The 57,671-nt window shown below is 58.7% G+C and carries 51 protein-coding genes and 5 pseudogenes (1 of these 56 cut by a window edge); 26 read left to right on the top strand and 30 right to left on the bottom strand.

Translation table 11 applies throughout. The features are described 5' to 3' along the window. Positions 1–353: 353 nt before the first annotated feature. Positions 354–1,194, bottom strand: a pseudogene (locus O3298_RS10985) (integrase core domain-containing protein); the annotation flags it as partial. A 79-nt stretch (positions 1,195–1,273) separates the two neighbouring features. Between O3298_RS10985 and O3298_RS10980 the strand changes: the two are divergent. Then, positions 1,274–1,455 (top strand): annotated as a pseudogene (locus tag O3298_RS10980) (IS3 family transposase); the annotation flags it as partial. A gap of 339 nt (positions 1,456–1,794) precedes the next feature. Here O3298_RS10980 and O3298_RS10975 read toward each other — a convergent pair. Then, entirely contained in the window at positions 1,795–3,624 is a 1,830-nt protein-coding gene (locus tag O3298_RS10975; protein ID WP_305059341.1) for an ATP-binding protein, read from the bottom strand. Positions 3,625–3,704: 80 nt separating this feature from the next. Next, a complete protein-coding gene (locus O3298_RS10970; RefSeq protein WP_305059340.1) occupies positions 3,705–8,471 on the bottom strand; it encodes a type ISP restriction/modification enzyme in 4,767 nt (1,588 codons plus the stop codon). A gap of 1,103 nt (positions 8,472–9,574) precedes the next feature. Between O3298_RS10970 and O3298_RS10965 the strand changes: the two genes are divergently transcribed. From O3298_RS10965 to O3298_RS10905, 13 genes are all read left to right on the top strand, one after another. Beyond that, positions 9,575–9,952, top strand: coding sequence for a transcriptional regulator (locus O3298_RS10965; protein WP_305059339.1), 378 nt, complete (start codon positions 9,575–9,577; stop codon positions 9,950–9,952). Positions 9,953–10,150: 198 nt separating this feature from the next. Next, positions 10,151–11,110, top strand: coding sequence for a P-type conjugative transfer ATPase TrbB (gene trbB, locus O3298_RS10960; RefSeq protein WP_305059338.1), 960 nt, complete (start codon positions 10,151–10,153; stop codon positions 11,108–11,110). A 10-nt stretch (positions 11,111–11,120) separates the two neighbouring features. Continuing rightward, a complete protein-coding gene (trbC, locus tag O3298_RS10955) occupies positions 11,121–11,549 on the top strand; it encodes a conjugal transfer system pilin TrbC (protein ID WP_369811546.1) in 429 nt (142 codons plus the stop codon). Positions 11,550–11,551: 2 nt separating this feature from the next. After that, positions 11,552–11,863, top strand: a complete 312-nt coding sequence (locus O3298_RS10950; RefSeq protein ID WP_092605191.1) for a conjugal transfer protein TrbD — start codon at positions 11,552–11,554, stop codon at positions 11,861–11,863. Continuing rightward, positions 11,860–14,397, top strand: a complete 2,538-nt coding sequence (locus O3298_RS10945) for a VirB4 family type IV secretion/conjugal transfer ATPase (protein ID WP_305059337.1) — start codon at positions 11,860–11,862, stop codon at positions 14,395–14,397. Before O3298_RS10950 ends, O3298_RS10945 begins: the two co-directional genes overlap by 4 nt. Further along, on the top strand, positions 14,394–15,158 hold the full coding sequence (locus O3298_RS10940) for a VirB8/TrbF family protein (protein WP_305059336.1): 765 nt from the start codon (positions 14,394–14,396) through the stop codon (positions 15,156–15,158). The genes O3298_RS10945 and O3298_RS10940 overlap by 4 nt, the downstream gene beginning before the upstream one ends. Positions 15,159–15,169: 11 nt before the next feature. Next, positions 15,170–16,069, top strand: a complete 900-nt coding sequence (gene trbG / locus O3298_RS10935; RefSeq protein ID WP_305059335.1) for a P-type conjugative transfer protein TrbG — start codon at positions 15,170–15,172, stop codon at positions 16,067–16,069. Between the two features lie 79 nt (positions 16,070–16,148). Further along, positions 16,149–16,562, top strand: a complete 414-nt coding sequence (locus O3298_RS10930; RefSeq protein WP_305059334.1) for a conjugal transfer protein TrbH — start codon at positions 16,149–16,151, stop codon at positions 16,560–16,562. Continuing rightward, positions 16,559–17,911 (top strand): TrbI/VirB10 family protein, encoded by a 1,353-nt coding sequence (locus O3298_RS10925; protein WP_305059333.1) that lies wholly within the window; start codon positions 16,559–16,561, stop codon positions 17,909–17,911. Before O3298_RS10930 ends, O3298_RS10925 begins: the two co-directional genes overlap by 4 nt. Before the next feature lie 15 nt (positions 17,912–17,926). Then, complete coding sequence (gene trbJ, locus O3298_RS10920) at positions 17,927–18,691, top strand: P-type conjugative transfer protein TrbJ (RefSeq protein ID WP_369811584.1); 765 nt, start codon at positions 17,927–17,929, stop codon at positions 18,689–18,691. Between the two features lie 10 nt (positions 18,692–18,701). Continuing rightward, positions 18,702–18,911, top strand: a complete 210-nt coding sequence (trbK, locus tag O3298_RS10915) for an entry exclusion lipoprotein TrbK (protein WP_305059331.1) — start codon at positions 18,702–18,704, stop codon at positions 18,909–18,911. Positions 18,912–18,916: 5 nt separating this feature from the next. Further along, positions 18,917–20,569: a P-type conjugative transfer protein TrbL gene (trbL, locus tag O3298_RS10910; RefSeq protein ID WP_305059330.1), complete on the top strand. Its 1,653-nt coding sequence runs from the start codon at positions 18,917–18,919 to the stop codon at positions 20,567–20,569. 35 nt (positions 20,570–20,604) lie between these two features. Beyond that, on the top strand, positions 20,605–21,057 hold the full coding sequence (locus O3298_RS10905; protein ID WP_305059329.1) for a conjugal transfer protein TrbN: 453 nt from the start codon (positions 20,605–20,607) through the stop codon (positions 21,055–21,057). Positions 21,058–21,336: 279 nt separating this feature from the next. Here O3298_RS10905 and O3298_RS10900 read toward each other — a convergent pair whose 3' ends face one another. From O3298_RS10900 to traJ, 9 genes are all read right to left on the bottom strand, one after another. Then, positions 21,337–24,198 carry a DEAD/DEAH box helicase gene (locus O3298_RS10900; RefSeq protein ID WP_305059328.1) on the bottom strand — a complete coding sequence of 954 codons (2,862 nt, stop codon included), beginning with the start codon at positions 24,196–24,198 and terminating at the stop codon, positions 21,337–21,339. Further along, positions 24,185–26,134: a hypothetical protein gene (locus O3298_RS10895; RefSeq protein ID WP_305059327.1), complete on the bottom strand. Its 1,950-nt coding sequence runs from the start codon at positions 26,132–26,134 to the stop codon at positions 24,185–24,187. Before O3298_RS10895 ends, O3298_RS10900 begins: the two co-directional genes overlap by 14 nt. Then, positions 26,131–27,369: a hypothetical protein gene (locus tag O3298_RS10890; protein ID WP_305059326.1), complete on the bottom strand. Its 1,239-nt coding sequence runs from the start codon at positions 27,367–27,369 to the stop codon at positions 26,131–26,133. The genes O3298_RS10895 and O3298_RS10890 overlap by 4 nt, the downstream gene beginning before the upstream one ends. A gap of 742 nt (positions 27,370–28,111) precedes the next feature. Continuing rightward, a complete protein-coding gene (locus O3298_RS10885) occupies positions 28,112–31,345 on the bottom strand; it encodes a zincin-like metallopeptidase domain-containing protein (RefSeq protein WP_305059325.1) in 3,234 nt (1,077 codons plus the stop codon). Continuing rightward, positions 31,317–31,595: a hypothetical protein gene (locus O3298_RS10880; RefSeq protein WP_305059323.1), complete on the bottom strand. Its 279-nt coding sequence runs from the start codon at positions 31,593–31,595 to the stop codon at positions 31,317–31,319. The genes O3298_RS10885 and O3298_RS10880 overlap by 29 nt, the downstream gene beginning before the upstream one ends. A 39-nt stretch (positions 31,596–31,634) precedes the next feature. Continuing rightward, positions 31,635–32,171 carry a conjugative transfer signal peptidase TraF gene (gene traF / locus O3298_RS10875; protein WP_305059322.1) on the bottom strand — a complete coding sequence of 179 codons (537 nt, stop codon included), beginning with the start codon at positions 32,169–32,171 and terminating at the stop codon, positions 31,635–31,637. Continuing rightward, positions 32,168–34,078 carry a type IV secretory system conjugative DNA transfer family protein gene (locus O3298_RS10870; protein WP_305059321.1) on the bottom strand — a complete coding sequence of 637 codons (1,911 nt, stop codon included), beginning with the start codon at positions 34,076–34,078 and terminating at the stop codon, positions 32,168–32,170. Before O3298_RS10870 ends, traF begins: the two co-directional genes overlap by 4 nt. Then, positions 34,075–36,303 (bottom strand): TraI/MobA(P) family conjugative relaxase, encoded by a 2,229-nt coding sequence (gene traI / locus O3298_RS10865; protein ID WP_305059320.1) that lies wholly within the window; start codon positions 36,301–36,303, stop codon positions 34,075–34,077. The genes O3298_RS10870 and traI overlap by 4 nt, the downstream gene beginning before the upstream one ends. Before the next feature lie 64 nt (positions 36,304–36,367). Further along, positions 36,368–36,745 carry a conjugal transfer transcriptional regulator TraJ gene (gene traJ, locus O3298_RS10860; RefSeq protein WP_305059319.1) on the bottom strand — a complete coding sequence of 126 codons (378 nt, stop codon included), beginning with the start codon at positions 36,743–36,745 and terminating at the stop codon, positions 36,368–36,370. 369 nt (positions 36,746–37,114) lie between these two features. Here traJ and O3298_RS10855 point away from each other — a divergent pair, with 369 nt between their 5' ends. Genes O3298_RS10855 through O3298_RS10845 form a run of 3 tightly spaced genes read left to right on the top strand, consistent with a single transcriptional unit; the run spans position 37,115 to position 38,669 of the window. Beyond that, entirely contained in the window at positions 37,115–37,507 is a 393-nt protein-coding gene (locus O3298_RS10855) for a TraK family protein (protein WP_305059318.1), read from the top strand. Next, positions 37,507–38,232 carry a conjugal transfer protein TraL gene (locus O3298_RS10850; protein WP_305059317.1) on the top strand — a complete coding sequence of 242 codons (726 nt, stop codon included), beginning with the start codon at positions 37,507–37,509 and terminating at the stop codon, positions 38,230–38,232. Before O3298_RS10855 ends, O3298_RS10850 begins: the two co-directional genes overlap by 1 nt. Beyond that, positions 38,232–38,669 (top strand): conjugal transfer protein TraM, encoded by a 438-nt coding sequence (locus O3298_RS10845; protein WP_099419676.1) that lies wholly within the window; start codon positions 38,232–38,234, stop codon positions 38,667–38,669. The genes O3298_RS10850 and O3298_RS10845 overlap by 1 nt, the downstream gene beginning before the upstream one ends. Here O3298_RS10845 and O3298_RS10840 read toward each other — a convergent pair. The 3 genes from O3298_RS10840 to O3298_RS10830 all read right to left on the bottom strand — a co-directional run bounded on the left by O3298_RS10840 (position 38,649) and on the right by O3298_RS10830 (position 40,110). Continuing rightward, the gene (locus O3298_RS10840; RefSeq protein ID WP_305059316.1) at positions 38,649–39,260 is read right to left on the bottom strand and encodes an IncP plasmid survival protein KfrC family protein; all 612 of its coding nucleotides are present in this window, start codon (positions 39,258–39,260) and stop codon (positions 38,649–38,651) included. The genes O3298_RS10845 and O3298_RS10840 overlap by 21 nt on opposite strands. Before the next feature lie 30 nt (positions 39,261–39,290). Then, complete coding sequence (locus O3298_RS10835) at positions 39,291–39,635, bottom strand: KfrB domain-containing protein (protein WP_305059315.1); 345 nt, start codon at positions 39,633–39,635, stop codon at positions 39,291–39,293. Positions 39,636–39,957: 322 nt separating this feature from the next. After that, positions 39,958–40,110 carry a hypothetical protein gene (locus O3298_RS10830; RefSeq protein WP_305059314.1) on the bottom strand — a complete coding sequence of 51 codons (153 nt, stop codon included), beginning with the start codon at positions 40,108–40,110 and terminating at the stop codon, positions 39,958–39,960. Between the two features lie 342 nt (positions 40,111–40,452). Here O3298_RS10830 and O3298_RS10825 point away from each other — a divergent pair, with 342 nt between their 5' ends. Continuing rightward, positions 40,453–43,344: a hypothetical protein gene (locus O3298_RS10825; RefSeq protein WP_305059313.1), complete on the top strand. Its 2,892-nt coding sequence runs from the start codon at positions 40,453–40,455 to the stop codon at positions 43,342–43,344. Between the two features lie 77 nt (positions 43,345–43,421). Next, positions 43,422–43,556 (top strand): annotated as a pseudogene (locus tag O3298_RS10820) (transposase); the annotation flags it as partial. Between the two features lie 142 nt (positions 43,557–43,698). On the opposite strand, the pseudogene O3298_RS10815 reads toward O3298_RS10820, so the two are convergent. The 6 genes and pseudogenes from O3298_RS10815 to kleE all read right to left on the bottom strand — a co-directional run. After that, positions 43,699–43,968: pseudogene (locus O3298_RS10815) on the bottom strand (KfrB domain-containing protein); the annotation flags it as partial. Between the two features lie 190 nt (positions 43,969–44,158). Then, complete coding sequence (locus O3298_RS10810) at positions 44,159–45,520, bottom strand: type II toxin-antitoxin system HipA family toxin (protein ID WP_305059312.1); 1,362 nt, start codon at positions 45,518–45,520, stop codon at positions 44,159–44,161. A gap of 3 nt (positions 45,521–45,523) precedes the next feature. Then, positions 45,524–45,889 carry a helix-turn-helix transcriptional regulator gene (locus O3298_RS10805; protein ID WP_305059311.1) on the bottom strand — a complete coding sequence of 122 codons (366 nt, stop codon included), beginning with the start codon at positions 45,887–45,889 and terminating at the stop codon, positions 45,524–45,526. Positions 45,890–46,034: 145 nt separating this feature from the next. Beyond that, a complete protein-coding gene (locus tag O3298_RS10800; protein ID WP_305059310.1) occupies positions 46,035–46,364 on the bottom strand; it encodes a hypothetical protein in 330 nt (109 codons plus the stop codon). Positions 46,365–46,497: 133 nt separating this feature from the next. After that, the gene (locus O3298_RS10795) at positions 46,498–47,463 is read right to left on the bottom strand and encodes a ParB/RepB/Spo0J family partition protein (RefSeq protein WP_305059309.1); all 966 of its coding nucleotides are present in this window, start codon (positions 47,461–47,463) and stop codon (positions 46,498–46,500) included. Next, a complete protein-coding gene (gene kleE / locus O3298_RS10790) occupies positions 47,460–47,777 on the bottom strand; it encodes a KleE stable inheritance protein (protein ID WP_305059308.1) in 318 nt (105 codons plus the stop codon). Before kleE ends, O3298_RS10795 begins: the two co-directional genes overlap by 4 nt. A gap of 108 nt (positions 47,778–47,885) precedes the next feature. Between kleE and O3298_RS29170 the strand changes: the two are divergent. From O3298_RS29170 to O3298_RS10780, 3 genes and pseudogenes are all read left to right on the top strand, one after another. Next, a pseudogene (locus O3298_RS29170) lies at positions 47,886–48,023 on the top strand (hypothetical protein); the annotation flags it as partial. Positions 48,024–48,166: 143 nt separating this feature from the next. Further along, a complete protein-coding gene (locus O3298_RS10785; RefSeq protein WP_305059307.1) occupies positions 48,167–48,490 on the top strand; it encodes an AlpA family transcriptional regulator in 324 nt (107 codons plus the stop codon). A gap of 828 nt (positions 48,491–49,318) precedes the next feature. Beyond that, positions 49,319–49,810, top strand: coding sequence for a hypothetical protein (locus O3298_RS10780; protein WP_305059306.1), 492 nt, complete (start codon positions 49,319–49,321; stop codon positions 49,808–49,810). Between the two features lie 1,659 nt (positions 49,811–51,469). Here the strand turns inward: O3298_RS10780 and O3298_RS29165 are convergent. Together O3298_RS29165 and O3298_RS10775 are read right to left on the bottom strand one after the other, a co-directional pair. Next, complete coding sequence (locus O3298_RS29165; RefSeq protein ID WP_369811544.1) at positions 51,470–51,568, bottom strand: hypothetical protein; 99 nt, start codon at positions 51,566–51,568, stop codon at positions 51,470–51,472. After that, complete coding sequence (locus tag O3298_RS10775) at positions 51,544–52,044, bottom strand: SOS response-associated peptidase family protein (protein ID WP_305059305.1); 501 nt, start codon at positions 52,042–52,044, stop codon at positions 51,544–51,546. Before O3298_RS10775 ends, O3298_RS29165 begins: the two co-directional genes overlap by 25 nt. A gap of 247 nt (positions 52,045–52,291) precedes the next feature. Between O3298_RS10775 and O3298_RS10770 the strand changes: the two genes are divergently transcribed. Further along, positions 52,292–53,197, top strand: a complete 906-nt coding sequence (locus tag O3298_RS10770) for a hypothetical protein (RefSeq protein WP_305059304.1) — start codon at positions 52,292–52,294, stop codon at positions 53,195–53,197. A gap of 944 nt (positions 53,198–54,141) precedes the next feature. Here the strand turns inward: O3298_RS10770 and O3298_RS10765 are convergent. After that, entirely contained in the window at positions 54,142–54,324 is a 183-nt protein-coding gene (locus tag O3298_RS10765) for a hypothetical protein (RefSeq protein ID WP_305059303.1), read from the bottom strand. 91 nt (positions 54,325–54,415) lie between these two features. Here O3298_RS10765 and O3298_RS10760 point away from each other — a divergent pair, with 91 nt between their 5' ends. From O3298_RS10760 to O3298_RS10750, 3 genes are all read left to right on the top strand, one after another. Then, entirely contained in the window at positions 54,416–54,577 is a 162-nt protein-coding gene (locus O3298_RS10760; protein WP_305059302.1) for a hypothetical protein, read from the top strand. Positions 54,578–54,709: 132 nt separating this feature from the next. Continuing rightward, a complete protein-coding gene (locus O3298_RS10755) occupies positions 54,710–54,895 on the top strand; it encodes a hypothetical protein (RefSeq protein ID WP_305059301.1) in 186 nt (61 codons plus the stop codon). 4 nt (positions 54,896–54,899) lie between these two features. Then, positions 54,900–55,316, top strand: a complete 417-nt coding sequence (locus O3298_RS10750; RefSeq protein WP_305059299.1) for a hypothetical protein — start codon at positions 54,900–54,902, stop codon at positions 55,314–55,316. A gap of 24 nt (positions 55,317–55,340) precedes the next feature. Here O3298_RS10750 and O3298_RS10745 read toward each other — a convergent pair whose 3' ends face one another. The 6 genes from O3298_RS10745 to O3298_RS10720 all read right to left on the bottom strand — a co-directional run. After that, complete coding sequence (locus O3298_RS10745; protein WP_305059298.1) at positions 55,341–55,583, bottom strand: hypothetical protein; 243 nt, start codon at positions 55,581–55,583, stop codon at positions 55,341–55,343. Continuing rightward, positions 55,580–55,975 (bottom strand): hypothetical protein, encoded by a 396-nt coding sequence (locus O3298_RS10740; RefSeq protein WP_305059297.1) that lies wholly within the window; start codon positions 55,973–55,975, stop codon positions 55,580–55,582. Before O3298_RS10740 ends, O3298_RS10745 begins: the two co-directional genes overlap by 4 nt. Continuing rightward, positions 55,972–56,496, bottom strand: coding sequence for a glycoside hydrolase family 19 protein (locus O3298_RS10735; protein ID WP_369811543.1), 525 nt, complete (start codon positions 56,494–56,496; stop codon positions 55,972–55,974). Before O3298_RS10735 ends, O3298_RS10740 begins: the two co-directional genes overlap by 4 nt. Beyond that, a complete protein-coding gene (locus O3298_RS10730; RefSeq protein WP_305052404.1) occupies positions 56,493–56,822 on the bottom strand; it encodes a hypothetical protein in 330 nt (109 codons plus the stop codon). The genes O3298_RS10735 and O3298_RS10730 overlap by 4 nt, the downstream gene beginning before the upstream one ends. A 168-nt stretch (positions 56,823–56,990) precedes the next feature. Continuing rightward, the gene (locus tag O3298_RS10725; protein ID WP_305059296.1) at positions 56,991–57,467 is read right to left on the bottom strand and encodes a hypothetical protein; all 477 of its coding nucleotides are present in this window, start codon (positions 57,465–57,467) and stop codon (positions 56,991–56,993) included. A gap of 2 nt (positions 57,468–57,469) precedes the next feature. Further along, positions 57,470–57,671, bottom strand: the final stretch of a protein-coding gene (locus O3298_RS10720) for a hypothetical protein (protein WP_305059295.1). Its footprint extends 1,190 nt past the window's final position; the window shows 202 of its 1,392 coding nt (coding positions 1,191–1,392); its start codon lies off the right edge, out of view; the stop codon is at positions 57,470–57,472.

The raw sequence follows: 57,671 nt of genomic DNA, 5'->3' as shown, positions 1-57,671 counted from the left end.
CTTCTCACATAAGTGAGAAGCCATCTAATTCTTTTGTCCGCTCAAGTAGCGAAATACAACACTAACTCGCCGGCACTACTTCTTAAACACTGGCATGTACACAAAACCATGATCAGGATTCAAAAGCAATCAAGTGGGGCAAGTGTTTTACCACGCCACTCTTCCACGAGTTTGACATTCGGCAACTCTCCCCGAACATCGTTTTGGTAGTTTATAATAAATACTCAATAGTTGCTGTGCCGTGGCGCAACTATAAACTACTATTGCTCAAAAATAAAATGCAACGCCAAAAGAGGTAACCCCCCATTTTTAGAGCGCTCTAAACGTAGAGGTTAAGCGGCCATGGCAAGCTTCTATTTTGGTGTAATGCCGCCAAGTGCCATGATGAGCCGGTCGTGATTGTAAGTCCACAACCAACGGGTTGCAAAATCCTGAATCTTATCGAGCGTTTCAAACAGGTGAGGCCAACCAATCGTAGCGCACCGTGCGGTTATAGCGCTCGACATAAGTATTCTGCTGTGGCTGGTCAGGCTGGATAAAGTCGATGCGAATGTCGCGTTTGGCGGCCCAGGCCAGCGTCACGGCGCTGATGTATTCGGGGCCGTTATCGCAGCAAATGACCTGGGGTTTGCCACGCCATTCGATGATCCTGTCGAGGGAGCGGATGACGCGTTCGGACGGCAATGAGAAGTCAAACTCGACATGCATGAAGTCCATCGACCAGGTGTCGTTGATCTGTGCAGGTACGGCCAGCGGCAGCAGCTTTTCAAGCACCAGACGATGGAGTGGCTTGATCCGCAGGTTCAGTTCCAGCTCGCCATAGATCCTGTAGACGCGCTTGTGGTTCCATTTAAAACCCTTTACGTTGCGCAAATACAGGAAGCACAGACCGAAGCCCCAGTTGCGCTGGTTATTGGTCACGCGTACCAGCCAGTCAGCCACGACAGCGTTTTCCGCGTCGAGCCTGGCGCGATAGCGATAGCAGGCCTGGCTGATGCCGAACGCCTGGCAGGCCAGTCCGATTGCGGCTGAACGCTGGGCCACGGCCCATTGCGCCATCTCCCGCCGCTGAGATGGCGTTACCACTTTTTTGTCAGGGCCTCCGCGACAATCGGCTTTCAAGCGCTCCTCGGCATACATCGTCTTCAGGCGCGGGTTTTCGTCCTCCTGCTCCTTCATGCGGGCCATTAGCGATGGCGTCCATTATATTCTTTCAAAAATCTGAATTTGGAAAAAATCTACTTTAAACGCGATCATTTGACGGGGATCACCTTTCCAGCTTTTAAAACGTAGGCGCATCAAACGCTGAAAATATGCAACCAGAGACGTGCCAGACAGGACATCTTCGACTACATCGAAATGTTCTACAATCCGAAACGCCGTCACGAACTTAATAACAGGCTTTCACCAGCAGAGTTGGAGCGCAGGCATTTTGAACGGCTTGCGGGTGCCTAGCAGACTCGTGGCGATTCCCCCAACCATTCAACATCGCTGTCAGATTAGCTGCGGTGCTAGATGTTCCGACATCTCTTCTGTTTTGTGAGGATGACGAACTGGCAATAGTGATTGGTGGCTGGTACAAACTCCAGGAATCGGAACGTCAACGATTTCTAGCGATCGTTCGCACGAGGAGTAGCGGTAATGTGCAGCCAACCAGACGCCTGCGTCAATAGGGGATGTGTTCAGCAACTCTCTTGCCAGAAGACATAGGGCGGCCGGGAGCTGCACTTATTATTAAGATGGGCGGCTCTTCATACACCAATATCAACATTGGGATTCGAAGAGTTTTTAACTTTAAAGGTTAAATTGGAGAACGTCTTCAAACACCTTATTTCTCGCTCTTGCATCTTTAATTAGTGAAGCTGCTGGCATTACATATAAATGCAGCGGAACTGCATTATCACTTCCAATATTAAAATCCTGATAAACAACACGTTCTTTAAGAGAAAATATATCCTTATAGTTCGTTTGTTTGAGTTCACGATAAAATTCATCATCCACATCTACTATTGAGAAAGCAAAAACCTCCATCACGGTCGGAATTTTTTCAGAAAGCTCACTTGCGTATAGGCGGCATTGTGTAAGAGATTTTGCATTCTCAAATATGTCTGCACCAGGTTTCTTAAACTCAATTACCACAAGTTTATTGGGTTGATTTTCATTATCTTTTGAAAAAAATGCTGCCACATCCGGTTTTCGAAGTTGTTTTGATTCGAAACTACTATTTACGTCCCTGATAATCTTGGACAATGTTTCATCACTGTAAATACTAGAATAAGATAAAAACTTATCGTCCACGAGCCATACGTTGTTTTCACGAACTTCATTACCATTAATCCGCTTTGGCAAAATTGCTTGGTGGATTGCATCCTCAGCACTACCAGCAGGCATGTTTGCCAACGAATCGATAATAAGCGCCCGGTGAACTATATAACGTGCCAGGTCATCACTTGCAAGATGCGAAATATCATCTATAGAAACTATTTTTCCGCTTACTAAGTCATCGACGAGTTGGTCTTCTTTTTTTGCCTGTTGCATTCTATAATTACGTACAATTTCATCAGCATCAAGAAGAGCAGCCTCGCCTCCCAAAGACTTTATATTGATGAATGGATAGTATTTCCGCAATTTTTCAATATTTCCTTCTTTAAACTCATCAATTCCACTTTCATCAAGCTGGCTGATCATTCCCATGCATTCATCGTGAATTCTTGGCAATAGTTTATCTCGACTAATTGGAGATACAAGGTCAACATCCCCTTCAGTCTTTGGAATTTCCAAGCGCTGCCGCTCTATATTAGAACGGCGATTAAAATAATTCGACGTGACAAATATCAAATGCCGGCAAACATCAAATTTTTTACTAATCGAATATTCCTCAACGCATAATTCATCTGCGCATAGCATTGCCACAATCCCCTTACGTGGAGGTTCGTCTTTAAATAGGTAGCAAGCGAATTCTTCGTTTTGAATATTAAAAGATTTTGTGGCTAAGGCTGTTATATCTTTTCCACAAAAACTATAGCTTTCGGGAAATGATTGCTGCGAATTGTGAGCAAATCGAATTTCGATATTCTCTGACTGTTGCGATTTCAAAAAAAGTAAAAGACGAAGATCATCACAAATAGAATTAATTAGTTTAGTAACCTGGGTGTTAATTTGATCCTTTAAGTCATCTAGGACAATAGAAGTTCTTTTCGCACCAGACGTTGTAACCCTCTGAACGTCATTAAGACTAAAATCAGGCGTATAGTCGAACTGGATAAATTCATCGACCAGCTGGCTCTCAATCTTTACCTTTTTTGCAAACTTAAGAAAAGACAATCGACCGACACCCTTGCCTCCTATACTATCCTTATGTCCAGTGCAAATCTCATCAAAATATTGTAAATTATCGATGGTAAAGCCTTCACCGTCGTCAATGATTGACACTCGCTCTAACACTCGCCGTTCATCTGAGCCAGCAAACATTTCTTGATTTGGCGCAGAAAAAGTCAAATCAACGCTAACAACCCTAGCCCCGGCTTGAATCGAGTTGGTGATTGCCTCTCGCACCACATCGCGGGTCGCGATCCCAGCCTTATAGTGCTCCGCAATGAATTTCCGAAGGTTAATTTTAGCCATGTTGTTTCATTTTCAAGGTGGAGCGAGAGGATTTACTTTAACACTAAAATCACGTAAAAGAAAAAACATTACCAATTTAATTAAACAATGGACGGCAGGGTTTCAATAATCTTCATCGTTTCCACGCTAACGCGGATAACGCGCTTAATTAACTTCAAAATATAGGCCGGATCGTTATTTTCTCGACACCAATCATTGGCATCGTTGCGAATTCCATTATCTTTATCCGTGTAATCTTGATAGTGTTCCATTACCCATTCAACAGCACTTTTACCATTAACTACATATTCATATGCTTCATCAGGAATTTCCTTGAGAGTGATTCGGCTATTGAAAACTATAATACTTCTCTCTTTTTCGCGGCCACCTTTAGAAGCAAAGCGCATCTTATCAACACGATAGTAAGCAAAATCGTTTAGATCGCCTTTTTCCTTAGCATCTTCAACTACTGGCCACTCCTCGACAGATTCATAGTTCAGATGCAACGCAGCAAGACTTCGGCCGGCATTCTGGAAAGCCTGAAAATTTGGCGCAAATGGCACACGAGGGAGTACCTTTTTTAAATCGGAAGAATATTGTTCTCGATATTCAGGAGAATGCAATACACCGTAAACATAATAAAAAATATCTTCCTTTTCAATACTTTGATCAGAATAATGTTTCCTAAAATTTTCTAGTGCTGCACTAGAAATCCCATCTCTCCTGATATACCCATCAATTTCATTGTCCTTGGAACCTTGCTCAAACTCAAAGCCTGATTGTCTTTGCTTCCCATCGGCCTTTTCATACCAATAGAGCGGAAAACATTGTCCATTCGATAGTGTTTGAACATCAAAAATAAGGTTGCTGATTATGCATGAAAAATCTTTATTCCCTCCTGAACCGGTCGCCTGAATCGCCAAATTTTTTGGCACAGGCTTAGGATAAAGTTTTTCTTTATAGTATTCGTTAAACTGTGGATCGTAATAAATCCATGACTGGCAATATGGTCGATATGCAACCTTGCCGAGCTTCTCTTTATCAAATACGCCCACTCGGCCTCTGACAAGGTGTGCTATTAAACTACGAGTCCACTTAATTTTATTGGGACTGGCGTCGATCAACTGGCCAGCCACCTTCTCCTTATCTTTGGAGGAGCCCTCAATTTGAACTGCATTTCGATGCAATACCAGCTGATTGTTGTAAAAATCAATCATCCTCTCCATACTTTGTGCCAGAACCGTCGGACTAGCGTTGTATGCCCAGTTGTCCCGATTCGTTTGAACTCCACTGGACCGGAGCATGAAAATTGCATCAGGAGCATCATTCAATGGAACAAAGGAACCGAAGTCACCACTGCGTTGATTGATCCAGTCATGGTGCTCATTCGGTTCAATAATTTGCCATGGCACAGACTGGTGGTTTCCCAAGCCGGTAATGATCTCAAGCTTTTGTTCACGGCTCAGATAATCGCCTATATCATGGTAGCGAATGGTCGCAGGGCCGCTATACCCCTTCCTCTTGACAAGAAGTGTGATCGCTACGGGTGTGCGCGATCCTGCATCAAAAACGTTTCCAGCTTCCTTGCGGCGAAGCTCTCCCTGGGTACGTGCATTGCCACGTAAATTGAATACGTAGACGTCCGAAAATTCGTCTCGTAGAGACCTTCGGAATCCATCCATGGTGTTACCATCGATCCAACCGCCGTTCGTTACAAAGCAAACAACCCCTTCCTCCTTAATTCGATCAGCGGCCCACCTGAATGCACGTATGTAAGAGTCATAGAGACTATTTTTGTTAGTCGAGCTCGAATGCGCGGCATAGGTCGCCCCGATGCGGCCATCGAGCTTAGGGTAGCTTAAGTTTTGGTTGTTCTCGCCCGTGTCGTCTTGGCCGACCGAATAGGGTGGATTTCCGACAATTACGTGAATATCGCGTTCTTTCTGCTGATCTGCTCGCTCATGGTTCTCAGGCAATCCTTCGTCAAGGTCACCTGTTTGCGGCTCGTTCATTTGGAAAGTGTCAGTCAGTACGATGCCTGGAAATGGTTCGTAATCCTGCCCCGTAACGCGGTGGAATGACTCCTCGATATTGATTGCAGCGATGTAGTAAGCCAGCAGCACAATCTCATTGGCATGTAGCTCGTGGCGGTACTTGTAAGCCAGCTTATCAGCTGGAATCAACCCTGTTTCAATCAAGCGCACTGGGAAGGTTCCAGTGCCTGTGAATGGATCGAGGATATGAACGTTCTGATCCGCAAGGCGGTAACCAAAATGCTCCTGCAACGCGGCGTCCGCACTGCGAAGGATGAAGTCAACAACAGGGATTGGCGTGTACACAATACCAAGACGTTCGACCATACGCGGGAACGCAGTCTTGAAAAATCGCTCATAGAGCTCAACGATGATCTTCTGTCGCCCCTTGGGGTCTGTGATACCAGACGCCCGCTCCCTCACGCTAGCATAGAAGCCCTGCAGCGTCTCGTGCTCCTTATCCAAGGCCTGAGCTTCGAGAATGTCCATGATCTTCTGCATAGACTGCGAAACAGGGTTCTTACTCGTGAAAGCGTAGCCCTCGAACAGCGCATCAAAAACCGGCTTGGTGATGATGTGCTGTGCGAGCATCTCGATGGCATCGTTCTGGCTAACGCTGGGGTTCAGATTCTTACGAACGCCCTTGAGAAATTCGTCAAAGGCCTTCTTACCCTTCGAGTGAGGCTTATCTAACAGCGCGCGGATACGCATCTGGTGGCGGTCAGCGATTTCGGCGATGTCTTTAGCCCAGTCCTCCCAATAGCGACGATTGCCGCACTTGTTAACGATCTTGGCAAACATAGCGTCCTGCCATTTACCCAACTCGATTGGATCGAAGGCAAACCCGAGTTGATCAGGCACCCTGTCGGTTTTGTCGTTGCCACCACCGACGCCGATGACATTGACGATCCCGTTCGCTTTACCGGTTAAGTCAATGGTGGCGAACTGCTTGTCGAGTCGATCATCGTGAGCACGCAAGGCATTCAGCACTTGCCAGACCACGCGATACTTCTTGTTGTCATTCAGCGCGGTCTCAGGTGAAGTGTCTTTACGGATGCCTATAGGCAAAATCACATAGCCGTATTTCTTCCGGCCAGCGGGGTCTTTACGCATTACTCGGCCAACCGACTGCACCACATCCACCACCGAGTCGCGCGGATTCAAGAAGATGACGGCATCGAGAGCGGGCACATCGACGCCTTCGGACAAGCAGCGGGCGTTGGTCACGATGCGGCAGACTGGCTCATCAGTGCCAATGTTACCCTTCAGCCACGACAACTTTTGATTACGCTCAACCACGTTCATAGTGCCATCGACATGCTTGGCTTCCAGAGCGGGCAAATAGTCAATCTCATCACCGAGGTCATTAGATACTCGCTCGAATTCAGCGGTCAGCAGCTTGGAGTGTCTGATGGACTGCGCAAAGGCGATGGCTGTGCGCATAGCCTTTGGGTCTGCGCTGATGTCCATACCATCCTCTGCCGCGACATGCTTGCCCAAGCCGTTCCAGCATCCGACGATCTTCACAGCGTCGTCAAGCTTGAGTCCATCGCCACTATCGGCGATCCGTTGGTTCAACACCTGACTGACGTGCAGCTCATCGACGGCGATAACCAGAACCTTGTAGTCCGACAGCAGGTCTAACTTGACGGCCTCATCAAAGCGAAGCCGATGGAACACAGGACCGAAAGTGGTGTCATCGTCCATCGAGAACACTTGCACGTCCGACTCTTCTGCCTTGTTCTTGCTGGCTTCGGCGTAGATACGTGGAGTCGCTGTCATGTAAAGCCGGTTTTTCCCCTTGATATAGTCATTGTCATGTACGCGCAAGAATGCGGAATGATCTTCGCCCGGCGCCGTATATCCCGCAGTGCGATGGGCTTCGTCGCAGACCACTAGTTCAAATTCAATGCCAGTCTTTTGCTGGGCCTGATGCACTACGTCGATGGACTGGTAGGTCGAGAAAATTACGGTCACGGCCGTAGAGTCCTGCGTCTCGGTCAGCGACCTGGCGAGTTTGGTAGCATTGGTCGTGGCAGGATAAGCCAGCTCGTAGATACGAATATCTTCTTCGTTGCGGCTAACCGCGCTATCGGAGCACACAGCAAAACAGCGTAGTGGCACGCTGGCGTCGGCCGTCCATGCTCGCAGCGTTTGAGACAGCAGCGCAATGGACGGGACGAGGAAGAGGATGTGCTGGCCCGGCTTGACCATCTCCTGGGCAACAATCAGCGAGGTATAGGTCTTGCCTGTGCCGCATGCCATGATAAGCTTACCGCGATTACTGGTTTTGAAGCCCTTGGTCACGTTAAACAACGCGTCGCTTTGATGCTCACGCGGTTCTTTCTTGGGTAGTTTTCTCAGCTGATCAGGCTGGTCAAGCGAGAACTGCGACCAGTCAATTGGAGCTGCATCCAAGTCCTCCAAGGTCATCAACTCGACCGGGATGGTCTGATTTTCCAGTGCATCGGCCGCGTGCTTGCTCAGATTGGCCGTGGCCATAATCATACGCTGCGTGAATCCGCCTTTGCCAGAGAGTGTGAAGAAGTTACCGAGGTCACCCAACGGGATAGGAGAGTCATAGAACTTGCACTGGATCGCGCAGTACCCCTCTCCTTCTCGTAACTTGGCCACCAGATCAATGCCGGTATCTGGAGCTTTGTAGCCCAAGACCTCACGATGGGGCCAATCCTTCCACATCCAGACGTCGGAGAAAAGGGCGACATATTGAGGATCAAGTTTGAGATAAGCCCGCATGAGGCGTTCAAAGCGGTCGCCAAGATCGCGGTTGAAAGCAGACTGGTCTCGATACTGTTGGAGAATGGTTCGGATCATGGTTTATCTTCAATGGCTGCGCCTCACCCGCGTCATCCTTGCGTGGTGCGACTTGTAAATGGTTGTTCTCGATACGCCATGCAGATCAGCGATCCATCCGATGGAGGAGTGTTTAGGCGCCCCAACTCGTTGATCCCTCTGATCCGCGTTTCACCGAGCAGGGATTTCAGCCGCCAGGACCAGGGCGTTAGGGCGACAGGCTCTATCCCAGGAGAGGCCGCTTCAGGCTCGGTTCTATTCGAATTCGGCAAGCATGGTAACGATATGTAAAGTCAGATTACCCGCTGCATACTTGGAGGCAATTTTAACAGTCAAAACACAATCTGGACAGCTCGACAACCATCCTTATTTATTGCTCGCCCCCACCACCAAATGATCGCGTCTAAAAGTAGAATTTTCCAAATTCAGATTTTTGAAAGAATGTAATGGACGCCTCCCGCGTTTAGTCCACAAAGCAAGAAAAAGCGCTGAGACTTGAAATAGAGAACTCTCTATGAAAGGATGCCGCGCAAAGTTGCGTTAGGTAGTAATTGCGTTGACAGACAGGTCAGACTGGGATCCACTAAACCTGAATGCAGTACTGGGCTTAGAAAAGCCCGTTGAAAGAACGTGGTATGGATCAGCGAATTTCATCAAGGCCGACGGTGTCGCCGTAAATAAAGGGCCGGATATAGAACTGCGACTTACCAATTCTGAACATACCCAATCTACCTTGCAAAAGGGAGGCGTCCATATAGTTCAGCATGAAGGCGGCCTGAGCAGATCATTCAGGCGCAACAACCAGATTACTACCTCAGGGTATATTGCTGAGGTATGATCAGGGCTAAAGATAAGCGTCCAGGTTACAGGATTGAAATCGCGTCGTTCAACAACTTGGCACTCAAACTTGTCGCGAAAAAAACAGTCCCACGAAACCCTCACTTACTGACAGCCCACAATAGCTTGCCAATTTTTTTTAGTCCACAACCATGCGCAAAGCCCCCCTGGCATGAAAAATGTTTCAATGTACCCAATCAATGAATACATCCTCAGGTACACTAGAAAATGTTCAAGTTGACACTTTTTGTATAATTCAAGAGTATAAATCCAAGACATCAGCCAACGTGTACAACCAAATCTTCTTCACCAACGTCCTGCGCGTGCTCGACGAACTGGGCATCTCCAAGAACGAATTGTCCGACCGTGCGGGCATGTCGGTGTCGTTCCTGTCCGACCTAACCAACGGCAAGGCCAACCCCTCGCTCAAGATCATGGAGTCGATCGCCAAGGCCCTCGACGTCGCGCTTCCTGCCCTGCTGGAAATTACCGACCTGGACCAGGAATCGCTGGACATGCTCGCCGGAGGCAAGGCGCCGAGCAGCCTGCCTCCCGGCTATGTGCGCGTGGCAGCCGTGCTCACGGAATACCAGGCGTTCCAGGTACGCCAGTGGAATGATGCGAACCGCAAGCATATCGCTGGCGCCAAACCGGAAGACGGCTGACGCCAGTTAGCGCCCAAGGCGCAAAATGCGCCGGAAATCCATATCCTGCGTGAAATAGTCAAGCAATACCCGCATTAAACACCGAACTCATCAAGAAATTTGCCGATAGGGTTTGCGCTAGGTCTAATTCAGCCGTTTTTTTACGATATATCCTTTGCATATGCGGCATGGCATAAATGCAACAGGGGTATACCGATCATGGCTGAAACCGAAGATTTTTCCACGCTGAAGGACCGGGCCCGGCGCAAGCTGGAACGCGACATGGGCCCGCTCCTGATGGCCGCGCTGAACGATCCGCGCACGGTGGAAGTCATGCTCAATGCCGATGGCAGGCTGTGGCAGGAGCGGCTCGGCGAACGCATGCAATGCATCGGCACCCTGCGAGCGGCGCAGGCCGAGGCCATCGTGAAGACTGTGGCGGGCTACCATGGCAAGGAAGTCACGCGCGGCAAGCCCCTGCTGGAAGGCGAACTGCCGCTCGATGGCTCTCGCTTCGCCGGCCAGCTGCCCCCCGTCGTCCCCTCGCCCACCTTTGCCATCCGCAAGAAGGCCGTGGCGATCTACACGCTGGACGAGTATGCCGCTGCCGGCACCATGACCGCGCACCATTGCGACGTCCTGCGGCAGGCGGTGGCCGGCCACCGCAACATCCTCGTCACGGGCGGCACCGGCTCCGGCAAGACCACGCTGGTCAACGCCATCATCAACGAAATGGTGGCCTGCGATCCCGGCGAACGCGTCTTCATCATCGAAGACACGGGGGAAATCCAGTGCGCCGCCGAGAACTTCGTGCAGTACCACACCTCCTTCGACGTCTCCATGACGGCCCTGCTGAAAGCCGCGCTGCGCATGCGTCCTGACCGCATCCTGGTCGGCGAGGTGCGTGGCCCCGAGGCGCTGGACCTGCTCGATGCCTGGAATACGGGCCACGAGGGCGGTGCCGCCACCCTGCACGCGAACAATCCGGCGGCGGGCCTGGTGCGCCTGAAGTCACTCATTACCCGCAACGCATCGGCCCCGGCCGACATTGAGCCACTCATCGGCGAGGTGGTCCACATGGTCGTGCATATCGCCCGTACCCCCGCTGGCCGCCGCGTGCAGGAAATCCTCGAGGTTTCCGGCTACGCGGACGGCCGCTATCTCACCCATCTACTCTGAGGAGCTCCCGATGCTTACATTCCTGCCTGGCCCGCCGGGCCCCATGCACGCCAAGGCGCAGGTCTGGCTTTGCGCGGCCGTCATCGTGCTGCTGTTCCTGTCCTTGCCGTACCAGGCCCATGCCGCTGCCGGCACCGGCGGCTCGCTGCCCTATGAGAGCTGGCTGGAAAACCTGCGCAACTCCGTCACCGGCCCCGTGGCATTTGCACTGTCCATCATCGGCATCGTCATCGCCGGCGGTGTGCTCATTTTCGGCGGCGACCTGAATGGCGTCTTCCGCACGCTGATCTTCATCGTGCTGGTGATGGCGCTGCTGGTGGGTGCGCAAAACGTGATGAGCACCTTCTTCGGGCGCGGCGCAGAAATCGCTGCGGCAGGCGACATGCTGCGCGGCGCCATCCGCCATGCCGCACTGTGCACCGGCACGCGGATGGCATAGCCATGGCCCTGCGCGCCATCCCCATCCGCCGGGCAGGCAACCGGCATAACCTGTTCATGGGCGGAGACCGGGAACTCGTCATGTTTTCCGGCCTCCTGGCCTTTGCGCTCATTTTCAGCGCGCAGGAACTGCGGGCATCGGTGGTGGGGCTGCTGTTGTGGACGGGCGCCCTCTTCGCCTGCCGGCTGATGGCGGCACACGATCCGCGGCTGCGCCAGGTGTACCTGCGCCACCGCCGCTACCGGCGCTACTATGCCGCGCGCAGCACGCCCTTCCGCGTCAATACGGGCAGCCAGGGGAGGCAGTACAAATGACCGAGACGATTTCCATCGCCATGGCGGCGTGCGGCTGCCTGATGCTGTCCATCCTGTACGCGCGCATCCGTGCGGCTGGCGCCGGCATGCGGCTGAAAAAGCACCGCTCGCGCGATGCAGGGCTGGCCGACCTGCTGAACTATGCCGCCATGGTCGACGATGGCATCATCGTCGGCAAGAACGGCGCCTTCATGGCGGCCTGGATCTACCGCGGCGGGGACAACGCCAGCAGCACGGAAGAACAGCGCGAACTGGTCTCCTTCCGCATCAACCAGGCCCTGTCGGGGCTGGGCAGCGGCTGGATGATCCACGTCGACGCGGTGCGGCGGCCCGCGCCCGGCTATGCGCCAGCAGGCCTGTCCCACTTCCCGGACCCGGTGTCCGCCGCCATCGATGAAGAGCGCCGCCGCCTGTTCGAAAGCATGGGCACCATGTATGAAGGCTACTTCGTCCTCAGCGCCACCTATCTGCCGCCGCTGCTGGCACAGAGCAGGTTCGTCGAACTGATGTTCGACGACGAAGCGGCCACACCCGGCCACAGGGCGCGCACTCAGGGCCTGATCGACTACTTCAGCCGCGAGTGCGCCAGTATCGCGTCGCGCCTGTCGTCGGCAGTGGCGCTCGAGCGTCTACGCGGCACGCAGGTCACTGGCGAGGATGGTAGCAGCGCCACCCATGACGCCCTGCTGCGCTGGCTGCAGTTCTGCGTCACCGGCATCAACCACCCCGTCGTCCTGCCCCGCAATCCCATGTACCTGGATGCCGTCATCGGCGGCCAGGAACTGTTCGGCGGCGTCGTTCCCCGGATTGGCCGCAAGTTCATCCAGGCCGTTGCCATCGAGGGCTTCCCGCTGGAGTCCACGCCCGGCATCCTCACCGCGCTGGGCGAGCTGGCATGCGAGTACCGCTGGTCCTCGCGCTTCATCTTCATGGACGCCCACGAAGCGGTCAGGCACCTCGACAAGTTCCGCAAGAAGTGGCGGCAGAAGATACGCGGCTTCTTCGACCAGGTATTCAACACCAGCACCGGCCCCGTCGACCAGGATGCGCTGTCGATGGTGGCTGATGCGGAGGCGGCCATCGCAGAGGTCAACAGCGGCCTGGTGGCGCAGGGCTACTACACCAGCGTGGTAATCCTGATGGACGAGGACCGGGACAGGCTTGACGCTGCCGCGCGCCAGGTCGAGAAAGCCATCAACCGCACCGGCTTCGCGGCGAGGGTGGAATCGGTCAATACCATGGACGCCTACCTGGGCAGCCTGCCCGGGCACGGCGTGGAAAACGTGCGGCGCCCGCTGATCAACACCATGAACCTGGCCGACCTGCTCCCCACGAGCACCATCTGGACAGGACTGGACAAGGCGCCCTGTCCCCTGTATCCGCCGCTGGCGCCCGCCCTGATGCACTGCGTGACGCATGGCGACACGCCGTTCTGCCTGAACCTGCATGTGCGCGACCTGGGCCACACATTGATGTTTGGTCCGACACGCAGCGGGAAATCGGCGCACCTCGGCCTGATCGCCACGCAGCTGCGCCGCTACCAGCGCATGTCGGTGTATGTGTTCGACAAGGGCATGGCCATGTATCCGCTGGCCAAAGCCATGGGCGGCAGCCACTACACGGTGGCGGGCGACGGCGACAGCCTCGCCTTCTGCCCGCTGCAATTCCTCGCCACGCGCAGCGACCGCGCCTGGGCCATGGAATGGATCGACACCATCCTGGCCCTGAACAATGTCGACACCACGCCCGCCCAGCGCAACGAAATCGGCAACGCCATCATGAGCATGCATGCTAGCGGCGCGAAGACCGTGTCCGAATTCGCGCTGACGATCCAGGATGAAACCGTGCGCCAGGCGATACGCCCCTACACGGTTGACGGCAGCATGGGGCACCTGCTCGACGCCGAGGAGGATGGCCTGTCGTTGTCCGACTTCACCGTGTTCGAGATCGAGGAGTTGATGGGCATGGGCGAAAAATATGCGCTCCCCACCCTGCTGTACCTGTTCCGCCGCATCGAGCGCAGCCTGCTGGGCCAGCCCGCCGCCATCATCCTCGACGAGGCATGGCTCGCTCTGGGCCACCCGGCCTTCCGCTCCCGCATCCGGGTCTGGCTGAAAGTGCTGGCCAAGGCCAATTGCCTGGTGCTGATGGCCACGCAAAGCCTGTCCGACGCGGCCAGCTCGGGCATCCTCGACGTCATGGTGGAATCGACGGCCACCAAGATTTTCCTGCCCAACGTGTATGCGCGCGACGAAGACACGGCGGCGCTGTACCGCCGCATGGGCCTGAACGCGCGCCAGATCGACATTCTCGCCACGGCCATCCCGAAGCGCCAGTACTACTATGTCTCCGAGCACGGACGCCGCTTGTACGACCTGGCGCTCGGGCCGCTGGCCATGGCCTTCGTCGGTGCCACGGACAAGGAGTCGGTGGCGGCTGTCAAGGCGCTGGAGGCCAGGCACGGCGCTGCGTGGACCGGCGCTTGGCTGGCCAGCCGGGGTCTGAACCTAGACGACTATGGAGGAGCAGCATGAACCTTGCCCGCATATTCAGATCGCTGCGCACGGCAGGAAGCCGCAAGGCGCCCGCACAGGACGGATTCCTTGACGGCGGGCGGCGCAGCGGCGAAAGCGACAATCCCTACCTTTCCGCGCGGCGCACCTGGAATGACCACGCAGCCCAGGCCGCGTCCTCGCGCCAGGCCTGGCAGCTGCTGGCCGTGCTGTCACTGCTGGTCGCCCTCGCTGCCGTCGGCGGCATGGTCCATGTCGCCAGCCAGTCCCGTTTCGTGCCCTATGTGGTCGAGGTCGACAAGCTGGGCCAGCCCGTGGCAGTGGCCCCGGCGCAGCAGGCAGCGACAGCCGACCAGCGCGTGGTGCGCGCCGCCGTCGCCTCTTTCGTGGGCGACGCGCGCCTGGTCACGCCGGACATCGCGCTGCAGCGCAAGGCCGTCTACCGCCTGTATTCGATGCTGGCGGCAAATGACCCGGCCACCGCCAAGGCCAACGAATGGCTGAACGGCACCGATGAAAGCAGCCCGCTCAAGCGGGCCGCCAGGGAAACCGTCAGCACCGAGATCATTTCCGCCCTGCCGCAAACGGCCGATACCTGGCAGGTGGACTGGACGGAAACGGTGCGCGACCGCCAGGGCGTATTGAAGACGCCGCCATTCCGCATGCGCGCGCTGCTCACCGTGTACACCGTGGCCGCCACGCCGCAGACCACGGAAGAACAGCTGCGCAACAACCCGCTGGGCATCTATGTCCGCGATTTTTCTTGGGCAAGACAGCTCTGAGGAGGCCAGCCATGCAACCCATCCCCTTTCTGCTGACGTTGGCACTCGCCGCCGTCCAGGCTGCGGTCCAGGCCGCGCCAGACGGCAAGAGCGTCGCCGACAGCTATTTCTCGGGCAAGGACCTGGTACTGACCAGGCAGGAAAAAGACGCGATCGCCATCGCGCAGCGCTGGCGCACCGGCAGCGGCACGGGCATGCAGCCCGTCCCGGGGGACGACGGCGCAATCCGCTTCCTGTTTGGCGCGCAGCAACCCGGCATCGTGTGCGCCGTGCTGCAGGTATGCGATATCGAGCTGCAGGCGGGTGAACAGGTCAACTCCATCCACCTCGGCGACACTGCGCGCTGGACCGTGGAACCCGCCATCACGGGCAGCGGCCCCGCCGAAGTCCAGCACCTCATTATCAAGCCGCTCGACGTGGGGCTGGAAACTTCGCTGATCGTCACCACCAGCAGGCGCACCTACCACTTCCGCCTGCGCTCGCACCGCAGCGAGTTCATGCCGCGCATCGCCTTCACCTATGTCGAAGATGCGGCCGCGAAATGGGACGCCATCAAGACCCGTGATACCAGGGAGAAGCAGGAGCGCACCATCGCGCAGACCGGTGAGTATCTGGGCGACCTCAGTTTCGCCTATGCCGTGACGGGGTCCGCCCCCTGGAAGCCCGTGCGCGTGTACAACAACGGCAGCAAGACCATCATCCAGATGCCGCAAGCGATGGTGCAGACGGAAGCGCCCACCCTGCTGGTGGTGCGCAGGGACGGCGGCCTATTCAGCGAAGATGAAACGGCCATGGTGAACTACCGGCTGCAGGGTGACCGCTACATCGTCGACACGGTGTTCGACAAGGCAATCCTGATAGCCGGCGCCGGCCGAACGCAGGACAAGATCACAATCACGCGGGAGAAATAGCATGCACGCCCTGATGCTTGGACGCCTGATTTTTACACACCTCCTCCTGGCCTGCCTTGCGGGCTGCGCCGCAAACCGCATGGCTGACGCGCCCGCCTACGGCAACCTGCTGGCCGCGCCGGTGCCAGCGCAGGAAAACGGCATCGCCGCTGATGCTGCCATGCGGCTTATCGCTAGCTATCCGCCTGCCCGCACGCGCTTTGCGCTGCAGCATGCGGCGCAGGACGGCTTCGGCAGGGAACTGCTGGAACGGCTGCGGTCGCATGGCTACGCCATCGGTGAATTCAACAGCCAGACGCCGCCCGCCGTACCGCCGCTGCCATCGGCAGCCAGCGCCACCGCGCTGCGCTACGTGCTGGACATGGCTACCGAGCCGGACCTGGTCCGCCTGACCCTGTATGCGGGAAGCGAGTCGCTGACGCGCGCCTACCTGCTGCAAGGCGGTGCGGCCCGCCCGGCCAGCGCATGGATTCGCAGGGAGGCTGCGCCATGAGCGGCGATGAAGACATGTCGCCGGACGCTTCGCCCGGCAGCGTCCGCAGGAAATCCGGCGTGCGCAGGGTCAACAACCTGCCCGTCTACCTGGTTGGCGGCGCCATGGGCATCTTCCTGCTGGTGATGGCCCTGGTAGCCTGGGACCGCTCGGCGCAGCAAAACCGCCCGGCGGACCAGCTGGAAGCCAAGGCAGGCAGCACCAGCATGTTCGCCAGCGAGATCGCGGGCAGCGAAAAGGACGGTTTCGTCGCGCCAGCAAAGGCAGCGGCCCCGCCAATGCCAGAGATCCCCCCGCCCGGCGCCATCATCGTGGCGCGCCCCGATGAACTCGAAGCTCCGCCGCGGCCGCCCGGCGGCGCGCTGCCGCTGGAAGAGCAGCGCGGCATGGAAGAACGCGAACGCAGCCGCATGGACAAGCTGCGCCAGCTCGACGAAGCGGTCCGCTCGCGCACCACGGTGCAGGCCATCGCCCCGCGCAGTGCAGGCTCCGCGCCTGGCGGCGTCCCGCTCAGCCGCGAAGACGCCCTGACGCAAATGGCGGCGCTGCAGCAGCAGGCCGATGCGCAGGGCCGCGACAACCCTGCCGCCGCCTACCTGGCCCGGCTGCAGCAGTTGCAGACGGCAAGCCTGGGAGATACTGCGGCCAGACCCGTGCCGCCAGTTGAACCGGCGGCGGGCGGCAAGGACTACCGCCAGTTCGACGTACAGGGCCAGGGCGACCGCTGGCGTCTCGACTCCCGCGCGGAAGCGCCCCGCTCGCCGTACGAGCTGCGCGCCGGCTTCATCGTCCCGGCCGTGCTCATTTCCGGCGTCAATTCCGACCTGCCGGGCCAGATCGTCGCCCAGGTCAGCCAGGACGTATTCGACACTGCAACGGGCAAATGGCGGCTGATCCCGCAGGGTTCGCGCCTGGTGGGCCAGTACTCCAGCGACATCGCCTATGGCCAGTCGCGCGTGCTGGTCGCGTGGCAGCGCATAGTATTCCCCGATGGCAAGGCCATGGACATCGGCAGCATGCCTGGTGCGGACAGCGCCGGCTATGCGGGCTTCCGCGACCAGGTCAACAACCATTACTTCCGCCTGTTTTCCTTGGCCTTCCTGATGTCGGGCATCACGGCGGGCATCGCCATGAGCCAGCCGCAGACACTCAGCCTGGGCACGCGCCAGAGCGCCAGCAGCGCCATGAGCGAGGCGCTGGGGCAGCAGCTTGGGCAGGTGACGGCCCAGCTGATCGCCCGGAACATGAACATCGCGCCGACGCTGGAGATCCGGCCCGGCTACCGCTTCAACGTGATAGTCACCAAGGACCTGACCTTTTCCCGCCCCTACAAGGCATTCGACTACTGACGGCAAGGAGCAGCAATCATGGACAAATCTTTAGCGGCTAAAATCATGGCGGGCATGGTGCTCTGCATTCCGATTGCCGTGCAGCCGGCCCGTGCGGGGCTGCCGGTCATCGATGCCAGCAACCTGTCGCAGAACAGCGTGAGCGCCCTGGAAAACGTGGCGCATACGCTCAAGCAGATCCAGCAGTACCGCACGCAGCTGCAGCAGTACCAGAACATGCTGCAAAATACCGCCGCGCCGCCCGCCTTTATCTGGGACCAGGCCAGCCAGACGATGAACCTGCTGCGGCGCGAAATCGATACCCTCGGCTACTACAAGAGCAGCCTGGGCAGCATTGACGCCTATCTGCGCAAGTACCGCAGCGCCAGCGACTACCGCGGATCGCCGTGCTTCTCGGTGCGCGGCTGCACGCAGGCGGAGTGGAATGCGATGAGCGACGCCCAGCGCCTCGGCTCGGACGCACAAAAACGTTCAACCGACGCCCTCTTCCGTGGGCTGGACCGCCAGCAGGACGCCATGGAGGCCGACGCGCGCCAGTTGATGAAACTGCAGGCGGCGGCGCAAGGCGCCAGTGGCCAGATGCAGGCCATCGGCTATGCCAACCAGCTGGCCAGCCAGCAGGCCACGCAGTTGCTGCAGATACGCGGCCTGCTGATTTCCCAGCAAAACGTCATCGCTACGCGCTACCAGAGCCTGGCCGACCGCGAGGCAATGCAGCGCGCATCGGATGAAGTGGTGCTCAGCAACACCTATCGTCCCAGCCCCGCGCGCGGCTGGTAGGGAGGCAGCCATGCGCAAGTCAATCATACTGTTCGCCGTGTTGGTTCAGCTCCTGGCCTGCACGCCTGGCGATCCTGCGGATTCCCTGCCGCCCGTAACGGCAGAGAACTGCGAGCCCGAGGCGATCGCGAAGATCAAGGACCGGAAGGACCGCAACCAGTTCGAAGACCTATGCGTACGGCGCTACAGCTTCCGCCCCAGTCCGTCACGTGGATGGTGAGGTGCATGATGAAAACTGCCGGTGCCACCAGAACACCCGCGCCCACGGCCTTACTACGGGGGCTTCTCATACTATGCCTGGTACTCGCTCCCCTCGCCGCACGGGCCGAAATCGACAGTACAGGGGTGCTGGATAACGTTCTGGCACGCTACTCTGCGATTGCCGCCACCTGGTCGGCGACAATCACGACCCACGCCACACGCCTGTTCTGGACCCTGGCCACCATCAGCATGGTGTGGACATTCGGCATGATGGCCCTGCGCAAGGCAGATATTGGCGAGTTCTTCGCCGAATTCGCCCGCTTCACTATTTTCACTGGCTTCTACTGGTGGCTGCTGCGCAATGGACCTGCCTTTGCAACCTCCATCATGGATTCAATGCGCGTGATCGCAGCAAACGCAAATGGTTCTAGCACCATCCTTTCCCCATCAGGAATCGTCGATATCGGCTTTGATATTTTTGCCATGGTACTTTCAAAGTCAACCGTCTGGTCGCCGTTCAGCAGCGCAGTTGGCGTGGCTATCAGCCTGATTACCCTGATTGTTCTGGCGCTAATCGGCGTGAACATGCTGCTGCTCCTGATCAGCGGATGGATACTGGCGTATGCAGGCATCTTCTTTCTCGGCTTTGGTGGTTCGCGCTGGACCTCGGACATGGCCATCAACTATTACAAAACGGTACTTAGCATCGGAGCACAGCTTTTCACCATGGTGCTACTCGTCGGCATCGGAAAGTCGTTCATGGATGAGTTCTACACCAACATCAGTGCCGCCTATAAGATGAAAGAACTTGCCGTCATCATGGTCGTGGCCATCATTCTGCTCGCCCTGGTCAACAAGGTTCCTTCGCTAATAGGCGGTCTGGCAATGGGCGGTGGCACCGGCGCGCTTGGCAGCGGCTTCGGTGCAGGAACGGCACTGGGTGCAGCCGCCATGGCCGCGACGGCGGCAGCAACCGCCGGTGCCGCGGCTGTCGCAGGTACGGCGAACATCGCCGGCGGAGTTCAGGCGCTGATGGCAGCCGTCTCCAAGGCAAATGCTGCAGAAAGCGCAGGAAGCGGTACCCGCGACTTCATGGCCTCGGCCGGAGGAGGCGGCAGCGGAACCGGACCCGATCCAGGCACCGGCAGCGGTGCGCTCGCTGCAGCCATGGGCGACACCGCGCAGGCGGCAAGCAGCAGTGCCGACGTTGGAAGTGGTAGCGCAGAAACACAGCCAGCAGGCAGCGCACCACAGCAATCGCAGCCTCCCGCCTCACCCGCCAATCAGCAAAGTGCAAACGGACCAGCCAACGCTGGCAGCGAAGGCAAAACGGGCCAACGTGCAGCAAAAACGGCGCCCGGAATGGGTAGCCCGGCCGCCGCAGCGGCACTGGCAGCGAAAACGGGCAGGATTGCGGCAGGTGCAGCAGGCAATCTGGCGCAGGGAACCTGGGATGTCGGCAAGGCAAAGGTCAGGCAAGGTCTTGCGGCGGCCGGTGGCCGCGTCGGCAAAACCATCGGCGGCCAGATTGCTGCCGCCATCAAGTCCCGAGATCAAGTTGGAGCGCCGGATACCGGCGCATCAGCGATAGACGACGGCAGCCTCTCCGCAGGAGACAGCTCTTCCGCAGATCCAACTGGGGAGGTGGCGGCATTCCGCGACCGCAAGCCCGAATAGCTCCTCACGCCCCAACGGAACAAAGGAGAAACAGCATGCTCGACCTCCCTCCCCTGCAGCAGGAACGCATCGTGTGCTCGATCACGGCCGCCATCAAATACCAGGTGCCCGCCAATATTATGCTGGCGATTGCAGAGAAGGAAGGTGGCAGGCCAGGAATGCTTGTAGCCAACAAAAATGGCACCTACGACATCGGTCCGATGCAATTCAATTCTGCCTATTTACTTGAGCTACGGCAATATGGAATCACTCCCGCAGATGTCGCAATGAAAGGCTGCTATCCGTATGATCTAGCCGCTTGGCGCCTGAGGCAGCACTTGCTGCACGATAAAGGAAATATGTGGGTAAGGGCGGCCCACTACCATTCGAAAACACAAAACCACAACTCACAGTACCAAGAAGATCTCATCAAAAAAGCAGAAAAGTGGGCATACTGGCTGCAGTGCAACTTCTTTATCCACAAAAATCGATTAATCACTGGGCGGTAATCAATTTTTCTCCAAATGCTAAGCCACCCGAACCTGTCGCCATAGAATAAGTCATTCGGACGCTGCGAAAGGATCGCAATTTGTCTCAGAAAGTCCAGGCGGATACCCGAAGGTAAACTTTTGCTTAATCGATATGATCAGGCCTGGGCAAAACAAACCAGCGTAGTTAACTTTGGAAAACCTTGCGACTAAACTGTGCTGACAGTGGGATGTATTGCTGCAGAGGCCGGAATGTAGGACCTGTGGCAGATGAGTAAGAAGAATAGTAACCATGCGCCATCATCCCACGCCTTTCGGTAGGTTCAACGCCTGTTTGGTGCGGTCTCGCGCAAACTTAACCTCATCAGGAAAGAACACCGTTTCACTTCCCAACTTACCGTCCGGGACCACCACATTGAGATGCTGGCCAAGATTGTCTGCCGAGATGTGGTCAGCCTCCTTGGCAGGCTTTTGCAAGTCCAGCGTCAGGTCGCTTAGTATTTTCCGGTATAACACGTTGCGCACCTGGCGCCTGTCTAACGTCCCATCCAAATAGGGAAACTGCACAGCCAAGCGCGGCAAAGGTGATGTCGACACGGCATACGCCAAAAGCCGGCGCGACAGCAGCCCACCCAGGCGGTCCACTCGCCCAATCCGCTGCTCTAGGTCGCCCGCCGTCCACGCGATGCCGTAATGGACCACCGCATCACAGAACAGGTGCAGGTCAACGCCCTGCTTCAGCACGTCGGTGCAAACCATGATGTTCGGAAAACATGGGAATTTGAACTGTTGTACCGCATGCTTGTTATCTAGCCTACCTGAGCGCCCTGTCACCGGCTCCATCTGCTGAAAAGCCAGCTTGATGCGGTTGTCATAGATATCCATCCAGCCCTGTTCCACTTTATCACTGTCACGCAGGCACTTGTCGACAATCAGGTTGAAGTGCATCACCCAGTTGCGTATCGTGTCGCGCTGGCGGCGCACAACTGCGGCGATATGCGGGTAGCCGGACGCTTCCCCATTTTGCAATAGCCACAGAAGTCGCTCTGGCAATTCATCATGGACGCGCTGGGCCGACTTGTCGTAGAAGTGCATGATGTACAGGTCTACCAAAAAATCGCTTTCACGCATACTGCGCAAAATGCAAAGCTGCAGGCATGCCAGCCGATAGGCTTGGTCCGATTCGCCTAACGTGCAGCCGGCTAGCCAGGGCTGTGCCTTGAGCAGTTGCTCCAGCTCCGAGGTACTAAATACGGCTTGGAGCAACTCGCGCCAGCGCAGGTGATTAGCCTCGGCCGTTCGGTTGCCGGCCTCACCCACCGGCTTGAGCAGGAATCCACGCATTGGCCCGCTGCGCTGTTCTTCTTCCTTGCGCAACAAGTAGGTACGAAAGCGCGCCAATGGTGGCAAGGCACGGCTCTCGCCCGTGGTCTGCTGCCGCCGTGCGACAAAAAACGGTAACTCTTCACCCTGCCGATAGTGGCTGCTCTGGGCACCTTCCGCCTCCATCTCCAACAGATCGTTATCGGATGCCCCTGACGCATGCCGGTCTTCCGGTATCGCGGTCCAGAAACCATCACGCGCCCAAAGAGAACCCGCGCCCTGCGCGCGCAGCCACCGGCGCCATTCGATGACACGCGCATCAATGTCTCGTTGAAAGCGCGAGTGCAGCATGTCGCGTATTTCTTCAACCGAGTCCAGCCTGCGCACAAACACCAGCGTCTTATCGGTACGGCCATGGGCCAGGCTGCGCTCATACAGCGCATCAACTACGTGTAACAGCTTGGCATGCGGCAGGCTGTCCCTGGTGTCCATGGCGCGCTGGAAGCCAAGGTTCAGCCGGTCGATTGCGTTACGGTCGCACGCATGCCCCCCCTCGCTCTCATGGCGGCCATCTTGGACCGGCTCAAGGTCGAGCTGTTCATCTGCTGCTGTGGCGGTCTGCCTGCACTTCCGCTGTAAGGAAACAGATGCTGATTCGAAAGATACCAGCGCACCGTTCTTCACCTGGCCAGGGCGTCCCTGCAGTGCGGCCACAATGCGCTTTTGCACCAGCGCCATCGTCAACGACAGAAACGGATCACTCGCCGCTGCAATCGGCCGCTCCTGGTAATGCCGGTATGAGCGCTTGCCATGACGGTTACCGGCGCCATCGAGGTACGCTCTAGGGCGCCGGATCATCATGCCGCTCAAGACCTGAACCACGTCTTCCCGTTTCAAGCGTGCCGTCACTCTGCTGCAGCGATTCTTCGCACTGCAGCTTTGGCACTGGCTGGGATACGGTAGCTCCTTCTTACTGAGATCCTGACTGCACAAATAGTAGTCCAGGGATGCCAGGTCTCCGACGCCGGAGTGCAGCGGGGTCGCACTCATGAACAGCCATTGCTTTGCGCGTTGGCGAAAGATATCGCCGATACGTCGGTTGCGTTCATTGTCCAGCCGACGCAGGTATTGCGCCTCGTCGCAAACCAGCAGGTCCACCCCACCGTCCCGATCCAGCAAGTCACCCAGGCGCCGACAAAACTGTTCGGCCAGAACGTGCGACATCTCCGCGCCCCATCCTTCCTGCTGAAGCGCCCATTGCCCCGCCAACTGCCGCTCCCGCTTGTCCAGGTCATCCACCACTAAATTGAAGCATTTTGCGTAGGACTCCAGCATCGCCTTCGGCGACTTTCCGCCTTTGGCGTAGGGCCAGCTGAACGAGGAATAACGCAGAACATGGATTGCGGGCTCCTTAGAAGAAGACAATGCACAGGCCAGGCTCGCCAAGTTCTCATGCCGAAGGAACGGCATGGGGTTCCGGCCAGCAGGCTTCAGCGCGCAGCCCTTCAGCCTGTAGCAGGCACGCAGGAAAAATGACCACTCGCTGCACCATTGGCCCTGCATCTCTTTATCCGAGCACAGGATTACCACGCGCGAACTCGGTCTTTGCAGGAATTGGGTGGCGATCACGCCCATCGCCTGCCGTGTCTTGCCGGTTCCGACTTCATCCCCCAGGTACGCAAAACCGCGTTTGCGCAGCAATCCCCACAGGCCGGCCACCGCTTCGGATTGCAATGTGGCCTGTTTGCTCAGCCGCGCCTTGCCTTCACCGTCAAAGTCGACATACTCCTGGACGGTGGCACCATTCATTTCTTTGGGTAATACGTTAGCCTTCGCCATTCGCATTCCTTTCCGCCATAGCACTGTCAAACCAGTCAAGGAACTTGGCAGCGGCATCGCCGGCGTCATTGCGGTCACGCAGCACGCCGGGGCCGCGCAATAATTTCTCTATCTCCGGTCGCAGGTCAGCCAGATCAGCGGCGAGGTGACGGTAATCGGCATCGTCGGGCGCCAGGAACCCGGAGGCGGCCAGTCCGTCCCACGCGCACTGCAATTCGGCCAATTGCACAAAACGGCCAATCTGTTCTTGCGCACTTTGCGCAGGCTGGACATGAATTGCGCGGTAAAGGCGGACCAGCCAACGATGCGCCGTTTGCTGCTTTTTCTCGGCGCTGAAGGATTGCTGCAGGTTCCAACTAGCCTGGAACAACGCATAGAAATCGAAATCCGGCTCAGCCCCGGTCTCCTCACCATCCCCGTCCAGCACCGTGCGCGCTTGGCGGCGGGTACGCTGCTGTGGATCGTCGGAGGGGTCCACTGCGCACAACTGCGCCAACAGGTCTTTCAGGACTGGCGGCTGCTCGTACCCCAGCTGGTCATCGTGGGCATTGACCTGGATAACCAGTCCACGGAGGTTTTGTGGCTGGTTGCTGTCGTTGCGGTACGTTATGCTAAAGGAACGCACCGGCTGAACCAGGCGCTGCTCAGTGGGGCGCAAATGGTGAAGACCGGCGGTCAGCGACGACAACGGCACAGTGATGCCCGCTACCATCAGCTCGGGCTGACGCACTGTGCACCCGTCCGGTACGAAAATCTGGCCGCCAAACGCGCCTGCTTTCCAATCGTAGTGCAACACAGCATCAAATGGAGGTAACGGTGGGGCGTTTTCTTCCTCATCATCTGGCTGTGCTGCAAGTTTGTCTGGGCTGATCGCTTGTAAAGCAGCCGACCAGCCCATGGGTTCATAGCGCAAGATCGCCTCAATATTGGACAGTGATGGCACCGCGTTGTCGCATAGTGCTGCATGCGTGAAGTTGGCGGAGCCAATGTACAGGACGCCATCGTTTCCCTCGTTTCCAAGCCAGATGCACTTAGCGTGGCTGAAGGGTGGCTCGCCAGGCAGGATAGCGAACGCGCTGCGCTCCCGCTGCGCCAGCGACAAGGTGTTTATCGGAAAGCGAACGTCGCCCCCAAACTCGGTGGGTACGAAAGTGCAATACTCCACCGGCAGTTGCGACATCAAACTCCCAGCATTACTCCAATATGGAGACACAACGATGGCATTACGCCAACGATTGCCGCTCCTGACAACGTCCATCAGGGACCTCGCCTCTGCCGTGCTGAAGACTTCTGCCGGCAAGGCGAGGTGCAGCGATGGCGCGCCGACGGTGCTGCCAGCCAGCCGGTTCCGGTTACCCAGCGCCTTCTGCAGCGCCACCAACGTCGAGTCCACCTGTCCTTCTTCTTCACCGCGCTCGGCCGGCAAGAGCTGCCACACTTGCTCTCGCAGCCATTGCAATAAGGGCTTCAATGCGTCGGCATGCTGGCCGTTGACGCGCGTGGCGGCGACCACTTCTCGATTGATCCCCCATCCGGATAGGGTCAGGTTGCCACTCGCGACCGACAGCCATAAGCCTTGGCCGCCAGTGCGCAGTACGCCTGATATGAGCATGATCTTGGGGTGGAAGCGGCCATGTCGCAGCCTAACCGGCAGCAAGCCATATCGCAAATCGCCTTTCGGTTCCGGATTGGCAGAGCGGTCACAGGCTACCACGCAGCGTACTTTCTTCAGCCGTTGGTTCATCTCCTGACGAATGGCGTCGCCCCCCTGAAATTCCTCCAAGTCCTCGCCCAACAGCAAAGGGATGACATTGGCTTCGAAAAAGCGTGACGAAAAAGTGAAGCTGGTGAACAGCACGTGCATCTCGCGCTGCGGGTCGAATTGCTGGACAATGTGCTGGAGAGTTGCGCGCATCAGCGGCGCCGGCTTCTTCACGCCGCATCCTTAAACAACTGGCGATGCATTATAGCTGCGGTCCCTAGATAGTAGTCGTTCATCCATGGCGAACCGGAAGCCAGCCGGGCACGCGCGGCCGCCACGCTGCGGTCGCTGCCGCTCAATACCTGCACGACATCGCCCTCCAGTACGAGCATTGGATCGCGGCGACGCTCCCCCATGGACTTGCAATGGTAGTTAGCCAGCGATTCAATAAAGGCTTCCAGGCACGCTTCCGGTGTCGGGCCACCATCCACCAGCTTCCGTGCCAAGTCCTGCATGCGCTCAAGGCGCGGCCAGCTAGTCTCGTCGCCCAACAGCAGGAATGCCCGCGCCCTCGACTGCATGGCCGGGTACAGATCGCACAACTGGTATGACAGCGTCCGCCAGTTGCCGCCGGGAGATGCGCGGAGCAGGTCGAACACATCCTGCAGTATCAGCAAGAACGGTTCGCAGCGCGCAATGTCGCCAAGGCGCGCTTGCAACTGCGGTGATTTCAGGCGCTGGATACGGGTACCCAATTCTTCCTTCTTAGATTGTCTGCCAAATTGGGCGGCCAGTGCGATGTGCGTTGCATCGCCCAACAGATTGTCACCCAGGAACGTCAGCAGGAAGTCAGGGGCAAAGGTCGCTTCGAAGGCGCGGAACAAACCTGGGCGGCTAGCGAACAACTGCCGAGGTGACAGTTTCGACACGCGCTTCCCGAGGTATTCCTGCAGGGCAGCCACCAGCGATGCTACCGTTTGCCCGCGCCAGATCGCCGCCAGTGCGGCGTGGATTGTATCGCTTGCCTCCCCAGGCTCGAGGAACTTGGCGCGCATGCAAGTGCCTCGGTAATACTGGAACAGTCCATTGGCGACCATTCCGGTGTGTGCCGCATGTATCTCGAATGCTCCCGGCTCGCCAAACGACTGGCCGCCAAAACAAACCCTGCCCTTATTTTCGTGCAGCCACCACTCGACTAGCCCTTCCATCAAACGGTAGAAGCCACGCAGCTGCTCACTCTTTTGCAGCATTGGGACGACAGCCTTGTGCTCGAGCAGCCACTGGATTAGCAACACGGCACGCACACCGTCCAGCTGCCGCACGGAGGTAGCTAGAAAGGGGACGATTTCGCGTCCGTAAGCGCTCCAAACGGGTAGCATGCCGAGAGGATCGCGCGTTGCAATGCTACGACTCAATACTGGGTCAGCAATGGTCAGGTAAGGTAATAGTTGGTCAGGGGAAGCACGCATGCATGGTCCGCGTAGGATAATTGCCAATTATAAACAATTATTTATATAATAAAACCTCCAGCCTCTATTTTCTGACATCGCGTGCGGCACCATCCTCCACCCCAGAGCACAAGTCCATATTTGGGCGAGTGCTTCCCGTGTCGATATCGGTGAACTAAATAGGAGCCCATGATGGCCTCGCCCCAAGTTATATGGTTAAGCTCTTTTGGATAATGAATCACGGGGTGTAGGGGTAGCGTTATTCTCTCCGCTCAGCAGGGAGTGGGAGCGATAACCTGATCAGTGTTTCCTTAGTTATCCCGTAGCCTGGTGATTGGGATCTCGGACCTCTCGTACATCAGATCCATGCTCCACTCTCCGCACAAAATACGCACATGGTCCGTCCCCTCCGACAAAAACAGCAAGAAGAAACCAATCCTTTTCGCCATTTGGCTTGCATGGCTGCCATGCTGACAATGCCCACATAGCATCGCCGCGCAGGAACTGACTGTATATATCCAACGCCTCGGCGTCATCTTCCATCCACACCTGCATTACTTCTAGGCGTTGCTCTTGCAGCCAGTTTTGCCACCGTTCGACATCGCCAGGTTCAAAGGACGGCAAATCGGGGTGACTACGGGTACCTCCAAAATGAGGGATCAGTGGTGCGGCAGTAATTGACAAGACATTCATTTTTCGGACCTTCGTTCCATCGTTTCCTGTTTTCTTCTGCCGTCGACATAGGCAGCCACGCCACATGCGGTCACTGCGGTCCCGATCTGACCAGCCGGCGCTGCAGCGGTTCCCGCGCAAGAGACAAGGCATCCTGATTGGCATTGGCCTGCCGGCTTTCAATTTCAGACTGCACGGCTGGCCGCACCTGCCGGTCCAGGCCTTCCATGCCCAGCCGGCTCTTGCTGGCCAGGTCATTGAAGTCGGTGTATCCCTTCGGATCGGCCGCCTGCTCGCCCGGGGCAAAGATGGGCAGCAGCACGCGGCCGCCAGTCAGGCGGGCCGCTTCCTGCGCCTTGGCCCTGCCGGGGTTGATGCCCTGCGTCGCTTCCAGGTGCTGGTCGTTGTCCCCGGCGATTATCACCGGCTTGCCCGGGAAACGGCCGTGCAGCGCCTTGGCCACCAGTGGCAGGTTGCCGGAGTCAAAAGCGACTACTGTAGCGAAGCCAAGCGACTTTGACAGGCTGGCGGCGGTCGCATAGCCTTCCGCGATGACCAGCGCAGGCGCCCGGGCCAGCGCCTCCAGGCCGCCGACGGCGTGGAAGCAGCCGGTCTTGCGGCTGTCGCGCGCGAAGCGCTTGCTGCCATCCTCGCCGATGTATTGCATGCTCCACTGCTTGCCATCGGCGTCGGTGGCGGGAATGTAGCTGGTCTTGCCTGCCTTGTCGGTGAATATGCCCGGAGTAGGCTGCAGCCCCTTCGACACCAGGTACGGCGTCGGTTCCGCCATCGGCAGCAAGCTGGCCATCTGCCGCGCGACGCGGCTCGCCGCCGCCTCCTGCATCTGCATCTGGGCGGCCTGGCGTTCCTGCAGCCGGGTGGCCGCTTCGGCCTGCAACCGGGCCTTCTGTTCCGGGTCGAGCGCATAGCCCTTGTACTTCCAGTCCATCGCCTCGCCCGTCTTGTTGTTCTTGATATGGCCTGCCGGATGGCCATCGAGGTGGGCGACATAAAAGCCAGAACCGGAATGCTCGCTGTGCTTTTCCCCTTCCACGGTGATCCGGTGCTTTTGTCCATCCATGACGGGGTGCTCGCCGCTCACCACGCAGCGCAGGCTGCGCAGCGCATCGGCAAATTCCTCCTGCGCCGTCATGGCGGGCCCCTGCTGAAGTCCTGCCTTGCCGGGCATCCAGCGTGCCAGCCGAGCCATGTTCGCCTTCGCTCCCGCATACCAGGACTTCGCCACCTTGTCCCATGCCGCGCCCGCCGCCTTGGCCAGCTTGCGTTCGCCGTAGGGCACAGCCAGGTACTGGCGCGGTGCGGCTGGCGTGCCGTGACGCGGCTCCTGTCCGCCAGCACCCTCCGCTGCGGGTTGCCGGTGCCACTTCCCGAACACGGCGGGATCGGCCCCAGGCGGTACCGTCCACGCTTGCGCCGCCCTGTCCCAGCGCGCGCCCAGGGCCTTGGCTTCGTCCTTTTCCCTGAAAGGCACGGCAAGCAGAACGCCGGCACTCGGTGTGGCCTGGCCGCTGCCCTGTTCAAGCTGCGCCACCCGGCGCTGCAGGTCCGCGCTGCCGGTGACGGCGGCCAGTTCCGCGCTCTTGCGCGCTTCGCGGGCCGCAACCAGGTCTTCCGCAGCGCTGGCAGGATCGCGCCGCACGCGTTCTTCGTGCAGGCGGGCCAGCTTCACGGCCTTCTCGCGTTCATCCGTTTCGGAGTGCGCGTCGATCAGCGCCAGCCTGCCCGCCAGCTGCGCCGCTTCGCGCTGGGTGCCACGGTCGGCCAGCCACTGGTGGCGGCCATCGGCCTGCTGCGCGTAGACGCTCCAGAATTCCGGCCTGAGGCCAAGCTGATCGGCCGATGCTTCCTGCTGCTCTCCATCCACCTCGCCGGTAGCCATGCCCTGCACCATCACGCGGCCGTTCCAGTCGTGCGGCAAGATAAATCCCAGATGCCGCATGGCGGCTGCGTCCAGAACGGCACCGGCTTCGCTGCCGCCACCACGCACTACCTTCAGCCGCGCCAGAGCCACCTCGCTGTCGCCTGCATTTTCCATTTCCGCCTTCATGATGGCCTCCCCTTCCACCCGTTCCCCGCGTTTCTCCACCAGGGCCGTGCCGATCGCCTGCCAGTGCTGTTCCTGGGCCGCTACCACGGCCTGCTCCACTTCCGGCGATGCAAAGCGCTCGCATTCAAAGTCGCCATCCGGCCCCCACACGACGCCAGCGAGCTTCCGCCCGTCCGCCGCCTCCATGCTGCGGTTGGCGGCCTGCGACTTTGTCACGTAGCAGCATGCCGCTTCGTCCAGCGTGGCGAAGGACTGCGAAAACATGTCCTTGCCGCCCACCCGTTCGCGGACTATGAAGGGCTCAGCATCCACTGCAACAGGCGCCTGCTGGGGCGATGCAACCTGCCCCAGCGCCTGCACCTGTTCCAGTCCCAGCACATAGGCCTGGATCTTCTCGGCTCCGGAGGCGGCGCGGAAAATCTCCAGCGGATCGGACTGCAGCGCGCGTATCCATGATCCGACATAGGCCGCGTGCTGGCCGGGATCGTGGCCGATGCCCAGCTCGTCGCCCAGCAGCATGCTGGCGATTTCCGCCCGCAGCTCTTCCCGCGCATATTCCTCGCTGCCGAAGGGATGGCCAAGGTCGCGGCCCAGCCGGCTGGCGTGCCCGGTCCAGTGCCCAAGTTCATGCAGCGCCGTCGCATAGTAATTGTCCGCCGTGGGGAACTGCTCCTTGCCCGGCAGGTGGATGGTGTCGGTGGACGGCCGGTAGAACGCGCTGTCGCGGCCCTCGCGACCACCATGCTCGATGGTGGCGCCCGATGCCTGCAGTATCCGCTCCGCCCGCTCGGCCGGCGCCCAGGCAGCAGGAGGCCGTGGCGCCAGCGGCGCCAGGCCGTCGATCTGCGACGCGTTGAACACCGTGGAAAAAAACATCTGCGGCCGCTCCAGCCTGACAGACTGCCGCGCCTGGCGGCCGTCGCTGCCCAGCACCGGCTTGCCGTCGGCATCCGTCTGGCCCTGCTCCTCGCTGAATTTCCAGTACTGGATGGGCGTGCCCTTCTCTCCCTGGCGCACCTGCGCACCGGCGGAAGCAGCCTGCTTGTAGGTCATCCAGCGCTGGTCTTCATGGCCTTCGCTCATCAGGTGCAGGGCGTTGATGCCCTTGTAGCGCTTGCCCGTGGTGGGATTGAATGGCAGGAACACTCCCGGCTCGCCCGGCTTCCATGGCTTTTGCCAGGGCGCCGTCCCTTCCCTGAGCTGCGCCACCAGCTTCTCGGCGATCGTTTCAATCAGTGACTTGGGCAGGTCGTTCATGGTTCGTGCTCCCTGTCAGGGGCAGCGGCGCGCTGGCATCGGCCAGGTCAATGACGCCTGCCGCCGCATCGTGTTCATCCACGGCATCCTCGGCAAAGGAGCCGGCCTGTTCGGCTTCATCCGGCGCAAACTCGGCCCGGCTGCCAGGTATGGCGGCGTCGCCCAGCTTCTCGCGCAGGACGGCAGCCATGGCCTGTTCTTCGGCCATCGCGCCACCGGTCTGCCTGTCTCGTGCATTCTCGTTCTTCATCGTTTTCCTCCTCTTCTACGCGGTTGAAAGTCGGACGTGCTACCAGGTCAGCACCGGGACGATCACCGTGCGGACCTGCATGCGCTGGACGGGGCCAAAATAGCGCGCGTCGAAAGACCGGGGATTGGCGTCCGCCATCAGCAGCAGCTGGAATTCGCTGAGGATGTAGCGGTCGGCCTGGAAGCGCGCCATGGGACGGCCATTGCCATCGGCGGCCAGCGGCGCACTGTGCGCAAGCAGGCGCCCATTGACGCGCACGCCGTCCGGCGCCACGCTGACCGCGTCATTGCCCGCGCCAAGCACTTTCTTCATCATGTAGCCATAGCCGCCGGGACAGAAACCCGCGCCGATGTAGCCGCGCCGGCGCGCCTCTTCGAACACCCCCAGCTGGGGCGGACAGAACATCACGTAGCGCCCGGGCGCCACCGGGGCCGAACTGGTCCAGTACAAGCCGCGCGGAATGCTATGGCTGCTGTTGATGCGCGCGCCAGCCAGGTGGGCTGCCACGCCCAGCACCAGCAGCGCGGCGCCCAGCGAGGCGCTCCAGGCGCCGAGTTTCACGCATGTCCGGTTCATAGCCGTATACCCTCCCCGTCCGCATGCCGGTGCGCGTGATGCAGCTTGTCGCTTTTCGTGGGCGCGGGGATGGCGGCACGCGCCTGGAAGACCGCATCCTGGAAGTACAGCGGCTGGCGGCCGTAGATCGCCGGATAGCCGGCCACGTAGACGACCATGTCGCCGGCCTTCTCGATGTCGCCGCTGGCCGACTTGACGGGGCCGGGCATGCGCAGGCACTCGTCCGGCGTGAGCAGCGGGCGCTGCGTCTCCTGGATGGTGCGCGACACCTGCGCCAGCAAGGCGCTGGTGCGACGCCCGCTCGTCGTGACCTGTTCCTTCGCCACCGTGGTCTGGCCCGTCAGCTTGGACAGGTGCTCGGCCGTCTCCAGCCGGTTCGGCGGATAGGCATTCTGGATATGGCAGCTCGAAGTGATGCTTTCATCGGGACCATAGCCCGTTTCGCGGCTCTTGAGCTGGTTGATGTCCTGGCAGATCAGGTAGCACTTGATGCCGTAGCCCGCCAGGAAGCCCAGGGACTCCTGCATGATGTCCAGCTTGCCCAGGCTGGGAAACTCGTCGAGCATCATCAGCAAGCGGTGGCGGTAGCGTGCCACGGGGCGCCCGTTCTCGAAACTGACGCGATCGGCCAGCTGGCGCACGATCATGTTGACCAGCACGCGCACCAGCGGGCGCAGGCGCGCCTTGTCCGTTGGCTGCGTGACGATGTACAGGCTCACCGGGCTGTCGTGGTGCATCAGGTCGCGGATGCGGAATTCCGAACGGCTCACGTTGCGCGCGACGATCGGGTCGCGGTACAGCGACAGGTAGGACTTGGCCGTCGACAGCACGGAACCGGCTTCCTCCTCGGGCCGGTCGAGCATGTCGCGCGCGGCCGAACCCACCACCGGATGATTGCGCCCGTCGGCATGGCTGTAGGTGATCATTTCCATCCACAGTTCGCCGATGCCGCGGTTCGGGTCCGCCATCATGGCGTCGACCACGGACAGGGTGGCCGTCGTGCCTTCGGCGCGCGCCTTGTACAGCGCATGCAGGATCACGCCCACGATCAGCGCCTGGCTGGTCTTTTGCCAGTGCGTCTCCAGCCCCTTGCCGTCCGGGTCGACGATCAGGGTGGCGAGATTCTGCACGTCGCCCACCTCGTGCTCCGTATCCAGGCGGATCTCGTCGAGCGCATTCCAGCACACGCTGCCCTTGGCGGCGGCCGGCTCGAAGTACAGCACTTTGTTCCCTGCATACTTCTGGCGCCAGCCCGAGGTCAGCGCCCACAGCTCGCTTTTCAGGTCGGTGATGACGGCGCTGTGCGGCCACGCGAGCAGGGTCGGCACCACCAGGCCGACACCCTTGCCGGAGCGGGTGGGCGCGTACGTCAGCACGTGTTCGGGCCCGTCGTGGCGCAGGTAGTGCTGCCTGCCCGCCCGGTCCAGCCAGGCCCCCACGTACACGCCGGCGCTGGCCGGCTGCGCCCTTCCGGCCAGCATCTGCCATAGCGATCGCGTCGCAGGCAGCAGGCCGGCGGCGCGGATGTCCGTGATGTTCGCCCAGCGCGCCGAGCCGTGCAGGTACTCGCTGGCACGGGCCGAGTTCACCGAGATCATGCGGGCTACCAGCAGCCCGATCAGTCCGATGCCCGCGACGCTGATGCCCACGCTGCCCGCCTGCATCAGCGCATCCGGATACTGGCCGCGCCACCTGGCAGCCCAGCCGACGATGGCCCATGGCGGATAGACCTGGCTGGCATGCCAGCCCAGTGCGATCTGGTAGTGGAAGGCGTGGGCAAAGAACTGGGTGGCCGCCTGGAAGCCGCCAACGAGGGTGAGCGCGGCCAGCGCCGGGATGGCCTTGCGGGCGCCCCGCCGCGCGCTGCGCACCTGGGGGCCGACGGCATTATTGAACCTGTCTTTCATCGGGTCCGTCCTTTCGTCTTGATGACACCATCGGGCGTCACGGTGACGGCATCACCGGGGGCCAGCTGGCGCAAGCGCCTTGCTGCTGCGCCGCTCACCGGCAGGACCATCGTTGCAGCGCTCCGCTCCAGCAGCGCCAGCACCTGGCCGCCCGCCTCGCGCAGCCCGGCAAAGACAGCCGGCCCCTTGACACCATCATATCGTTCAAATTTCGGTATATCGGACAATCGCGGCCTTGTTTGTTCCTGCTCAAGGAGGAAGGCATCCACTGCCGCCGAGCCGGTATCCCGCCTGTCCGCTACGCCTCCCCGCCCAGGAACATGCCGTCGCATGCGCTGATCTGCTGCGGCTCCTTGCTGCTCCATGTGACCAGGTACATCACGCGGCAATAGCACTTCAGTTCCACTGCCGATGCGAACCATACCGAGTTGGGACAGCTTTCGCAGACGGTTCCTGGCTCCGGGCGGCGGATGGCCTCCAACGCCGCCAGGGTCGGACTGGGAGTGGGAGCCGCGCCGGGGTCCGGCGCGGGGCTCGCCGGACGTGGTGGCGGCGCACGCTCCAACGACTCCAGCGCCTGCTCCAGCAGCGCGTCGCGCTGCGCCTTCACCGGGCTGTCCGCCCCGGCGCGGTTGCGTTGCCTGTTCATCCTGCTTCTCCTTCGTGCCCACGGCACGCAACAGGTCCTGCCGGCGCCGCTCCAGCACGGCGTCGTCGAACGTGACCGCCAGGTGCGCGGCAGCCGCCGCCTGGATGACCTGGTCCTGGAACGCGGCGCTGCCATCGACATGCAGACAGCCGCCATAGCGCGATACCGCCATGTCCAGCGCCAGCAGCAGGCCTGCCTGCGTGGCGCCGCGCGTGATTTTCAGCTTATGCCCGTCGTCGCGGATCGTCGTCGCGCCAGCGCAATAGATGAGCGTGCCATGCTTGGTCACGCTGTCCTGCCGCAAACCATTCGGCGCCTGCGTCCCGCTTGCTTTGGCCGCGAGCGGGCTGCCGGCCAGCGTGTTTCCCGCCAGGCCCATCTGGCCGCCGCGTGCTCTCAAGGCGGCCAGCGCTTGGGCGTCGCCAGCCTCGGCACGGGTGCGCAGCCAGTCCGCCCAGGCAAGGCGGCCGTGCTGGCTGCGGATGACGCGACGCTCCGCAAGGTAGCCGCCGTTGATGCGTTCGATGTCCGCCATGAGCGTCTTCGCGGCCGCCGCATGCAGGATACGTTTGGCAAACGGGCCGCAGGCAAGCATGCGGATGGCCGCCCGCTTGAGCCTGCCCCGGCGCTTCGCCTCGGCAATCAGGCGCTGGTGCTGTGCGCGCGCACCGGCCAGGGCACCAACGCGCACTTGGACGGCATCCTGCTGCTGTTCCTGGTAGAGCGCATACAGTGCGGCCGTTGCCACGCGCAGGCGCAGCGGCTGGCGAATTTGGCCCGCCTGGCTGGGATGGCCTCCAGTCCCGGCCGGCCCGGGAGTGAATGGCCCCAGCCGCGCTTCCAGGCGCGCCCTGGAGCAGTCGCGGTGTACGGAGCTGGCCTTCACGGCCGTGCCGTCATCGGCCAGGATCACCAGGCCGTTGCCCCGTTCGCGCAGCGCCAGGCCGTGCGCCAGCAGCGTGCCGTGCAGTTCCTGCCACGAGGCCGCATCCCGCATCTGCGCATGGCATGCGCGGCGTACCAGTCCCAGCAGGCTCTCGATGCCGGCGTGGCGCTCCATGTCCATGGCGCGGCTGGCGGCGCCCGTTTGCCGCGCCTGGTGGTTGTCGCGCTGCAAGCCGAACTCGTCTTCCAGCGCCGCGCACAGCTGGCCCAGCGTGGCATGGTCGCGGTAAGGCTGGTGGATCGTATAGCGGCTGGGATGGATCTTGTTGATGGCGATATGCACGTGCAGGTTGTCCGTATCGTGGTGCACGACACTGATGCGCTGGTGCGCCCCATAGCCCAGCCCGTGGCAGATGCGCGCTTCCACGGCCTGCAGCACGGCCCGGGGCGGTTCCTCGCCGGCGGGAAAACTGAGGATCAGGTGATAGGTCTTGTCCGACAGCGCGCGCTGGTTCTGCGCCTGCGTGTTGAGGATCTCGGTGACAGCCACTGCGGGCTGGTCCGACTGGCAATTCGTGACCGTCACGCAGCCGACACGCTCCCGCTTGGCCTGCGCATCGGCCAGGTAGGCCAGCAGACTGGCAAAGCCGCTTTTCCTGGCGACCTTCATGGGAACATGCTTGGCAATCATGCGGCTCTCCCCCTGCTGGGCTGCGACTGCCGTTGACCGGCCGGTGCAGCCAATTTTTTAGCGGCTAAAGTCCGCGCCCCTGTTGCGGCAAGACTACGGCACGCATGACGGCATGCATTTCATCCTGGGTATCGGCAATCTTGGCCAGCACGGCGCGGATCGTCGCCTCGCCGAACGCGGCAGTGCGCTCGTCGTTGGTCAGCCACAGCTTCAGCAGGCCGCCCAGCCGCCCCAGGTCGCCATTGATGCGCGCCAGTTCCTCGACGCGCCGGTGATCGAGGATGCCCGGCAACCGGTGTCCCAGCCCGACCCTGCGCAGATAAGCCGCCACCGGCAGCCCGGCAGCAGCTGCCAGCCGCTTGATCTGCGCTTCTTCGTCGGGCAGCACCGGCACGCGCAGCTGCCGGGCCTTGCGGGTGGTGACGTGTCCTGGTTCTTGCATGGCGTCCTCGCAGTTGGCGCGGCACGCGCAGGCCTCGCAGAGCAGGATGTCCGTTGAGCGCCGCAGGCGCGAATAAGGCACCGTGAAGAGAGATAACCGGCCCGCCGGTTAGCTAACTTCACCTATCCTGCCCCGGCCCGCACGGCGACCGAGCCATTTAATCGTAGGACAGGCTTTCGATTTAACCCTTGTTCTGGCACAAAACGGAGCGGATTTTATCGGTCACTATTCCGAAAAGGCCTTTAAAGGCCTTATTTGCCTCCAACCGTGGCATATCAGGCTTCACCCGTGTCAGATTGGTGGTTCAACCGTGCCAGTTTTGTGGTGTAACCGTGCATCTTCCACATAACGTGAAGGGGAATAAATATCATGGAGAAACCCTATGCCGAACAACTGAGTGACTGGATCAAATGCAGCAAGCCGGCCAAGCGCGACCAGTACCTGGTCGCCTTCCTTGCCGTCAGCGACGATGTACGCGCCGCACTGGCGGCGGGCTTTCCCATGAATACCATCTGGCGCCATATGTATGCCTCGGGACGCGTACCGTTCGGCTACGACACGTTCCTGAAGCACGTGCACCGCATGCTAAAAGCCACCGCACCGGCCGAGGAGACGGCTGGACAAGGCGTGGCGTCGCAGCGGCCGTCATCCGGCCAGGCCCGCGCGGCATCCGGGAAACCGGACGCCGTGACACCCCGCCCGGCGCCAGCGCCGGCCGGCTTCCATTTCAACCCGATCCCGGACAAAAAGGAGCTACTGTAATGGCCCATATCCATATGATGCTGCAGGGTAAAGGCGGAGTCGGCAAGTCGCTGATCGCCGCCATCCTCGCCCAGTACATGCTCAGCAAGGCCCGCACGCCGCTGTGCATCGACACCGATCCCGTGAATGCCACCTTCCATGGCTACCAGGCGCTGCAGGTCCGGCGCATCGACCTGATGGAAGAGGAAGAAATCAATCCGCGCGGCTTCGACGCCCTGATCGACCTGGTGGCGCAGGCGCAGGGAGACGCCATCATCGACAATGGCGCCAGTTCCTTCGTGCCGCTGTCGCACTACCTGATCAGCAACCAGATCCCGGCCCTGCTGGCGGAACTCGATCATTTTCTGGTGGTGCACACCGTGATCACGGGCGGCCAGGCCCTGCTCGATACCATCAGCGGCTTCGCCCACCTGGCCAGCCAGTTTCCGCCGGAAACCCGCTTCATCGCCTGGCTCAATCCCTACTGGGGTCCGGTCGAGCACGAGGGCAATGGTTTCGAGCAGATGAAAACCTATCTGGCCAACAGGGAGCGCCTGTCTGCCATCGTCCGCCTTCCCGTCTTGAAAAAGGAAACCTTCGGACGCGACCTGGCCGGCATGCTGCAGCAGCGCCTGACCTTCGACGAGGCGCTGGCCATGCCCGCGCTGCCCATCATGACGCGCCAGCGCCTGAGCATCATCCGGCGCCTGGTCTACGGCGAACTCGATGCCGCGATGGTGCTGTGATGGGCGACCAGACCGAGGAGCTGCTGCGGGAAATTGCCGCGAAACATGGCATCGCCGTCGCGCGCGACGACCCCATCCTGGTATTGCAGACCATCAACAGCCGCCTGATGCAGGACAGCGCCAGGGCCCAGCAGGTCCAGCTGGATCGGTTCAAGGAGGAAATGGAAGAGCTGTCGCGGCGCTGGAGCACGGACGCCAGGGAAAAGGCCGAACGCATCGTCAATGCGGCGCTGGCCGCCGCCCGGGAAGCCATGGCTGCCGCCATGCAGGAAGGAGGCCAGCAAGCGGCAAGGGCGGCACGCCAGGAAATCGACGGCGCCCTGCTGCAGCTCGCCCGTCCCGTGCGCGCCGCGCATGCCATCGCGGTATTGAATGTTGCCGCCGGCTGCCTGGCCATGCTGGCGGCGGCCGTGGCCTCATGGGCCGTGCTGCGATAGGCCCAGCCGCGAGCCGCGTCCGGCTTGCAGCACATGGCTGCGCTCGGGCCCCTGCTGCGTCTGCTGCCGCTGCAGCAGCTTTTCCAGGCGCTGTGCCTGCTGCAGCGCATCCCACTCGCTGGCCAGCCCGGGATTCCGGGTACGCAGCTTGCGCGCAGCCAGTTCCTCGATGCGCGGCGCGTGCACGCCCATGCTGTCGCGCACCTCCCGCACCAGTTCCAGGCGGCCCAGCAGGCGCTGCATGGTTTTCTGTTGCTGCTGCACCTGCTGCTGCCACTGCGCGCGCGTGGCGGGAAATGCCAGCAAGCCCGGCTGCTGCATCTGCGTGCGCTGCAGGCGAGATGCCTGCGACTCGATCAGGTTTTCCAGCCTGTCCTCGATGCGCTCGACCTGCTCGTGCTTGGCCTCGACCTGCGCCGCAAATGCCGCGCCATACTGCGTGTCCAGCGGGGCGGCATCCAGCATTGCCGCCTGCTCCAGCTGCTCGTCCGCTGCCTGGTACAGCTGCGCGTCAGCCTGCATCTCGGCGCCGCCCCGCACGCCTGCGCTGGCAATCCTGCCTTGCTGCGGCCGCTCCATCGATAGTTTCATGATCCGCCTCCGGTGCCTGCAGGCTGTGCTCTACCGGCTCAGCTTGCGGCCCTGTTTGACGCTGGCACCGCTGCTGTGCGCCTGGCCGTCCTCGTAGCTGACACTGGTATCGATGCCCGTCCCAGGTACTTTAGCGAAATCGCCGGCGGCGTGCTTGATCAATGTCTTGCCGACCTGCTGATACACGCCGGCGCCATCGGCGTGCACGATGACGCCGGCATACGTCTTGGCCTTGTCGGCGTCACCCGCAAGATAAATATCGTAGATGCCGGGCTTGATCGCCCCTGCCTTGTCCACCTTGCTGGTGGCCCACTGTCCGCCCTGCTCGTTTTGCAGCAGGCGCTGCCCGTTCATGACCAAGACTCTTTGCTTCATCAATACGCTCCTGTTTATCGGTAGGACGTGACAGCGGCCGAATCGTTCGGCGATGGGCCATTTTAAGACGCGATACTTGCCGCTGGGCAGCTAAATGCCTGCGAAGCGGTACACATCAAACTGTGACAGCACCCACACAGGTACAAAACCATATTAACTTTCCCGGCTGGCCGCCACACCCGCGCAACTGCCTTGGCTAGGTCAAATGAGAAGATGCCGAGCCGCTAGCGGCCAGACATCAACTACTGGAAATAAGACGCTGCCATACTGATTAGCCAGCACTAGATGGATTTACCCATATTGCCGCGCCCGGGGAAAACGATCAATCCTCCTTGCCATCATCGTCAGGCGCACCTTGATAGGCGTCGTTGTTGGGGTTGAGTTGATTGGAGTGATTATCCATGCTGTCGTCATAGGCGTCGTTGTTAGGATTCATGCTGTCACTGCGATCATCATTGGCCGTTCTACCCATCATCTTGCTCCTTGAAAATTTTTTAACTTATTGCTTCCATGGTTCGGGCGAAAGTCTAGCGCACCTCAGGCTTGCTTTGCCTGTCGTGAGCCCCTTGAATTCTGCTGATGTGACTTTTCTTCGCGACCTTTCCATTATCTTTCTTTGCTGCAACACTTTGCATCCTGCGTACATCCTCGGCAGGAATACTCGCCCGAGGCGCCGGAGTAGTTTTTCTCCCCGCGTCCAGCTTGCTCGGTTTTACGGGCACCTTGATTGACACTTTCGATACTTTACTCACAATGCATCTCCCAAAAAAGCACGTTGAAATGGAGCAGTACAAATGAATGGCAACATTTGTATTGCATGAATCAGTCTCTCTGTTCAATGAGGCCAGTTTGTGTCGCATTTCCATTTTTTGCAATTTTCATGCATCACATCTGCATCGATGCATTAAGTGGTGCAATATTTCTTTACATGCGTTACCTTGCAAGATATCAATACATCATCAAGAGAAAAAGCCCAATGGCAAAGCTAACCTCCCCTCCCGGCCCTGTACGCACGGCTCCCGGATATGCGGACTTCAACTCGTATGGGCTGATCGCGCAAGAACTGATTAAGAAGTACCCAGACGCCCATTCGACAATCGCTCCACGCTCCCTGGCTGGCAAAATAGGCAGTCTGGATCAAGGACAGCGAACCTGGTGGGCCAACCATCCGGCGAGTGCAATCGGACTGGCAGAATTGCTGCAGGTGTCGCGGGAAGATCTGGGACTGCATGAGCAGGCATTGAATCGCCATATGTTCGTTCTCGAAGCCTTTACGGAGTTGCCTCCACTGGACTTGAAACATGGCAGGCCGTGGCATCTGGCGAGTGCACAACTGGCGTCTTCTCAGCGGGACCCAACGGAGCGAAGCATCCCCACGCTTGAGCACTGGCTTGCACCTGCCCAATGGATACAGCGCCCGCCGTATGATATGGATTGGCTATATGTCGAAGATGACCTGGAGCGCGAAATCCTTTCCGGGTCATTGGCGGCAGCTGGCCATTTTGAAGTTGTACATGCAGAAACGCTGGCTGATGCGGGCAGCCGCCTGCAAGTCCAGAAACCTGTGATCATCTCCGTGCGTGGCGACGGAGGGGATGCGGATATGGCCGCCTTGGCACACCGGCCAGAAAACGCGGGCGTGCTGATAATCGCGCCCTTTATGTTGCCAACCCGCAAGGAAACAAGTTCTGCAGAATATTTCGGATGGGAGCAGCGATCATCCAACCGGCAGGAACGGAATCGGTTTCAATTTGACCTGCCCGGACAATCTGCCACCCTGAAGCGCTGGACATGGACACTTCTTCCGGACTGGCGCAATCAGTTGCTCAAGCTGGTGGATGCGCATATCAACCAGCACAACGTCGACAGTCTGTTTTCTGAGCAACGCATCACCGACTGGCTCAAGGCATTCGACCCCAGTGGCGTATGGTTTTGCACCACCACGGACCTGCTGCACCTGTGCCGGATGGGACACTATCGCGGCACCAAACTTCCCGGAGCGAGCGACGTCAATGCAGGCCAACAGTTTGCCATATCACTGCTGCAGAAGGAAACGCCTTGCTCTGGCATGCAATTGACACAGCTGGCAAAACTGCGCTGGCAACGCGGCGATCTGCCATGGAAAGGTGCATTGCCGCTGGAAACATGGCATGCGCTTGCGCCAGCAGGCATGACGACGGCGATCAGGGAAGCATTGAATGAAATTGCCCTTGCGCAAAACGAACCTGCCAGACTGCAAGCTGCGGCACAGCTTGCAATGCGGCTGGAAGCAAGCAATCCGGAGTGGCTGCTTGCCAGTGGCTTGCTAAAGCAGGAAAGACGCGGATTTTTCGAGTTTCAGCACCGCGCCCTGGCCAACCTTGCCGTACGCGATTATCTGATACATCAAATAACACAAGAAACTGTGGATACTTGGGCAATGACTTGCTTTGAAGAACAGCGCAGGTCGATGCTTGATGCTGCTCTGGATGCCGTTTCGCTCGCCGACCTGATAAATGCTACTGAGAAACTAGATCTTATCACCCAGGATTCTGCGATGAATATTGGCGCCTCCGAGGCCTTATTCATGGCCGTGGCGCGAAAAATTGCGAAAGGGGAAGAGTTTCCTTCTTCATATATTGCCGCGCTCACGCCCCTCGCACAATGCGTGGTGGGACGTCTGGATTTTACTCAGAGGGAATGGTCTTTACCCAAGCCATGGTCGAGGCCGTCGGCATCGCAAGATGAGCAAATCGAATGGGTCAGCGCATGCTGGGCCTGGAGCCTGCTCCCGGAAATACGCATGACTATCTCGGAGAAATGGCTGTTTCCCGGCTGGTGCACAACGCTGGGAGAGGCACCGCCATGGCTAAGCAGCCTATGGCCGGACTCGAATTGCGAGCAACTCCCACATGCCTGGACAAACTTCTTTTCAATTGCCGATGAATGGGTAAAGGACCTGAGCCAGCCTCTAGTGGATGCTCCGCGCCTCTTGAGAATAGCCCTGCTCGGAAAAGCGGCACGCGGCGCATGGAGTGCCGAACCCTCGTGGTGGCAAGAACTTACCGATTTTGTACATGAAGCATGGATATTTGAGAGTTTATTAAAACGGATCAATTTTAACAACCCGGACGGAGCGGTCAGATTATGGCCGTCCTTTTTGCTGTCCGAGCGCACGAACTCGGACGACTTTGCCCGTTACTCCCCAGTACGCCGGTGGCTGCTGGAACAGCTCAATCCCACCAGTGGACTAAACTCGCTAACACATGACGATCTTCTCTACCTGGCGAAAATCCCGGAATCCCTGCCGCCGGAATTTCGGGCGCCGCTACTTTCATCGCTGATGACGGCGATATCGGAAATGGAGTACTGGGAGCAACTTCCGTTCCTTCAGCGTTTCGGACCGAGCGCTGCGCCATCCCTTGTCAGTTACCTGCAAAACGACAGCATGGTCGACGCGGCAATCGAGTGCTTATGGGATTGGCAACCAGAAACTGCTGTAGCATTGCTGCGCAAAAAAACGCCTCTCAGCGCAACGACGCTCGGTGGCTTGGCGTTATCCTGCCCGGCAAACCACCTGACGGCGGCGATTGAATTGCTTTTGAACGAACCAACATTACTCGATGCATCAACACGCATCTGGTGGGCAAGAGGACACTTGAGCAAGTCTGGCGCACACTCCCGGCAACTATTTGAAATCATCACAAACCTGCCCTCAGAGGCTTCGTGACTAGACCTTGCGTCACCACGACCACATCTGCCATCAAGAAAAATTCCATCATTGCTTAGATTCGTGGGATCATGCACACGGCCAACGCCATCGAAAGCCTGAATATGAAGGCGCGTAAGGTCATCAAGAATCGTGGCCACTTCCCCAACGACGAGGCGGCGAAAAAACAATTCGCCATTCTGTTCGCCGAGCGCTTCACGGCGCACCTATGACCAAACATTGAAACTAGCTAAATGACGTCGGACACAAAAAAATCCTGATGCTCCCAGCACACGGGGACGTGGGACGCAGTGCCGCGTCTGCAGGACTGCCGATGCGCCGTCCTGCCTTCTGTATCAACTGCTGGATAATGCCCTACTGGCTCAGCTTGCGCCCTTGCCTGACGCTGGCACTGCTGCTGTGCGCCTGGCCGTCCTCGTAGCTAACACTGGTGTCAACGCCCGTCCCAGGTACTTTAGCGAAATCGCCGGCAGCGTGCTTGATCAATGTCTTGCCAACCTGCTGGTACACGCTGGCGCCATCGGCGTGCACGATGACGCCGGCATGCGTCTTGGCCTTGTCGGCATTACCTGCAAGATAAATATCGTAGATGCCGGGCTTGATCGCTCCGGGCTTGTCCACCTTGCTGGTAGCCCATTATCCGCCCTGCTCGTTTTGCAGCAGGCGCTGCCCGTTCATCACCAAGACTCTTTGCTTCATCAATACGCTCCTGCTTATCGGTAGGACGTGACAGCGGCCGATTCGTTCGGCGATGGGCCATTTTAAGACGCGATACTTGCCGGTGGGCATCTAAATGCCCGTGATGTGGCACACATCAAACTGCATCCGTGCCTGCTTCGCCATCCGGCACGTCCCTGAGCCGCCGCGCCTGGCGGGACATGCCCTGCAGGATGGCGTCGGCAAGATCAGCGGGAAAGCCGGGTGGCAGCAAGCCATACATGGCGGCTACCACAGCATCGGCATGCCCTTGCACCTCGCCGATCACGTCCTGCGCCGCGGCCGCGCCGAAACTGGCCTGGCGGGCCTGGCTCAGCCAGTGGCGCCGCTGAATCTGTTCCAGATGGTAATGGTTGCTGGCGCCGCGCACAGCCATCGCCAGCCGGGCATTCTGGCGCGGCAGCTGGTGCGCGCCGGGACCGATGATGGGATGGGCGGACAGCACGTCGTAGAGCGGCGTCAACTGGAAACGACTGTGCGGCAAATGAAAAATGCTGAAGTTCTTCGCGTGGCCATCGGTCGCCGCCAGCAGCCAGAACACAAGTTGGGTCTTGAAGAAGCGGCGGCGGTCTGCCTCGGCCTGCGCAGACCCGAGCAGGATATCCATGATGCGGCTGATGCCCGGCCCGCCATCGGCCTGATACTTGTGCAGGGGAGGCGTACCGGTCGCCTGGCAAAAATCCTCCTGCGGCAGCCGGACGATCCAACTGCCGTCGCCAGACAGCCTGCGGTCGAAGCGCTCCACCACCAGCGTCTTCAGGTCCTCGAAAGTGGCGATGCGGCATGGCGCCGTGGGCAGCCCGAACGCGTGCATGATCTGCGAACACAGCCATTCGTTTTCCACCGAGGTGCGCATGTCCGCCCGCATATTGCCCACCAGCCCCATGGGCAGCTTTAAGATATGCGTCGTCGGTGTGCTGCCGGTGGGACGGTGCCACTGGCCGCGATGCCATAGCAAGGCCGTCTTTTCCTGCGCGCCGGCAATCGACAGGCGCAGGTCCGGCTCTTTGCCAGCATGCCCGAACGGGGCTTCCGCGACCGTGTTGCGCAGTATCCTCGCCACGCCAGCCTCGTCCAGCGCCTCGCCCGTGATGGTAAACAGGTCCGTAGGTACCTCGCCGGGCGGCAATAGCTGGATGGCGCCGACACAGTCGCGCCCGGCCGCAGCGAGCAGCTGGTACGGCGCGATGCCGCGGGTCTGGAAGTGCTGGGCCATGCGGCGGCGGATCGGTTCGCTGTCAGGCAGGAGGTTGTCGAAATAATTCTGCACCAGCGGGCCGCGATAGGCGCCCCCCTGCGGCTTGAAAGGCATCGACAGCGACAGTGGCCGTCCGGCCTCGTCCTCGATCCAGGCGTCAAAGTAGGTCAGTGACGAGGTGCCAGCGGACGCATCCCAGTAGGCGACCGGCGTGCCGTTCAGCCACAGGTTCAGGCGTTGCGCATGCGCTCGCCGTCCCATGGCTTACCAGCGCTCCCTGGCCGATGGTGGAGGTTCCTGCCTCGCCGGCGCTTCCGGCCGCGCGGGACCGGGCGCACGCTGGCGCGCGCGGCGGGCGGCGGGCGGCCCCGCATCGGTTGCTTCCTCCGCGATGGCAGCGTCCGGGGATGGTTGCCCGGCTGGCGAGAGCAACAGTTCTGCCCCCAGCAGGCGCAGCACCGTGTACAGGCGCTCGACGCTGGTGGAAGCAGGATTGGCTTCGATCTGCGCATAGCTTTGCTGCGTGATGCCCAGTTGCTCCGCCAGCGCCTGCTGCGACAGGCCGGCCTGCTTGCGGAAGCCGACGAGAATCGGCCGCAACTGCTGCAAGGATCGGATCGGATAGTCCATGGCGTGTCCTGGGGTGTGTATCTACAGTATAGGAACTGTGAAACGCAATTACAAGAACCAGACTGTAATTTCATTTTACAGTCCATAAACTGTATTTCAGGAATTCCAATTGATTACTGGGCGGCACGGCCAGTAATCCAGTGGCTCAGTTAGCGCTGTGGAATTTCAGCCAGAATGCTTCGCGGCAGCGACTGTCAAAGCGCCTGACCGCTGGCAGCACCTCAACCGGCGCCTGCCCGTTCGATGGCACTTCATAGGTGATCCAGCACTCCGCGCAGGCCGCCTGCGATGGACAGCTGTCCTCCTCGGACGTGCGCCGCACCACCACGCCATTGCTGAAGTAATAGGTCGCCACTTCCTGCCGTACCTCGAAGCCATCTTCCTGCCAGGAGGATTGCGCGATGTCGCGCCGCTCAATCACGGCCTGGCTGGGCAGCTTGAAAATGGCACCGATGTAAGTCAGCAAGTCATTCATGGTCATGTGGCAAATAATTGGACGGTTCCGTCTGCACGTCAAGACACGCTGGTCGCAGCTGCAGGAGCGCGCAAGAGCCGAAGTGTAGCACCAGCCCTGACCCTCGAGATACGCGCCGTAGGGCATGGTTGCATCAATCCCCGGCACCCAGCAGCCTGAGCGGCACAAGCCCGGAAAGCGCCACCTCCACTTCGACACCATCGGCGCGCCGCAGCCAGGCCAGCCCTTCCCCACCAGGCCGGCGCCCCAACACCAGCACGCCTTCGCCCTGCCCATGGCGCACCAAGAGGCCGGTGCAGCGCCAGCGGCTGGCGCCAGCCTGCGCGGCAGGAGTGGCCTGCGCGGCAGGAGTGGCCTGCGCGGCTGCCGGCGAACCGGCAGCCGATGGCACGGCTGTGGCGTCGCCGCTACCGGGGGTGATCTCTTCCTCCTCGCCAAACTTCGCACCGAGGAATGCGCGCAGCAGCTTGACGGCGCTGCGCGTGATCTCCGGTTCGCCCTCGCGCAGCCAGGCTCCGACCTCGCCCGGATGCGACTTATAGGCCGTCACCAGTTCATTCACGGTTGTCACGTCGCGTACCCTACCCTCGTTGAACGCCAGGGCGATGGGTTCCGGCAGGTCCAGCAGGGCCGCATGCTGCGTCACGAAGGAGGCGGACTTGCTGATGTTGCTGGCGATCTGGCCCCGCTTCAGGCCCTTCGACAGTTCACGGCCGATGTAATTGGCGATCTCGCGCGCCGTCAACTCGTTGCGCTGCAGGTTTTCCACCACCTGGTCGGTCTCGCTGTAGTCGTCGTCGATAAAGCCGGGGATGGCCTCCAGCTGTGCCAGCCGCGATGCGCGGTAGCGGCGCGCGCCGTGATTGATGATGTAGCGGCCGGGCCGGTCGGGATGATGACGCACGGAGATCGGCGTCTTGATGCCGCGCAGGCGGATCGAAGCAGCGAGTTCAGCCAGGCTGTGCGCCGTAAAGCCCGGATTCGCGGCCGAGCGTGGCTGCAGCGGGTCTTCGTCGATATGTTCAAGCGACAGCGCCAGCGGCCTGCCCTCCGGCGCGCGGCCGCTGGCGGCACCCGGCGGCGCGGATGCCTTCTTCATCGCGGCTGGTCCGGCTTGCCGTACGCCACGAACCAGGTCAGGTAGCAGAAGAAGGCATAGTGCAGCAGCAAGGTCCATCCGGCATGCGCGCCAGGCGTATCCCATAACACCAGCGCGCGCACCAGCTGGAACAGCACGTCGCACACCATGATGAAGCGCAGCACTGGCCAGCACAGCACGCTCAGAACCCATAATATCTGGCGTACGCTATGACCATTTGCCAGTGGCTGTGACGCAGATCGTCGTCCAGGCGCAGGGGAGCATGCCTTGTCCTTGCTCTTGGTAACGGCTGGGAACTGAATAATGTCAGCCATGCTGACCTCCTCATCGGTTACGCGCAACTCATCTCCGCGCTGAAACACAGCATATATAGTTGCGCGACACAGCTGCTCCCATCTTGATCTGGATTAAACCGGTGCACTTGCATACGCCGATTTTTAGCAGCTAAAACTGCAAAGACCATCAGATGCCCTTGTGGCAGCGACATGCAAACACCGTTGATCCAGTCGATATACCCGCCCGATTCCAGTTGCATTAGCCGTATGCGCCATCGATACTGACCACGTATTTTCGGAATAATGATTGTGAATACAATGTCGACACACCGCCACTGGCGACACGACCTCAACGAACCGATCTGAGTCTTTGCCGCCATGCTGGCACCGAACCTGTCTCACTCGCTGAGGAGCAAAAGGAGCGTACCATGACCCAAGTCGCATTTCCTTCCCCCCCAGAGCCACCCGCAACTCCAACGCTCAATGAGGAGCGTTTCATCCGCTTGGCTGAAGTGCTGGCCACCTGCGGGAAATCCCGCAGCAGCGTTTACGAAGGCATCAAGGATGGCACCTTCCCGGCCCCGGTAAAACTCAAAGGCCGCTCATCGGCCTGGCTCAAGAGTGAAATCTTGCAATGGATGCAGGCGTGCGTTGCCGCACGGCATCCTGTCCCGGTTGCAATACAGGAGACGTCCATGCAAAGAGTGACAGCGACTGGTTTAAACACGCGCAACAGGCGTCCGCCTACGTAAGGCGGCCCAATAGCAGCCGGACGCAACAGCCTCCAACCGGCCAGAAGCGACCATTTAAAGAAGAGTGACAATGTATGAGAATTTCTACTCGGCAATCCTCTATGCTCTGTTGCCGCTATCGGCCGATTGCGTTGAAAAACATAGCTACCTTGACGTTAAGATAGAAATCCTGCCAACCTGGACTGGCCAGAACCGCCGCTATTGAACGATCAGCGACAGATTGGAGGTCTGCGTCCTCCTGAAAATGTTGTCGTTCGATTTTTTCAACACATTAGGGCGAAAGGGGACGGTGCCATTGAGTCGCCCACAGCAGCTTAGACTCTCTTAAACCATGGTTCTTGAAAGTTGAGAAACCGATGGGTCGTGTTGAGGCCTGGGCGTTCTAGCCGGTTCCTCGTGTGCGATCTCGTAGCAGCCTGATCCAACGACGAGATCGGATCTGACCTGTCTCCCCCCTGCCCAGCAACGACTTCTACCGCGCTCTAGCACGAGATGCTTGAGCTTCGGTGGATTCCACCATGAACTCTTCCGTGGCTAAATCCTTTGCAACGTTAATCACGGGTTTCGCGGGGCGCGGAGCAATCGATTCAAGTTCCTTCTCGCATGATTTCTGTTCTGCAACGATGCATTTAAGTTAAAGTGTTACGTTGATCGATTGATTCCGCGGCCAGGAGTCGACCTTTTCGGAAAGGGCCGGGAAACGATGATCAGCATACAGGACTGATGTATAGCTCATTAGCCATCTGAAATGCCTAAACTATGCGAGTTTCGGCTGTTAGTTATTTTAAACGTTACCCATCTGAAATCCTATTACTTGAGCGAGTGACTTTGAACATTGATCTGAACGTTATTGCGACTGGCCTGGCAGCTCCCGTGGCGCTGCTACTCGTCAAAACCATCTTGGATTTCAGCCTTGCCCACTACTTTGTGAAGTACTTCTACTGGCTTCCTGTTCGAGGGTTCTTTCGGGACCATCCGCAAAACCTTTCCGGTAAATGGGAACAAACTTGGGAGCCTGGTGGTAGCGAAACCTTTAAGAATGCAACGGACAGGCACAGCTATACAGACGTCAAACAGTTTGGCCGATATGTCTACGCGGAGTTCGATTCGAAGGGCAAGACGTACTGCACATTCGGAAAAATCCGGAACGGCTATGTCATTGGGGAGTGGTACGACAAAGCAGACCGCTATGCATACTTTGGTGCTATGCAGCTGCGCATTTTTGGTGGCGATGTACTTACGGGCTTATACATTGGGCATTCCTTCCGAACGGGTGAGGTTGGCCATGATAGATGGAACTGGCGCAGGCACATGGCGTGAGACAGCTAGCGAGTTGCTCGACCCGATGACCGTAGGAAAGCCTCCTTACGTGGTTCAGTTTAACCGTTCTTCTTGACAGTCTGCTCTGGAGCCAGGCTGTGTAAAAACGTAAAGAAAATTCGAGATCAAAAAAATCGGCCTCTCAGAACGGCCGCTATGCGATTTTCTTAGTGGCAAGACGGATAACCCTACCCATGAAAATTTCAAGTTTGTGCGTTTTTACACACCCTGGGGCGAAAGCGGTCGGTGACGTAAGTCTAGAGAAGCGCGCAGATCGTGTCATTCTTTATTGTTGCAAGCTATGAACTTCGAAAAGTCTCGGCGAGCGATTATTTCAAACTTTATTGCACGCGTCGCGTGTCAAAATCGGCCCGCTTCATAGCAGCACTTATGTCTAACTTTTTTGTTAGTCCACCCAGTGAAATGCCTTCCCACCTAAATCAGCGCCGTGCGCGCTTTCAATCTGATCCAATATGGATTGCACTGGACCGCTGTCGTCCGTTCCTACGGCAAGTTGCCAGCCCTGTTGCAACGATTGCGTCAACGCGCTTAACCGAAATCATCAATGAAGATCGGCCTGATCGACATTAGGATCGGGCCGTGTAGGCATTGCCTCAACGTTACAATGCTCGAGTATTGAAACGAAACTTGAACTGAACGACGTTAGCACCGAAAGGTGCTTTTGAGGGTGTTTTTTGGCGGTACGGGGAATACCCACTTCACTGCCAAGCAAATGAAGTCCGGCACCCGAAGGCAACATGTGGGGGTGCTCGATGCCCGGATGAAAAGTTTTCCTCTCCGGACTTATGTAGTCGTCGCACTGTCCGTTGTCCGGCCTCGTCCATGCGGATCCAAAGCGGATTTTTCATACTTTTTTCATACCAAACAAAAAAGGCCTACACTAGATCAGTGTAAGCCTTTGATATCAAACGAATTCTTGGTGGGAAGTGCAAGTTTCGAACTTGCGACCCCTGCAGTGTGAATGCCATTGAAAGCGCCATTTTGCAGGGTTCTCACAGGGAGAGTTTCGTCATGACTATCAAGAGAAGTCGCTAAATTGCACCAAATTACACAGGAAATTACACAGGGCTGAAATGCTCAAAAGCAAGGGAGTTACATCGATCTGCAATTCCAGATATGACTATTGGGCGAAACAAGGAAGGGTATGCCAGCACTGGCTGGCACCACGACTATACCGACACGAGGATGGGGGCGCGGGAGATCCTGCCTTAATTGCCGAAAAAACCAAATGAACAGCCTCCCCCAAGCATGCCCCTCCCTCCCCGATATGCCGCAAGATAAATGTAATATTTCCAACAAACCGCTGGCTGCGGTGTAATCTGTACATATAGGCAGTATGCAAACATCCACAACTTGGGAGGATATATGCCTTGCATTGATCATGAATACAAGAATTGTCCCGCTTATATTGAATTGGCCGACGGTAAGTATTGCACAGTACCGGGATGCCAACGTCAAAAGGCCATCACCCAAACCTCCAAAGCCTTGTTCGAGCACCTGAACAATGATTTGGAGGATGTTGTCATTCCTGGCAAGACAGGCGGTAGACAGGGCACGATCTAAGAGGGCACGGACATCGACAGTACCATGCTCGTTAAAAGTTGCACCGAGACATCAAAATCTAGTGCAGCTACTTGGTTATAACTCTCGGCAACTCCAGCTCGCTGCGTAGCGAAGCGCTCTATTTTCTGAAAACATAGCCCACCGCCGCGTCAGGTCTGCCGAACCCAGACGCACCGTATTACGGCAATTACGTTTGCTTGTGCTATCCAGCGCGGCCATTGCCAAACCGGAGCGCACCCTTCCCCACTCGTCTCCGCCACCAGAGAACCGTCCAACCAACTTAGGCACTGATCAGGATCAAGGCTCATCACCATGCACTTTTCGTCATCGGGCTTGTGGAAGCGCTGCATCAGCGGATGCCCGTCGGCGTTGATAGTCAGCATCGAGAACGACAGCAACTGATCCTCCGGGCGGTACTCCCATATGCCGGCTCTTGCCACCGGGCCACCGTCGGCACGCTCGATGCGCCAGCGCACGGGCCTGCCGGTTTCGTAGTTGGGTTCGAAGAAATTGGCGGCCGGGATGATGCAGAACTGCTTGCGCTTCCAGGCGCTGCGAAACGATGGCTTGCTGGCCACCGTTTCCGTGCGTGCGTTGTAGGTCTGACGGGCCAGCTTGTGATCTGCCCAATGCGGAACCATGCCAAACATGGCGGTAGCGATTTCCAGCTGGCTTGAATCTTACGAGAACCGCGCAGGATAGGTGCCATGTAGCCAGGCCAAGCTTCGGGCGGAAGGTCGAGCAGTGGATATCCGGTTCGAAAACTTTCTTCAATCTGCTCTTTACGGCTGGGGGTATAGTCAGCGCACATACGGTAATTTTACCAATCCTGAAGTAAAGCTGTACACTTGATTCAATATAAAAAATTCAACTTCAGATAAGTTAAAGGGGGCAAACATGGAAAATAATACAAACAACAAAAGAACATCAATTCCTGACGCAGTGAAACTAGCCTTGAGAGAAGAAGTTGGTTTTGGGTGCCCGGTGGATGGCTGCGGCAGCCCCTACCTGGAGTATCACCACTTCGACCCACCAGTCAATGTCCGTGCACATAATGACCCTCTGGGCATGATTGCACTATGCCCTACTCATCACGGAAAAGCCGACGGTGGCAACTACACAAACGAACAACTTCATGCATTAAAAAAGAATAAAGTTAATTCGGAAAAAATAAAAGGAGATTTAGACTGGCTTAGAAATAAATTGCTTGCGGTAGTTGGAGGAAACTACTACTACGAAACACCAAGAATTATAATCATTGACAACCATGATGTCGTTTCCCTAAATCGAGATAAGGATGGATATTTAAGATTAACAGTCAATATGCTAAGTATATTACCAGAAGAAAGACTGGTGATTGAATCACATTCCTGGGAAAACATAGGTACTCCAATAGACCTTCGCTGCCCTCCACAAGGGAAAGAATTAGAGGTAAAGTACGCAAATGGAGACTATTTGAATTTACGCTTCATTGTACTAAGCACCCCTCAAGAGGCAGAGAAAAGATATAAAAGTCAAATATTAAATCATTTGGGCGAGCACTTTCCCTTGACTGCTGTAGAAGTCAACATGAATGTTGCTGGAACCAATATTGAGTTCTCACCTTCCGGGACGAGGTTTTGGGGAAATCAATTCATAGGGAATCTTTCAATGATGTGTGGCCGGGGGCTTTGCATAGAAAATACTGGAATAAAATGGATGCAAAATGAAATTCGGAAAACAGGCACTGAAGGTGGGCCGGGTATCGAAAAATTAAATTACGGACCAAAAATCAAAATAAGACCAATTATTCGCGTCAAGTAGTCATTGAGAGCGACACATGAATTATTGACCAGAGGCGAGGTGGAGTATCACTGCTACAACCGATGTAATCACAGCAGTTTAGCCGCTTTCGATGAAACGCATTCTGCAATAACCACCTCCTGTTCCCCTTTGCATTTCCGCCCATGCGGCCAGTCCCGCGCCAGCGCCAGGACGATCTCGCCGTCCGTTGCCGCTGGCGCCGGCTGGTCGAACTCGTAGGTTGGCCGGTGCGGCATCGGCTTTACGCTTGCACCTTACTTAGATGGCTGTTTCGCGCAAGCAACATCATACTGTGACACACTCATAGGATTGCGCGAATTTTGTGGCTGCTGTCCAGCATATACTGTTCCAGCCTGGCCATCTGGATTGAAAGCTGACCCAGGTGCAGAAGCTGAATTACCAGGAGTATTGGGAGCAGTGGCACTGCCGCAGCTTTGATTTGGTTGCCCCGAATGCGATGGGGTAGGTAAAGTTGGTGCAGTTGTCGTTGTGTGCGTTGTCGTCGTGCGCATTGTTGTTGCGATCGGGGTTCCTAAATGCGGACCGGCCTTAACGCCGCCATTCCCTGCAGATGCAGCTGTTCCCGTGATAAACAGAACAGTACCGATCACGGCAAGTGTAGAGATATGCCTCATGGTAAGACTCCTCTTCTAACGTCCAATTTCCTTCTATTGAGTGTATACCAAGAGCCGAAGTTATCAACTTAGACAGCATTTATTCTATCCGGCCCCGCCGTGCTGGAGAGATGGACGCTCGACTGCACAAAGACACCTGCGGCACTAAACTTGCGTTGATCAGAAGGTCTCAAAACTCAATCGACTAGCTCACTCCCCTACTGTCTACCTGCGCAAACACTCCGAATCAGCGCTACAGCCCTATGCTACTATCCCGCACAAACGCCTGGCACGCGCGTCCCGTCGCGGCCACTTCCTCCGTCTGCAGGATCAAGGCTTGAATATCTCGCGCCACCGCGTCAGGAAGTAGCCCACCGGCGGGATCGGCTGCAGCGCCTCCTTCGGCGCCACCGGCACCGGCCGGGGCGGCAGGTCCAGCACTTGCACAGAAGGCGGGCTTGCGCATGCGCTCAGCAACAGCAAGGCGAGCACGCACATCGTTGATTTCTTCATCGTAGGCTTTCGTGATGGTCAGCGCGACGGCGGCCTGTTGCCTGGCTTGCGCCAGGTTTTCGGCGGCGCGCTGCGCCGCACTGGCGCGACGATGATGCAAGCGCTGGGCATATCGCTGGAGCTGATCGACCGCTGCCAGAACCATGTGCTGCCGGGCAGCAAGGTGCGGCGACATTACATGCTGCACGACTATGCGGACGAGAAGCGCGCGGCGTGGGCGGCGCTGGGTAGCGCGCTTTTTGCGGTACTATGAAATGTATTGGGTGTCGCTCACTTGAATCTGCCGAAGTTGCAACAAAATAACTAAACGGGGTTAATATGTTTTATAATTGCCGAATTACCTAAAAGCAACATATCCCCCGCAGCTCAGTCAACGGGAGAAACCATGAAAAAGAAAATGACGAAACTGACCTACATCCGCCTGATCTTATCTGGCGCAATTGCCGGTACAGCGCTATTTGGCGTGGTTGCACCAATGGTTGGGATTGACTCTTCCACAGCAAAAGAAGTGCTCGGTGGGGTTGCAGGCGCGAGCGTTGTTGTCGCGATCAAATTTGCCCATCTGATTTGACATCTTGTACCAGTTCGACGGAAATCCTATTGATATGGCAACCATCGGGATTGCCATTTTTTGTTGCCTAATACGGCCGACACGGCGCGCCTACCGCAAAAGTGGGCCGTGTTTCACCGCCAACAATATCATTGTAGATTTTTTGAACGGCACAGTCATTGTGCCCTTCCTCTTGATGCTTGGCTCGGCGTTCTCCCAGGCGATATTGCAGGACGCGCTAAAAACGAACAAGCTGTACCTTGCGATCGGTGCTGTTATCGGATTGACTTTTATTTTCCGCGAATTCATCAACGGCGATCAATCCCAGCAAGTCGCCTTAGAACCTGTGAAGACGCCCATAACGAAAGTTGCTAGCGCGCCGCGTAGAGCTGCGAATTCACCGACCCGAGCATCAAAATCTAAATCCTCGAAGCGCCGCTAATTCAGTCGCCAGCTCCAACCCGCCCTATCTGCATCCTTCAACAACGGCTTCCAGTCGTGCCTCATACTTCCGGCCTCGCGGCCAGTCCTGCGCCAGCGCCAGGACGATCTCACCGTCCGTTGCCGCTGGCGCCAGTTGGTCGAACTCATAGACCGGCCGCTGCGGCACCACCTTTACACATGGTGCAAAGACGGGAACTTCGACCCGCTGCGGCGCAGGCGGCGCGCTGGCGCAGCCAGCCAGCAGCAATACAAGCATCCATTTCATTGCACACCCTCCAGCAGCAGCCTGACGGCTGGCATAGCTTCGTCGCAGGTCGTGGCGCGCGCGCCAGCGAACTGCGCCAGCGCCGCGTCGTACTTCTTGCCCTTGGCAGCGGCCGCCGCCTGCGCCGCGGAGCCGCGCTCCTGCGCCGCCAGGGTTGCCTTGGCCATGCCATCGATGGCGCGGTTCTGCTCGGTGATCGAGCTGCGCAGCTGTGCGCTTACGCCCTGCTCCTGCACCAGCGCCGCGCGCGACACATCGCGGTCGCTGGCGGCCAGCCACCATCCGGTGCCGGTTGAGCTGGCCACCAGCAACAGCACGGCAGCCAGGATGACGGTGGCCGCCTTCCAGATGCCACTGACAGCGCCGGCCGCCAAAGTACCCAGCGCGCTCACGTCAGCACCCGCTGCGCGACGGCAAAAAACGCCTGACGCTCGGCCAGGCCATTCGTGCCGCCGTTGATGCGCCGCGTTACCTTCACCTGGTCGCCGGCATCTGCCAGGGCGTTCAGCCCCTTCGTCTGCCAGAACCAACCTGCCGAGCGGCAGGCGTTGACGGCCTGCTCGAGCAGCTCAGGCTGGGCCAGCAGATCCAGGCCCAAGGCCTTGCCGCAGGCGGCGTAGTTCGCGCGGCCGGTGACCTGCAGCAGGCCGCGCCCCCGGAAGCGCACGCCGTCGCCACGTTGCGTGTTGCCCAGGTCGGTGCGCCCTTCGTAGGCCTGGCCGCTGGCCAGCTCACGCACATAGCGCAGCTGACCAGACTCGTGCCCAACTTGGGACAGGAAGGAGGCCTGGCGCGCCGGGGTCGTGATGCCGAATTCCAGCATGGCCGCGTTCAACGGCGCCAGGAAGGCAGCCGCGCGCGGACGCACCAGCGGCATGATCGCCAGCAGCTGGACCAGCGTGACGGCGCTCACAGGCCACCCCGCACGTCCTTGACGACGGCGGCAGCGTCGCGCGCCAGCTCGCCAATGTCCTTGTCGCGGCGCTTGTCGAGCCAGCGCACCGTGGCGCCCAGCACCCACCAGGCGGGCAAGCCGGCGGCCACCATCAGCGGTGCAGCGATGAACAAGAAGCCCAGCGCCGGGTCGCTGCCGTACAGCACGGCCACGGCGCGCGCGCTGTCGAACAGGCCCGGCATCCAGTTGCGCACGACCACGACCAGGGCCGGCCCCATCAGGGCGGAAAAGAGAATGGTGACGAAGAAGCGCACGCCCGCTTCCTTGGCAGTTTTTGGCCACATAAACATGAATCCCAGTGAGGTTGCGGCAGCGCCGGCCAGAACCGGGATGCCAAAAATTTTAATCAGTGCGCCGCCGGCGGCGGTTGTTTCGAGGGCCATGTGATGCCTTTCAGGTGGTGGAAATGAAAAAACCCGCCGAAGCGGGTTGATAACGGACAGGGCATGCTGCTAGATCGCGCCTGGGTCAAATGCCTCACGGATGATCGGCGGCGCTGCTGCGATAATTGCCGCGTAAGTTGACTTCATCGCTGCTGTCAAAGTATCAAGATCGGTGGCGGCCAGCACTATAGGGGCGATAGTAATATCCAGCAGCGCCTGGCGCGCCTCCAGCACGCCCTTCACGGTCTCCGCATCGCTTGTGCCCATCGCAGCGAAGCCGATGCCTGCCAAGCGGTTCAGGATGCCATCACGGAGGGCGCGAACGGTATCAAGGTAGGCAGCGCACACTTGAGCATAAGGAATGGCAGCGGGCGGTGTGATGCACAGAATCCCTTCGGCAAACTCGAACGACCCGCCTGATGCGCGGGCGGTATGGGCGGCCAGGTGGTCAGCCTCGGATACCTCAAACACATCGGACGGGATGTCCTGGTACTCGATATTGATGGGGTAAAAAAAACCTGTGCTCGGTGAATATCTGACGCTCATGATTAATCTCCAAAGGCAAGGTAGGATGGGGTAATGCCGCCGGAAAGCGCATTCCCGTTGTAGGTGTACAGGCGGCAGCCCGTTCTTGTCTTCATACCGGCGTTGACGATGGTGGGCATACTGGACCCGCTTCCGCCTTGCCCTTCATATCCAGGGAAGACGTGAGTACACTCGTTTGGAAACGGAATCGGGAAGATGACGTCG

Origin of the sequence: Janthinobacterium sp. SUN137 (assembly GCF_030587265.1) — a bacterium.
Classification (GTDB): domain Bacteria; phylum Pseudomonadota; class Gammaproteobacteria; order Burkholderiales; family Burkholderiaceae_D; genus Janthinobacterium; species Janthinobacterium kumbetense.
Note: the sequence above shows the minus strand (reverse complement) of the source record. Positions and strands in the feature narration are given on the sequence as shown.

Excerpts from the sequence above, each read along its gene's own strand:
- trbG (WP_305059335.1), top strand. The coding sequence starts at position 15,170 with ATGCAACCCATCCCCTTTCTGCTGACGTTGGCACTCGCCGCCGTCCAG.
- traJ (WP_305059319.1), bottom strand. The coding sequence starts at position 36,745 with ATGCAAGAACCAGGACACGTCACCACCCGCAAGGCCCGGCAGCTGCGC.
- O3298_RS10745 (WP_305059298.1), bottom strand. The coding sequence starts at position 55,583 with ATGAAATGGATGCTTGTATTGCTGCTGGCTGGCTGCGCCAGCGCGCCG.
- O3298_RS10845 (WP_099419676.1), top strand. The coding sequence starts at position 38,232 with ATGGGCGACCAGACCGAGGAGCTGCTGCGGGAAATTGCCGCGAAACAT.
- O3298_RS10775 (WP_305059305.1), bottom strand. The coding sequence starts at position 52,044 with ATGTTTGGCATGGTTCCGCATTGGGCAGATCACAAGCTGGCCCGTCAG.
- traI (WP_305059320.1), bottom strand. The coding sequence starts at position 36,303 with ATGATTGCCAAGCATGTTCCCATGAAGGTCGCCAGGAAAAGCGGCTTT.
- O3298_RS10800 (WP_305059310.1), bottom strand. The coding sequence starts at position 46,364 with ATGAATGACTTGCTGACTTACATCGGTGCCATTTTCAAGCTGCCCAGC.
- O3298_RS10795 (WP_305059309.1), bottom strand. The coding sequence starts at position 47,463 with ATGAAGAAGGCATCCGCGCCGCCGGGTGCCGCCAGCGGCCGCGCGCCG.
- O3298_RS10840 (WP_305059316.1), bottom strand. The coding sequence starts at position 39,260 with ATGAAACTATCGATGGAGCGGCCGCAGCAAGGCAGGATTGCCAGCGCA.
- O3298_RS10880 (WP_305059323.1), bottom strand. The coding sequence starts at position 31,595 with ATGAAGAACGAGAATGCACGAGACAGGCAGACCGGTGGCGCGATGGCC.
- O3298_RS10925 (WP_305059333.1), top strand. The coding sequence starts at position 16,559 with ATGAGCGGCGATGAAGACATGTCGCCGGACGCTTCGCCCGGCAGCGTC.
- O3298_RS10855 (WP_305059318.1), top strand. The coding sequence starts at position 37,115 with ATGGAGAAACCCTATGCCGAACAACTGAGTGACTGGATCAAATGCAGC.
- traF (WP_305059322.1), bottom strand. The coding sequence starts at position 32,171 with ATGAACCGGACATGCGTGAAACTCGGCGCCTGGAGCGCCTCGCTGGGC.
- O3298_RS10870 (WP_305059321.1), bottom strand. The coding sequence starts at position 34,078 with ATGAAAGACAGGTTCAATAATGCCGTCGGCCCCCAGGTGCGCAGCGCG.
- O3298_RS10900 (WP_305059328.1), bottom strand. The coding sequence starts at position 24,198 with ATGGCGAAGGCTAACGTATTACCCAAAGAAATGAATGGTGCCACCGTC.
- O3298_RS10830 (WP_305059314.1), bottom strand. The coding sequence starts at position 40,110 with ATGATGGGTAGAACGGCCAATGATGATCGCAGTGACAGCATGAATCCT.
- O3298_RS10885 (WP_305059325.1), bottom strand. The coding sequence starts at position 31,345 with ATGAACGACCTGCCCAAGTCACTGATTGAAACGATCGCCGAGAAGCTG.
- O3298_RS10905 (WP_305059329.1), top strand. The coding sequence starts at position 20,605 with ATGCTCGACCTCCCTCCCCTGCAGCAGGAACGCATCGTGTGCTCGATC.
- O3298_RS10945 (WP_305059337.1), top strand. The coding sequence starts at position 11,860 with ATGACCGAGACGATTTCCATCGCCATGGCGGCGTGCGGCTGCCTGATG.
- trbC (WP_369811546.1), top strand. The coding sequence starts at position 11,121 with ATGCTTACATTCCTGCCTGGCCCGCCGGGCCCCATGCACGCCAAGGCG.
- O3298_RS10835 (WP_305059315.1), bottom strand. The coding sequence starts at position 39,635 with ATGAAGCAAAGAGTCTTGGTCATGAACGGGCAGCGCCTGCTGCAAAAC.
- O3298_RS10940 (WP_305059336.1), top strand. The coding sequence starts at position 14,394 with ATGAACCTTGCCCGCATATTCAGATCGCTGCGCACGGCAGGAAGCCGC.
- trbK (WP_305059331.1), top strand. The coding sequence starts at position 18,702 with ATGCGCAAGTCAATCATACTGTTCGCCGTGTTGGTTCAGCTCCTGGCC.
- O3298_RS10930 (WP_305059334.1), top strand. The coding sequence starts at position 16,149 with ATGGCTGACGCGCCCGCCTACGGCAACCTGCTGGCCGCGCCGGTGCCA.
- O3298_RS10850 (WP_305059317.1), top strand. The coding sequence starts at position 37,507 with ATGGCCCATATCCATATGATGCTGCAGGGTAAAGGCGGAGTCGGCAAG.
- O3298_RS10805 (WP_305059311.1), bottom strand. The coding sequence starts at position 45,889 with ATGGACTATCCGATCCGATCCTTGCAGCAGTTGCGGCCGATTCTCGTC.
- O3298_RS10755 (WP_305059301.1), top strand. The coding sequence starts at position 54,710 with ATGAAAAAGAAAATGACGAAACTGACCTACATCCGCCTGATCTTATCT.
- O3298_RS10785 (WP_305059307.1), top strand. The coding sequence starts at position 48,167 with ATGACCCAAGTCGCATTTCCTTCCCCCCCAGAGCCACCCGCAACTCCA.
- O3298_RS10975 (WP_305059341.1), bottom strand. The coding sequence starts at position 3,624 with ATGGCTAAAATTAACCTTCGGAAATTCATTGCGGAGCACTATAAGGCT.
- O3298_RS10810 (WP_305059312.1), bottom strand. The coding sequence starts at position 45,520 with ATGGGACGGCGAGCGCATGCGCAACGCCTGAACCTGTGGCTGAACGGC.
- O3298_RS10970 (WP_305059340.1), bottom strand. The coding sequence starts at position 8,471 with ATGATCCGAACCATTCTCCAACAGTATCGAGACCAGTCTGCTTTCAAC.
- O3298_RS10760 (WP_305059302.1), top strand. The coding sequence starts at position 54,416 with ATGATGCAAGCGCTGGGCATATCGCTGGAGCTGATCGACCGCTGCCAG.
- O3298_RS10770 (WP_305059304.1), top strand. The coding sequence starts at position 52,292 with ATGGAAAATAATACAAACAACAAAAGAACATCAATTCCTGACGCAGTG.
- trbL (WP_305059330.1), top strand. The coding sequence starts at position 18,917 with ATGATGAAAACTGCCGGTGCCACCAGAACACCCGCGCCCACGGCCTTA.
- O3298_RS10725 (WP_305059296.1), bottom strand. The coding sequence starts at position 57,467 with ATGAGCGTCAGATATTCACCGAGCACAGGTTTTTTTTACCCCATCAAT.
- trbB (WP_305059338.1), top strand. The coding sequence starts at position 10,151 with ATGGCTGAAACCGAAGATTTTTCCACGCTGAAGGACCGGGCCCGGCGC.
- O3298_RS10730 (WP_305052404.1), bottom strand. The coding sequence starts at position 56,822 with ATGTGGCCAAAAACTGCCAAGGAAGCGGGCGTGCGCTTCTTCGTCACC.
- O3298_RS10825 (WP_305059313.1), top strand. The coding sequence starts at position 40,453 with ATGAATCAGTCTCTCTGTTCAATGAGGCCAGTTTGTGTCGCATTTCCA.
- O3298_RS10950 (WP_092605191.1), top strand. The coding sequence starts at position 11,552 with ATGGCCCTGCGCGCCATCCCCATCCGCCGGGCAGGCAACCGGCATAAC.
- kleE (WP_305059308.1), bottom strand. The coding sequence starts at position 47,777 with ATGGCTGACATTATTCAGTTCCCAGCCGTTACCAAGAGCAAGGACAAG.
- O3298_RS10890 (WP_305059326.1), bottom strand. The coding sequence starts at position 27,369 with ATGCGTGCTTCCCCTGACCAACTATTACCTTACCTGACCATTGCTGAC.
- O3298_RS10765 (WP_305059303.1), bottom strand. The coding sequence starts at position 54,324 with ATGAAGAAATCAACGATGTGCGTGCTCGCCTTGCTGTTGCTGAGCGCA.